The organism is Corynebacterium aquatimens (assembly GCF_030408395.1).
GTDB lineage: Bacteria > Actinomycetota > Actinomycetes > Mycobacteriales > Mycobacteriaceae > Corynebacterium > Corynebacterium aquatimens.
In genome coordinates this window covers 1439802-1495931 of sequence record NZ_CP046980.1, presented here as the reverse complement: position 1 = coordinate 1495931, position 56130 = coordinate 1439802, and the positions used below count along the sequence as shown (strand labels likewise).

At 63.0% G+C, this 56130-nt stretch carries 54 protein-coding genes and 1 pseudogene (2 of these 55 running past the window's edge); 30 read left to right on the top strand and 25 right to left on the bottom strand.

Annotated features, from left to right (window positions below; translation table 11 throughout):
- From atpD to CAQUA_RS06765, 6 genes are all read left to right on the top strand, one after another.
- On the top strand, positions 1–1091 hold the 3' portion of the coding sequence (atpD, locus tag CAQUA_RS06790; protein ID WP_231375351.1) for a F0F1 ATP synthase subunit beta. 421 nt of this gene lie to the left of the window's left edge; only the last 1091 of its 1512 coding nucleotides appear in the window; its start codon lies beyond the left edge, outside the window; its stop codon occupies positions 1089–1091.
- Between the two features lie 9 nt (positions 1092–1100).
- On the top strand, positions 1101–1469 hold the full coding sequence (locus CAQUA_RS06785) for a F0F1 ATP synthase subunit epsilon (protein ID WP_196823949.1): 369 nt from the start codon (positions 1101–1103) through the stop codon (positions 1467–1469).
- Positions 1470–1625: 156 nt separating this feature from the next.
- The gene (locus tag CAQUA_RS06780; protein WP_196823950.1) at positions 1626–2123 is read left to right on the top strand and encodes a DUF2550 domain-containing protein; all 498 of its coding nucleotides are present in this window, start codon (positions 1626–1628) and stop codon (positions 2121–2123) included.
- Positions 2124–2206: 83 nt separating this feature from the next.
- The gene (gene nucS, locus CAQUA_RS06775) at positions 2207–2899 is read left to right on the top strand and encodes an endonuclease NucS (RefSeq protein WP_196823951.1); all 693 of its coding nucleotides are present in this window, start codon (positions 2207–2209) and stop codon (positions 2897–2899) included.
- A gap of 68 nt (positions 2900–2967) precedes the next feature.
- A complete protein-coding gene (locus tag CAQUA_RS06770) occupies positions 2968–3261 on the top strand; it encodes an Rv1322 family protein (protein ID WP_231375352.1) in 294 nt (97 codons plus the stop codon).
- A gap of 10 nt (positions 3262–3271) precedes the next feature.
- On the top strand, positions 3272–3577 hold the full coding sequence (locus CAQUA_RS06765; RefSeq protein ID WP_196825536.1) for a thiamine-binding protein: 306 nt from the start codon (positions 3272–3274) through the stop codon (positions 3575–3577).
- Between the two features lie 26 nt (positions 3578–3603).
- Here the strand turns inward: CAQUA_RS06765 and CAQUA_RS06760 are convergent, their stop codons facing one another.
- From CAQUA_RS06760 to CAQUA_RS06750, 3 genes are all read right to left on the bottom strand, one after another.
- Positions 3604–4737 carry an HNH endonuclease signature motif containing protein gene (locus CAQUA_RS06760; protein WP_196823952.1) on the bottom strand — a complete coding sequence of 378 codons (1134 nt, stop codon included), beginning with the start codon at positions 4735–4737 and terminating at the stop codon, positions 3604–3606.
- 346 nt (positions 4738–5083) lie between these two features.
- On the bottom strand, positions 5084–7276 hold the full coding sequence (gene glgB / locus CAQUA_RS06755) for a 1,4-alpha-glucan branching protein GlgB (protein WP_196823953.1): 2193 nt from the start codon (positions 7274–7276) through the stop codon (positions 5084–5086).
- A gap of 14 nt (positions 7277–7290) precedes the next feature.
- On the bottom strand, positions 7291–9387 hold the full coding sequence (locus tag CAQUA_RS06750) for a maltotransferase domain-containing protein (RefSeq protein ID WP_196823954.1): 2097 nt from the start codon (positions 9385–9387) through the stop codon (positions 7291–7293).
- A 56-nt stretch (positions 9388–9443) separates the two neighbouring features.
- On the opposite strand from CAQUA_RS06750, the gene CAQUA_RS06745 reads away from it, so the two are divergent.
- The 7 genes from CAQUA_RS06745 to CAQUA_RS06715 all read left to right on the top strand — a co-directional run bounded on the left by CAQUA_RS06745 (position 9444) and on the right by CAQUA_RS06715 (position 16924).
- The gene (locus CAQUA_RS06745; protein ID WP_196823955.1) at positions 9444–10307 is read left to right on the top strand and encodes an ABC transporter ATP-binding protein; all 864 of its coding nucleotides are present in this window, start codon (positions 9444–9446) and stop codon (positions 10305–10307) included.
- 78 nt (positions 10308–10385) lie between these two features.
- Entirely contained in the window at positions 10386–11201 is an 816-nt protein-coding gene (locus tag CAQUA_RS06740; protein WP_196823956.1) for an NUDIX hydrolase, read from the top strand.
- A 14-nt stretch (positions 11202–11215) separates the two neighbouring features.
- Complete coding sequence (locus CAQUA_RS06735) at positions 11216–12550, top strand: THUMP-like domain-containing protein (protein WP_196823957.1); 1335 nt, start codon at positions 11216–11218, stop codon at positions 12548–12550.
- Positions 12551–12587: 37 nt separating this feature from the next.
- A complete protein-coding gene (locus tag CAQUA_RS06730) occupies positions 12588–13391 on the top strand; it encodes an electron transfer flavoprotein subunit beta/FixA family protein (protein ID WP_196823958.1) in 804 nt (267 codons plus the stop codon).
- Positions 13392–13403: 12 nt separating this feature from the next.
- Complete coding sequence (locus tag CAQUA_RS06725) at positions 13404–14369, top strand: electron transfer flavoprotein subunit alpha/FixB family protein (protein WP_196823959.1); 966 nt, start codon at positions 13404–13406, stop codon at positions 14367–14369.
- A gap of 65 nt (positions 14370–14434) precedes the next feature.
- Positions 14435–15784 carry a cysteine desulfurase family protein gene (locus CAQUA_RS06720; RefSeq protein WP_196823960.1) on the top strand — a complete coding sequence of 450 codons (1350 nt, stop codon included), beginning with the start codon at positions 14435–14437 and terminating at the stop codon, positions 15782–15784.
- 66 nt (positions 15785–15850) lie between these two features.
- Positions 15851–16924: a glycoside hydrolase family 25 protein gene (locus CAQUA_RS06715; protein ID WP_196823961.1), complete on the top strand. Its 1074-nt coding sequence runs from the start codon at positions 15851–15853 to the stop codon at positions 16922–16924.
- 136 nt (positions 16925–17060) lie between these two features.
- Here the strand turns inward: CAQUA_RS06715 and CAQUA_RS06710 are convergent, their stop codons facing one another.
- Together CAQUA_RS06710 and CAQUA_RS06705 are read right to left on the bottom strand one after the other, a co-directional pair.
- On the bottom strand, positions 17061–17909 hold the full coding sequence (locus tag CAQUA_RS06710) for a spermidine synthase (protein WP_196823962.1): 849 nt from the start codon (positions 17907–17909) through the stop codon (positions 17061–17063).
- Positions 17910–17951: 42 nt separating this feature from the next.
- Positions 17952–18941: a hypothetical protein gene (locus tag CAQUA_RS06705; protein WP_196823963.1), complete on the bottom strand. Its 990-nt coding sequence runs from the start codon at positions 18939–18941 to the stop codon at positions 17952–17954.
- A gap of 191 nt (positions 18942–19132) precedes the next feature.
- On the opposite strand from CAQUA_RS06705, the gene mnmA reads away from it, so the two are divergent.
- The gene (mnmA, locus tag CAQUA_RS06700) at positions 19133–20296 is read left to right on the top strand and encodes a tRNA 2-thiouridine(34) synthase MnmA (protein ID WP_196823964.1); all 1164 of its coding nucleotides are present in this window, start codon (positions 19133–19135) and stop codon (positions 20294–20296) included.
- Positions 20297–20449: 153 nt separating this feature from the next.
- Positions 20450–21766, top strand: coding sequence for a chromate efflux transporter (gene chrA, locus CAQUA_RS06695; RefSeq protein WP_196823965.1), 1317 nt, complete (start codon positions 20450–20452; stop codon positions 21764–21766).
- A gap of 30 nt (positions 21767–21796) precedes the next feature.
- On the opposite strand, the gene CAQUA_RS06690 is transcribed toward chrA, so the two are convergent.
- Complete coding sequence (locus tag CAQUA_RS06690) at positions 21797–22342, bottom strand: hypothetical protein (RefSeq protein WP_196823966.1); 546 nt, start codon at positions 22340–22342, stop codon at positions 21797–21799.
- Between the two features lie 51 nt (positions 22343–22393).
- Entirely contained in the window at positions 22394–23089 is a 696-nt protein-coding gene (locus CAQUA_RS06685; protein ID WP_196823967.1) for a 3'-5' exonuclease, read from the bottom strand.
- Between the two features lie 193 nt (positions 23090–23282).
- On the opposite strand from CAQUA_RS06685, the gene ligA reads away from it, so the two are divergent.
- Complete coding sequence (gene ligA, locus CAQUA_RS06680; RefSeq protein ID WP_196823968.1) at positions 23283–25307, top strand: NAD-dependent DNA ligase LigA; 2025 nt, start codon at positions 23283–23285, stop codon at positions 25305–25307.
- Here ligA and CAQUA_RS06675 read toward each other — a convergent pair.
- The 3 genes from CAQUA_RS06675 to CAQUA_RS06665 all read right to left on the bottom strand — a co-directional run bounded on the left by CAQUA_RS06675 (position 25258) and on the right by CAQUA_RS06665 (position 27043).
- Positions 25258–25545 carry a hypothetical protein gene (locus CAQUA_RS06675; protein ID WP_196823969.1) on the bottom strand — a complete coding sequence of 96 codons (288 nt, stop codon included), beginning with the start codon at positions 25543–25545 and terminating at the stop codon, positions 25258–25260. The genes ligA and CAQUA_RS06675 overlap by 50 nt on opposite strands.
- Positions 25546–25614: 69 nt before the next feature.
- Positions 25615–26556: a serine hydrolase domain-containing protein gene (locus tag CAQUA_RS06670; RefSeq protein WP_196823970.1), complete on the bottom strand. Its 942-nt coding sequence runs from the start codon at positions 26554–26556 to the stop codon at positions 25615–25617.
- A 25-nt stretch (positions 26557–26581) separates the two neighbouring features.
- Positions 26582–27043: an ArsR/SmtB family transcription factor gene (locus CAQUA_RS06665; protein WP_231375353.1), complete on the bottom strand. Its 462-nt coding sequence runs from the start codon at positions 27041–27043 to the stop codon at positions 26582–26584.
- A gap of 8 nt (positions 27044–27051) precedes the next feature.
- On the opposite strand from CAQUA_RS06665, the gene CAQUA_RS06660 reads away from it, so the two are divergent.
- Positions 27052–27822, top strand: a complete 771-nt coding sequence (locus CAQUA_RS06660; RefSeq protein WP_290178021.1) for a TetR/AcrR family transcriptional regulator — start codon at positions 27052–27054, stop codon at positions 27820–27822.
- Here the strand turns inward: CAQUA_RS06660 and CAQUA_RS06655 are convergent.
- Together CAQUA_RS06655 and CAQUA_RS06650 are read right to left on the bottom strand one after the other, a co-directional pair.
- The gene (locus CAQUA_RS06655) at positions 27746–28555 is read right to left on the bottom strand and encodes a CPBP family glutamic-type intramembrane protease (RefSeq protein ID WP_196823972.1); all 810 of its coding nucleotides are present in this window, start codon (positions 28553–28555) and stop codon (positions 27746–27748) included. The two genes, CAQUA_RS06660 and CAQUA_RS06655, sit on opposite strands and share 77 nt — an antisense overlap.
- A 44-nt stretch (positions 28556–28599) precedes the next feature.
- Positions 28600–28815: a hypothetical protein gene (locus CAQUA_RS06650; RefSeq protein ID WP_196823973.1), complete on the bottom strand. Its 216-nt coding sequence runs from the start codon at positions 28813–28815 to the stop codon at positions 28600–28602.
- A 7-nt stretch (positions 28816–28822) separates the two neighbouring features.
- Between CAQUA_RS06650 and CAQUA_RS06645 the strand changes: the two are divergent.
- Positions 28823–29587: pseudogene (locus tag CAQUA_RS06645) on the top strand (helix-hairpin-helix domain-containing protein); the annotation flags it as partial.
- A gap of 21 nt (positions 29588–29608) precedes the next feature.
- Here the strand turns inward: CAQUA_RS06645 and CAQUA_RS06640 are convergent.
- Positions 29609–29911, bottom strand: coding sequence for a DUF4333 domain-containing protein (locus CAQUA_RS06640; protein WP_231375356.1), 303 nt, complete (start codon positions 29909–29911; stop codon positions 29609–29611).
- Positions 29912–30050: 139 nt separating this feature from the next.
- Positions 30051–30776: an acetolactate decarboxylase gene (gene budA, locus CAQUA_RS06635; RefSeq protein WP_196823975.1), complete on the bottom strand. Its 726-nt coding sequence runs from the start codon at positions 30774–30776 to the stop codon at positions 30051–30053.
- 112 nt (positions 30777–30888) lie between these two features.
- Here budA and CAQUA_RS06630 point away from each other — a divergent pair, with 112 nt between their 5' ends.
- On the top strand, positions 30889–32022 hold the full coding sequence (locus CAQUA_RS06630) for an ImmA/IrrE family metallo-endopeptidase (protein WP_196823976.1): 1134 nt from the start codon (positions 30889–30891) through the stop codon (positions 32020–32022).
- On the top strand, positions 32019–32147 hold the full coding sequence (locus tag CAQUA_RS11205; RefSeq protein ID WP_353959134.1) for a DUF4411 family protein: 129 nt from the start codon (positions 32019–32021) through the stop codon (positions 32145–32147). Before CAQUA_RS06630 ends, CAQUA_RS11205 begins: the two co-directional genes overlap by 4 nt.
- A 6-nt stretch (positions 32148–32153) precedes the next feature.
- Here CAQUA_RS11205 and CAQUA_RS06625 read toward each other — a convergent pair whose 3' ends face one another.
- From CAQUA_RS06625 to CAQUA_RS06600, 6 genes are all read right to left on the bottom strand, one after another.
- Positions 32154–32453: a 3'-5' exonuclease gene (locus tag CAQUA_RS06625; RefSeq protein WP_196825538.1), complete on the bottom strand. Its 300-nt coding sequence runs from the start codon at positions 32451–32453 to the stop codon at positions 32154–32156.
- A 68-nt stretch (positions 32454–32521) separates the two neighbouring features.
- Entirely contained in the window at positions 32522–32698 is a 177-nt protein-coding gene (locus tag CAQUA_RS06620; protein WP_196823977.1) for a hypothetical protein, read from the bottom strand.
- A gap of 37 nt (positions 32699–32735) precedes the next feature.
- A complete protein-coding gene (locus tag CAQUA_RS06615) occupies positions 32736–32972 on the bottom strand; it encodes a colicin E3/pyocin S6 family cytotoxin (RefSeq protein WP_196823978.1) in 237 nt (78 codons plus the stop codon).
- 123 nt (positions 32973–33095) lie between these two features.
- On the bottom strand, positions 33096–33746 hold the full coding sequence (locus CAQUA_RS06610) for an MFS transporter (RefSeq protein ID WP_196823979.1): 651 nt from the start codon (positions 33744–33746) through the stop codon (positions 33096–33098).
- Entirely contained in the window at positions 33747–34985 is a 1239-nt protein-coding gene (locus CAQUA_RS06605; RefSeq protein WP_196823980.1) for a serine hydrolase domain-containing protein, read from the bottom strand. It lies immediately after the preceding gene.
- A 114-nt stretch (positions 34986–35099) separates the two neighbouring features.
- On the bottom strand, positions 35100–35774 hold the full coding sequence (locus CAQUA_RS06600) for an ACT domain-containing protein (protein ID WP_196823981.1): 675 nt from the start codon (positions 35772–35774) through the stop codon (positions 35100–35102).
- Between the two features lie 186 nt (positions 35775–35960).
- Between CAQUA_RS06600 and gatC the strand changes: the two genes are divergently transcribed.
- Genes gatC through CAQUA_RS06575 form a run of 5 tightly spaced genes read left to right on the top strand, consistent with a single transcriptional unit; the run spans position 35961 to position 40877 of the window.
- A complete protein-coding gene (gene gatC, locus CAQUA_RS06595) occupies positions 35961–36269 on the top strand; it encodes an Asp-tRNA(Asn)/Glu-tRNA(Gln) amidotransferase subunit GatC (protein ID WP_196823982.1) in 309 nt (102 codons plus the stop codon).
- A gap of 50 nt (positions 36270–36319) precedes the next feature.
- Positions 36320–37804 (top strand): Asp-tRNA(Asn)/Glu-tRNA(Gln) amidotransferase subunit GatA, encoded by a 1485-nt coding sequence (gene gatA / locus CAQUA_RS06590; protein WP_290178951.1) that lies wholly within the window; start codon positions 36320–36322, stop codon positions 37802–37804.
- 1 nt (position 37805) lies between these two features.
- Positions 37806–39230, top strand: coding sequence for an MFS transporter (locus tag CAQUA_RS06585; RefSeq protein ID WP_290178015.1), 1425 nt, complete (start codon positions 37806–37808; stop codon positions 39228–39230).
- Positions 39231–39240: 10 nt separating this feature from the next.
- On the top strand, positions 39241–40272 hold the full coding sequence (locus CAQUA_RS06580) for a 6-phosphofructokinase (RefSeq protein WP_196823984.1): 1032 nt from the start codon (positions 39241–39243) through the stop codon (positions 40270–40272).
- Entirely contained in the window at positions 40272–40877 is a 606-nt protein-coding gene (locus tag CAQUA_RS06575; RefSeq protein ID WP_196823985.1) for a GNAT family N-acetyltransferase, read from the top strand. The genes CAQUA_RS06580 and CAQUA_RS06575 overlap by 1 nt, the downstream gene beginning before the upstream one ends.
- Before the next feature lie 177 nt (positions 40878–41054).
- On the opposite strand, the gene nadC is transcribed toward CAQUA_RS06575, so the two are convergent.
- The gene (nadC, locus tag CAQUA_RS06570; protein WP_196823986.1) at positions 41055–41918 is read right to left on the bottom strand and encodes a carboxylating nicotinate-nucleotide diphosphorylase; all 864 of its coding nucleotides are present in this window, start codon (positions 41916–41918) and stop codon (positions 41055–41057) included.
- Between the two features lie 31 nt (positions 41919–41949).
- Between nadC and gatB the strand changes: the two genes are divergently transcribed.
- Together gatB and CAQUA_RS06560 are read left to right on the top strand one after the other, a co-directional pair.
- The gene (gene gatB, locus CAQUA_RS06565; RefSeq protein ID WP_196823987.1) at positions 41950–43449 is read left to right on the top strand and encodes an Asp-tRNA(Asn)/Glu-tRNA(Gln) amidotransferase subunit GatB; all 1500 of its coding nucleotides are present in this window, start codon (positions 41950–41952) and stop codon (positions 43447–43449) included.
- Between the two features lie 145 nt (positions 43450–43594).
- Complete coding sequence (locus CAQUA_RS06560; protein ID WP_269208568.1) at positions 43595–46651, top strand: DoxX family membrane protein; 3057 nt, start codon at positions 43595–43597, stop codon at positions 46649–46651.
- A 42-nt stretch (positions 46652–46693) separates the two neighbouring features.
- Here the strand turns inward: CAQUA_RS06560 and CAQUA_RS06555 are convergent, their stop codons facing one another.
- The 4 genes from CAQUA_RS06555 to CAQUA_RS06540 all read right to left on the bottom strand — a co-directional run bounded on the left by CAQUA_RS06555 (position 46694) and on the right by CAQUA_RS06540 (position 52320).
- Positions 46694–47926, bottom strand: a complete 1233-nt coding sequence (locus CAQUA_RS06555) for a glycosyltransferase 87 family protein (RefSeq protein WP_196823988.1) — start codon at positions 47924–47926, stop codon at positions 46694–46696.
- 45 nt (positions 47927–47971) lie between these two features.
- Positions 47972–49828: a dihydroxy-acid dehydratase gene (gene ilvD / locus CAQUA_RS06550; protein ID WP_196823989.1), complete on the bottom strand. Its 1857-nt coding sequence runs from the start codon at positions 49826–49828 to the stop codon at positions 47972–47974.
- Positions 49829–49840: 12 nt separating this feature from the next.
- Complete coding sequence (locus CAQUA_RS06545; protein WP_196823990.1) at positions 49841–50449, bottom strand: PH domain-containing protein; 609 nt, start codon at positions 50447–50449, stop codon at positions 49841–49843.
- A 65-nt stretch (positions 50450–50514) separates the two neighbouring features.
- Positions 50515–52320, bottom strand: coding sequence for a mechanosensitive ion channel family protein (locus CAQUA_RS06540; RefSeq protein WP_196823991.1), 1806 nt, complete (start codon positions 52318–52320; stop codon positions 50515–50517).
- Between the two features lie 363 nt (positions 52321–52683).
- Here CAQUA_RS06540 and CAQUA_RS06535 point away from each other — a divergent pair, with 363 nt between their 5' ends.
- The 3 genes in view from CAQUA_RS06535 to ilvC are tightly spaced (at most 57 nt apart) and all read left to right on the top strand, a layout consistent with a single transcriptional unit that may run on beyond the window.
- Positions 52684–54531, top strand: a complete 1848-nt coding sequence (locus CAQUA_RS06535) for an acetolactate synthase large subunit (protein ID WP_231375761.1) — start codon at positions 52684–52686, stop codon at positions 54529–54531.
- A gap of 12 nt (positions 54532–54543) precedes the next feature.
- Complete coding sequence (ilvN, locus tag CAQUA_RS06530; RefSeq protein WP_196823993.1) at positions 54544–55071, top strand: acetolactate synthase small subunit; 528 nt, start codon at positions 54544–54546, stop codon at positions 55069–55071.
- Between the two features lie 57 nt (positions 55072–55128).
- Positions 55129–56130, top strand: the 5' portion of a protein-coding gene (ilvC, locus tag CAQUA_RS06525; protein WP_196823994.1) for a ketol-acid reductoisomerase. The gene runs 15 nt beyond the window's last position; 1002 of the gene's 1017 nt are visible here — the first part of the coding sequence; the start codon lies at positions 55129–55131; its stop codon lies off the right edge, out of view.

The window sequence follows — 56130 nt, the reverse complement described above, 5'->3', positions numbered from 1 at the left end:
GCGAAGGTGGCGAGCGCTGGGGCATCCACCGCGAGCCTCCGGCCTTCAAGGACCTCGAAGGTAAGACCGAGATCCTGGAAACCGGTATTAAGGTCATCGACCTTCTCACCCCATACGTGAAGGGTGGAAAGATCGGCCTGTTCGGTGGTGCCGGTGTGGGCAAGACCGTTCTGATCCAGGAGATGATTACCCGTATTGCGCGTGAGTTCTCCGGTACGTCGGTCTTCGCCGGCGTTGGTGAGCGCACCCGTGAGGGTACGGACCTCTTCCTCGAGATGGAAGAGATGGGCGTTCTGCCCGATACCGCACTCGTCTTCGGCCAGATGGACGAGCCGCCAGGGGTTCGTATGCGCGTGGCTTTGTCCGGCCTGACGATGGCGGAGTACTTCCGCGATGTTCAGAACCAGGACGTGCTTCTGTTCATTGACAACATCTTCCGTTTCACCCAGGCAGGTTCTGAGGTGTCCACGCTGCTCGGCCGCATGCCGTCCGCCGTGGGTTACCAGCCGACGCTTGCCGACGAAATGGGTGTGCTCCAGGAGCGCATTACCTCCACCAAGGGCCGTTCGATTACGTCCCTGCAGGCCGTCTACGTTCCTGCGGATGACTACACCGACCCGGCTCCGGCGACCACCTTCGCCCACTTGGATGCGACCACTGAGCTGAGCCGTTCCATCGCCTCGAAGGGTATTTACCCGGCTGTGGACCCGCTGACCTCGACGTCCCGCATCCTGGAACCAGGCATCGTGGGCGAGCGCCACTACGGCGTTGCCCAGAAGGTGATCAACATCCTGCAGAAGAACAAGGAGCTGCAGGACATCATCGCCATCCTTGGTATGGACGAACTGAGCGAAGAAGACAAGATCACGGTTCAGCGCGCACGTAAGATCCAGCGCTTCCTGGGCCAGAACTTCTTCGTTGCTCAGAAGTTCACCGGCGACCCGGGTTCCTACGTTCCGCTGGATGAGACGATCGACGCGTTCGACCGCCTCGCCAACGGTGAGTTCGACCACTACCCGGAGCAGGCGTTCAACAACCTCGGTGGTCTCGACGACGTCGAGGCTGCATACAAGAAGCTGCAAGAGAAGTAGGAGGCCGCCATGGCTGAAATCACCGCTCAATTGGTCTCTGTCGACCGCTTGCTGTGGAAGGGCGAAGCGAACATCGTTACCGCCCAGACCACGGAGGGTGAGATCGGTGTCCTGGCTGGTCACGAGCCATTCCTGGGTCAACTCAAGCAGAACGGTGTTGTCACCATCACTCCCGTTGATGGCGACAAGATCGTCGCTGCGGTCCAGGGCGGCTTCCTTGCCGTCGCCGGCAACAAGGTGACTGTGCTGGCAGACTACGCAGTGTTAGCCGACGAAGTTGACTCGAACGCTGCCGAATCCGAGCGCGAGAGCGAGGACCCAACGCAACGTGCACGCAGCGAGGCCGAACTCGCGGCGTTGCGCCGAAGCGGCAAATAACCGCGGCGGTACATAACCGCGGCGGCACATAACCGCCGCGGCGGTGGGAATCCGCCGTCGATAAGCGAAGTGCCCCAGCTATACCGGCTGGGGCTTTCGTTTGTCCTACTTAAGGCTGATAGAAGGCCGTGAGGGATCGGACTAGGCTGAAAGACCATGAAGCTCTTCGTTCTCGCGGCCATCGCTATCGCGGTCGTGCTGCTAACTGGGGCTGCGTGGCGGTTTGTGACGCTGCGCAACAAGGGCACGCAGGTGCTCATGCGCACCATGCCTGCCGACGGCGTCCATGGCTGGCGCCACGGAATTCTCACATATGACCAGGACTGCATCCGCTTTTTTAAGCTGCGGTCCTTTTCGTTTGGCCCAGACATCGTTCTTGCGCGCAACCAGCTGACGTTTGAAGGCAAGCGCGATCTCAGCCCCGACGAGCGGGCGATCATGCCCGAGACCGGGGCGATCCTCGAGCTGTCGTGCGCCGCGCCAACTGCTGCCGACAATCGCGGCGGCGCCGACGACCGCCTCCGCTTCGAATTCGGCGCCGATCATCACGCGGCGATGGCGTTGGTGTCGTGGATTGAGTCTTCACCCGATCACCGCCAGGTGCGCACTGACATGAACGTGCTGCACCAGCGGGCGCTTCGTTCGCCGCGCTAAGGTGCGGCCCGTGCGGCCCGTCTGGCCAGCGGCCGCGGCGCTGACTTCCTGCTCGGCCGCGACGTGAACTAGGCTTGGCCCCCATGCGCCTAGTCATCGCCCGTTGCTCCGTCGATTATGTGGGGCGTTTAGATGCCCACCTTCCTATGGCTGACCGGCTGATTTTGGTCAAGGCCGATGGGTCGGTGTCTGTCCACGCTGATGACCGCGCGTACAAGCCGCTGAACTGGATGACGCCGCCGTGCACGATCGTGGAGGAGACCATCCAGGACATCGACGGTGAGGACACTGGTGTGGGCCTGTGGATCGTCGAGAACCCGAAGGGCGAGCAGCTCCGGATAACCATCGAGGAAATCCACCACGATTCGTCCCACGACCTTGGCGTTGATCCCGGCCTCGTGAAGGATGGTGTGGAGTCGCACTTGCAGGAGCTGTTGGCGGAGCACATCGCAACGCTTGGCGACGGCTACACCCTCGTCCGCCGCGAATACCCCACACCGTTGGGGCCAGTGGACATCATGGCGCGCGACCAGAATGGCCTGGCGGTCGCGATCGAGGTGAAGCGCCGCGGCGGAATAGACGGCGTGGAGCAGCTGACACGCTACGTCGAGATGCTTAACCGCGACGAACTGCTCAAGCCCGTCCGTGGCGTGTTCGCCGCTCAGGAGATTAAGCCCCAAGCTCGCACGCTGGCAAAGGACCGCGGCATCGAGTGCGTCACGCTTGATTACGACGAGCTCCGCGGCATCGAATCCAACGAACTCCGCTTGTTCTAAAACGACAGAAGAAGTGCGGCGCCGCCGCGGGTTCGCACGGGGCGCCGCCGCGCATCTAAGCTACAACCATGCCGCGTAGAAATCGTCGCCACTCAGGCTCGTATCTCCCGGACCGCGGATTGCCCCGCGACGGCGGAGCCTACTGGGGCACCCGCGAAGAACCGGGACCGAGCTGGACCCACGGGGAGTCGTACCTCGTGCGCCAAATGGGATCGGCCTCAGCGACGAAGTTCTATGTATGCCCAGGGTGCAACCAGAACATTCCGCCGGGGGTAGCGCACGTCGTCGCGTGGCCGCGCGATACCGGCGGGCGTGCCGACGATCGGAGACACTGGCATAGGCATTGCTGGGATCGTCGATAAGCTTGAGTGCATGATCCTTGCATTTTCTGTTGCCCCGACTGAGACTCCCGATGCCACCGCAGAAATGGCTGCGGCCGTTGCGCGCGCCGTGAAGGTCGTGCGCGAATCTGGGCTGCCGAATGAGACCAACGCGATGTTCACGTTGGTCGAAGGGGAGTGGGACGAGGTCATGGACGTGGTGAAACGCGCAACCGAGGCCGTCGCTGAGGCGTCGCCCCGGGTGTCGCTGGTGATCAAAGCGGACATTCGTCCCGGCTACACGGGGCAGATCGCGTCGAAGGTGGAAAGCCTCGAGCGCGAACTCGACGCGCTGTAGCCCCGGGCCGCGGCGAGACCCAACCGCTAAACGGGCTGCCGCCTGCCGTAAAGAGAGAGCATCGCCGCGTACTTGTAATTGTGGTGTGGATTTGGGACCGCGTATCCGCGCGGCGAGACCCAGACCGGGGTTCCGCGCCGCATGCGGATGTGGCCGCGCTTGCGCCGCGCGGGATCATCGTCGTTGACGCGATTGTGGTAGCGACAAAGCGGGGCGAGGTTGCTTATGTTCGTCGCGCCACCCTTGGCCCACGGTTTGATGTGGTGGATCTCGCACGAGTCAGCGCCGCGACGGCAGCCGGGAACCGGACACACAGGCATCGAAGCCCGCGCGAGAATTCGTTGCTTGGCGTTAGCCAGACGCTGCGTGCGGTACAAGTTGACCGCGCCGTGCTCTGGGTGGAACACCGCAGCTTCGAGCCCATTATCGACGGTTCCAAAGTAACCATTCAGGAACTCCGCACCCGTCATATTGGTGCCGTCGGTGAGGGAGAGTTCGATCTCGTCGCCCTCACCGTTGATGATGCTGACCCAGTCCGGCAGCGGGAGGAGAAGAAGTGGCCGGGGGACTGCGTACGGTACGCCGGGGCTGGAGTCGCTTGGGCCGCCGGGGTCGCTCGCTGGGTTGCCGCGCATGAACGCGAGGAACCGCTTAAGCAACTGGGGCGCGGCGGGGTGCGAGGGATCGAGATCCTGACTTAGGAAGTGTTCGAAATCGGCGAGGTCGCGCTCGTCGGCGGTGACGGTCATCGTGCGGGTGCCGTTCTTCGACGGGCTGAACGTGACTTGTTTCCGGGCGGGCTTTGTGGGCTGGGGAGCGAGTTCCTTCGCGGCTTTTTCCAGCGTTTTGTAATTCCCCCGCACGGCCAAAAGGGCCACGCGCATCTTGTTGCGGGTGCGCGCGGAGGCGAATTTGGCCACGCGCCGCTCGATGAGCGCCAGTTGGTCCAAAGACATCCCTGCCCGCTGCGCTTGTTCTAATGCGAGTCGCTGTTTCTGTCGCGACGTCGTTGGTCCGTAATACGCCTCATGGATTTTGGACCACGCTCTCACCCGCGCGGGGTCAATTCCGGCGCTCAGCGCGGCCTCCCTGTCGAAGTCGGCGAGTGCATCCACCGCCGCGTGCGACAAAGCGCCAATTAATGTTCTAAAAGTGTTCATAGCCCCAACGCTAGAACCTGCAAAACGCCAGTGTAAAGGCCTTTCTGTACACTATGGTGTGCGTTTAGGGGTGGTCGTCGATAGGCGATTGTGCTAAGTCCGCCTCCCGCACACGGTAGCGCGCCAATCGTGGGTCAGCTCCGCCAGCAGCGAAAATGTTCGGAATGTGGAAAAGCGAAAAGAAAGTCGCGGACAGTAGGAACATCGCCAACACCCACACCGCCGCAGCGCCCGGCGGTAGGGGGGTACCGCGGGGCTCAAACTTGCAGGCCGCGCTGCCCGGTCGCGGCCGCGGCCGCGCGGCCGCCTCGCGGGGCGCGGGCTCGCGGGGCGCGGGCTCGCGGGGCTAGCGCTTGACGTAGTACTGCACGCTCATCGCCGGGATGTCCAGGGTGATGGAGTGCTCGAAGCTGTCGTGGCCCTCGTCGGACGCGGTGACGCGCTGGGCAAGGTCGTTGCCGGCGCCGCCGTAGACGTCGGCGTCGGTGTTGATAAGAAGCTCCCAGTCGCCGCCTTCGGGCAGGCCGAGGCGGTAGCCACTCAGCGGGGAGCCGGACAGGTTGATCACGGCGAGGATCGGCGTGGCGTCCACGCCCCAGCGCACGTAGGCGAGGAAGTTGTTGCTGGAGTCGTCTCCCTTGACCCATTGGAAGCCCATGGGCGTGTTGTCTTGGCTGAACAGCGCTGGGTTGTCGCGGTAGACCAGGTTGAGGTCGCGGACAAGGCGGCGGATGCCGTGGTGGTATTCGTGGTCCCAGCCGTCGAGGTCGTCCCAGTTGATGGAAGCGGCCTCGTTCCACTCGGTGGTCTGGCCGAACTCGCAGCCCATGAACATCAGCTGCTTGCCCGGGTGGGAGAACATGTAGCCGTAGAGGGCGCGCACGCCGGCGGCCTTGTTCCACGAGTCACCCGGCATGCGCTCCCACAAAGAACCCTTGCCGTGGACGACCTCATCGTGGCTAAACGGCAGGACGTATTTCTCCGAGAACGCGTACACCAGGGAGAACGTGATCTCGTTGTGGTGGTAGGACCTGTGCACCGGATCGAGCGCGAAGTACTCCAGCGTGTCGTTCATCCAGCCCATGTTCCACTTCAGCGAGAAGCCCAGGCCGTCGGACGCGGTCTGCGCGGTCACGCCCGGCCATGCGGTGGATTCCTCGGCGATCGTCACTACGCCCGGGTGGGTGCGCTGGACTGTCGCGTTCATCTCCTGGAGGAACTGCACCGCGTCCAGATTCTCGCGGCCACCAAACTGGTTGGGGATCCACTCGCCGGGGTTGCGCGAGTAGTCCAGGTACAGCATCGACGCCACGGCGTCCACGCGGATGCCGTCCAGGTGGAACTCCTCGAACCAGTACAGCGCGTTAGCAACTAAGAAGTTGCGCACCTCGTTGCGGCCGAAGTCGAAGACGTAGGTGCCCCAGTCTTTCTGTTCGCCGCGGCGCCAGTCGGGGTGCTCGTAGAGCGCCGTGCCGTCGAAACGCCCGAGCGCCCACGCGTCCTTGGGGAAGTGCGCCGGGACCCAGTCGACGATCACGCCGATGCCCGCCTGGTGCAACCGGTCGATGAGGTAGCGCAGGTCGTCGGGTGAACCCCAGCGCGCGGTAGGCGCGTAGTAGCCGGAGACCTGGTAGCCCCACGACCCGCCGAAGGGGTGCTCCGCCACCGGAAGGAATTCCACGTGCGTGAACCCGTTGTCAACCAGGTACGGCACGAGCTCTTCGGCGACCTCGCGGTAGCCGTAGCCAACCTTCCAGGACCCGATGTGGCACTCGTACACGCTCATCGGCGCGTTCGTCGCATCCACGCCGGGGCGCGCGGCCATCCATTCGTGGTCGGACCACTCGTACTCGGTCACGCCAGCAACCACGGATACGGTTTCCGGCGGCGCAACGGTCTGCTTCGCCAGCGGGTCCGCCTTATCAATCACGCTGCCGTCGGCGCCCTGGATGGTGAACTTGTACTGCATCCCCGCGCCAATACCGGGGATGAACACTTCCCACACGCCTGTCGCCCCAAGGGAGCGCATCGGCCACTGATTCGGGTTCCACGCGCAGAAATCACCAACAACAGCCACGCCCTGCGCGTTCGGCGCCCACACGGCAAACGCGGTGCCGGACACCTCGCCCATCGACGTCGAGTAGGTGCGCTCGTTCGCGCCGAGTACTTCCCACAGGCGTTCGTGGCGGCCTTCGCCGATGAGGTGCAGGTCAAACGACGTCAACGTCGGCAGGAAGTGGTACGCGTCGGCCGTGATCACCGGCGCGCCCTCCGGGTAGTGCACCTCAAGGCGGTAGTCCGGCGCCAAGTCGTCCTCGAGTCCGAGCACCCAGATGTCGTCGCCGATCGGCTCCATCGGCACGGAATCGTTGTGGATCAACACCCGGACGTCGGTCGCGCCAAGCTGACGCGTGCGGATCACAGACCCACGCGGGGTGGAGTGCCAGCCGTAGAAGTCGTGCGGCGCGTGGTGTTTGCATTCCACCAAGCGTGCGCGGTCAGTGTCCGGGATGAGTAGGTGCGGGTTAACTTCGGTCATGCGCTCCTTTATACCTACGGCCGGTATTCGTCGTCGTCCATTCGTCGATAAGCAAGCTTGACGCGCTCCTTGAGGCCCACTTCCGGCAGGGCGAAGATGTGCGCAACGTTTTCTTGCGGCGCGAGGCGCACGTAGTTTCGCATGCCCCACTGGTACGTCTCACCCGAGATCTCATCGCGCACGCTTATCGACGACGACGGAGCAACGCCCAGTTCCTCCATATCCAGCGTGATGAAGCCTTCCTGCGGATATGTGGGGTCGAGGTTGACCACGACCAGCACCGCGTCACCCGTGGCCGGATCCACCTTGGAGTAGGCGATGAGCTGGTCATTGTCGATCGTGTGGAAGTGGAGCGTACGCATCTGCTGGAGCGCCGGGTGGTTCTGGCGCAGGCGGTTGAGCAGCGTGATGTAGTCCTCCAGCGACTCGCCGCGCTCTTTGGCTCCCGCGAAGTCGCGGGGGCGCAGCTGGTACTTCTCGCTATCGAGGTACTCCTCGCTGCCCTGGGTGACGGGCTCGTGCTCGTAGAGCTCAAAGCCGGAGTACATGCCCCACAGCGGGCTCAACGTAGCGGCGAGCGTGGCGCGCACCGCGAACGCTGCCTTGTTCCCGGTCTGAATGTAGGCCTGGAGAATGTCCGGGGTGTTGACCCAGAACGACGGGCGCGAGATGTCGTAGAACCGCACCGTGGATTGCGTGAAGCCGGTGAGCTCGCGCTTGGTCGTCTTCCAGGGGAAGTAGGTGTAGGACTGCGTGAACCCAGCCTTGGCCAGGCCAAACAGGCGCGGCGGGCGGGTGAAGGCCTCGGCGAGGAAGATGACCTCCGGGTGTGTCTCGTGCACCTTGGAAATGAGCCAGTGCCAGAAGTCCGTCGGCTTCGTGTGGGGGTTGTCCACGCGGAACGTGGTCACGCCCAGGTTCACCCAGTGCATGATGACGCGGTAGCACTCGTTGTAAATGCCGTCCCGGTCATTATCAAAGTTGATGGGGTAGATGTCCTGGTACTTCTTCGGGGGGTTCTCGGCGTAGGCAATCGTGCCGTCGGCAAGCTCGGTGAAAAAGCCGCGGTGATCGCGCGCCCACGGGTGATCCGGCGCGGCCTGGAGCGCGAAGTCGAGTGCGACCTCGAGCCCGAGCTGCTTGGCGCGTTCGATGAGCGCCACGAAGTCTTCTTCCGTGCCGAGCTCAGGGTGGATGGCGTCGTGGCCGCCGGCCTTCGAACCGATCGCCCACGGGGAGCCCACGTCGCCCTCTTCCGCCACCAGCGAGTTGTTTGGACCCTTGCGGTTGACTTCACCGATGGGGTGAATCGGCGGGAAGTACACGGTGTCGAAGCCCATCGCGGCAACGCGCTCGAGCGCGTCCGCGGTTGTTTGGAACGTGCCGTGCACCGGGTGGCCGTTGTCATCCCAACCACCCGTGGATCGCGGGAAGAGCTCGTACCACGAGCTGAATGCAGCCTTCTTGCGCTCCACCAGGATCTGGCACTCCGGCCCGCGGGTGAGCAGGTCGCGCACCGGGCGTTGGCTCATCAGCGCCGTGACCTCATCGGACAGCGCTGGCTCGAGGCGCTCGCGCAGCGGGGCGTCGCTGCGCAGGGCCTCGGCGACCCCGGCGAGCAGCTCGGCGACATCGCCTTCGTCTGCTCGCTGTGCCGCGCGAGCGTCTTCTTCGCCTTCGTCTGTTCGCCGTGCGGCGCGAGCGTTAGCGAGCGCGGCACGTGCGGCGCGGTCGAACAGCTCCGCCCCGAACGCCAGGTCGTTCGCCATCTCTTCGGCGCTTTGGCCGGCGGCGGACTTCTTGGTTACGGCGTTGCGCCAGGTGGAGTAGGGGTCGGACCACGCGTCGATGCGGAAGCGCCACAGTCCTTCTTCGTCGGGCGCGAAGACGGCGTGGACGTAATCGGGGCGGTCTTCTTCTGCGTTCATGGCTACGGCGATGGTGCGGCCGGACGGCGAGGTCAGCATCGCGGTAGCGGCGATTGCGTCGTGGCCTTCGCGCCACACCAGTGCAGAGAGGGGGACTACTTCGCCGACGACGGCCTTCGTGGGCAGCGTTCGATCGGACGTAGAGGGACGGACATCATCGATACCAAGGCGGCCAACAGTCATGAACCCCACAGTAGCCGGGAAGTGTCGCGCCCCGCAGAGTGAAAAAATCAGACAGAATGGACGCTGTGACTGCTACGCCGATTAACCCCACCAAAGCCTCATCCACCGCTCGCGCTGCCACGTTGATTGATTTCGCCGACGTGGAGTTCCGTCGCGGCGGAAACACCCTCGTCGGACCCATCAACTGGCAGGTAAAAGAGGGCCAGCGCTGGGTCGTTATTGGCCCCAACGGCGCCGGCAAAACCACGTTGATCACGATGGCCGCGGCGCAGGCGATTCCGTCGTCAGGCGAAATTGAGATCCTCGGTGAGACGATTGGAAAGACTGACATGCGCGACTTGCGGACGTCGATAGGCATGACGTCCACCTCGCTTGCGGAGCGCGTGCCGCCGCTCGAGCGCGTCGAGGACCTCGTGCTGTCTGGCGGTTACGCGATCGTGGGGCGTTGGCGCGAGGAGTATGAAGAAGAGGACTATGAGCAAGTCCACGACGCCCTCGACCAGGTGGGCGCGTTCCACCTGCGGGGCAGGACGTGGAACACCCTGTCTGACGGCGAGCGCAAGCGCGTCCTCATCGCGCGCGCAATCATGGTCGACCCGGAGCTGCTCATCATGGACGAGCCCGGCGCGGGCCTTGATCTGGGTGGCCGCGAGGACCTCGTTGCGTACCTCGGCGACCTCGCGCTCGACCCGGATGCGCCCGCGATCATCATGATCACCCACCACGTTGAGGAAATTCCGGAAGGATTCACGCACGCGCTGCTTCTCGACGAAGGGTCAGTCGTCGCCCAGGGCCCCATCGATGAGGTCTTAACCAGCGAGAACCTCACGAGCGCCTACCACCAGCCGATTACGATCACGAAGGATGACGGCCGTTACTTCGCCCGGCGGGTGCGCCGTGGTGGCACCCATCGTCGATAAGCGTGTTGGCGAGCGCCGTGGGCGAAACGATACCCTGAGCTTTGGCGATAGAAAAGGAACGTGGGCTCACTTTTAACTATGAAGCATTCCAACGAGCAAGACATGATGGGGCTGCGTGGCGGCAGGTTGGCTGCCACCGTGATCTTGGTGCGTGATGGCGCCGCTGGGCTCGAGGTGTGGATGCAAGAGCGAGTTCTGACGATGCCGAATTACCCAGGCATGACGGTGTTTCCCGGCGGGGGCGTGGACTTCCGCGATTTCCCTTCGGACAAGCAAGAGGCCGCGGAATTGTGGTACGGCCGCCCGGTGGAAGACATCGCGATGCAGCTGGGCGTTCGCCCGCGCCAAGCGCACGCGCTGACGTTTGCCGCGGTGCGCGAGCTGTTTGAAGAAACGGGCACGCTTTTGCTTGTCGACGACGACGGCAAGCTGGTCAGCGACGCCCGCCCGTTTCACAAGCTGCGCCGGCGCTTGGAAAACCACGAGCTGGCGTTGACGGAGGTCCTGGAAGAAACGGGTCTGGACGTGGACGCGAACCTTGTTCTGCCGTATGGCCGCTGGGTGGGGACAAGCGAGAAGGGAAACTGGTTTGACACGTTTTCCTTCGTGGCCGTACTGCCCGACGGCCAAGAGCCGGATAACGCCACGGGTGAGGCCTCCGACGCGAATTGGTTCCCGCCGAATTTGCTTCTCGACGGGTGGCGCGAGGGCCTCGTCCGCTTCGCCCGTTCGACGCTCGCGCAGCTGTATGACGTTGCGCAGTTTTCCACCGCCGCCGAAGTGGTCGCCGCCGCCCACAACGCGCGGATCGAGCCGGTGATCGGCGACCCGGTGAAGATTCCCCGCTACGAAGAACTTCTCCGCCACGATCCCGTCAACCGCATCGGCTGGTAGAACATCTCACACCCATGAGCTTCACGCCCGACGATGTTCGCTTCTTAGCCACCCACCTTGACGCCATCGATGAGGTCACACCCGAACTGGGATTAACCAAGGCCAGCGCCTTTTCCGATCACGCGCACTTAAGCGAACGCTTCGGCGACCGCGCCCGGGCAGTCGCGGAGCTCATCACGGCGCGCCAGCGTGCTGCCGCGAAGTTCCCGTCCGTTCGCACCGAGCCCGGAGCCTCCCAGCCTGCTCGCAGCCAGCCCGGCTGGCTGATGGATTCCGATTCCGCCCAGCAGGCCACCCCGCACCCCGTCGCCCAGGTGCGCGCTGGCCACCTCCACGCCGCGGGGATAGAGCTTGTCCACGACGTCACGTGCTCGATCGCCAGCGAGGCCCCCGCGATGCTGGAGCTGGGCATGTCGTACCTGGGCAGCGACCTTGATTTCTCACGGCTGCTCATGGCCCGCCACAACGTTGAGTTGTTTCTCAACGAGCTTGCGGATGCCGATGCCGCGCCACCCGATGCCGCGCCGCGGGCGTGGCTTGCCCGCGCCGACGCGCTGGCCCCGATCATGGCCCCGGTTTCGGCGCCGGCCTTGGCGCCAGCCTCCTCGCGGCACAGGCCCACCCACACAGCGATTGTTGCCGATCCCGCGCGCCGGGCCGACGGCCGCCGCATCACCGACCCGGCGAAGCTGATTCCGCCGTTGCCGGACCTCATCGCCGCGCACCCCGGGGCGCACATGTCTGTAAAGTGCGCGCCGGGCATTGATTACAGCGGTTGGGACGGTCTGGTCAGCGTGGTCAGCGTCGATGGTGGTGTGAAAGAAGCCTGCTTGTACACACCCGGTCTCAGTGACGCCCGGCGTGAGGCGGTGGTGATCCGCACGGCCACGGACGCGGGCACAGACGCAGGCGCGGGCACGGCCGGTGCAGCGTTCGTCGCCGAGAGGGTGAGGGACGGTGATGGGGGAGAGGTGGGCGTCGATAAGCATGGTGCCTTCATTGTGGAACCTGATGGGGCCGTGATTCGCGCGGGACTCGTGCAACAGTGGGCCGCGCGGCACGGGCTGTGGATGCTTGATCCGCGAATTGCTTTCCTCACGGGGGACGCGATTCCCGCTGGATGGAGTGGCTTTCGCGTGCGCGAGCGCGTGCCGCTGAAGAAACTCAAGGCGGCGCTGGCCGCGCATGACGCGGGCGCGGTGGAGATTCTTGTACGCGGAGTCAACGTGGACCCCGACGCTTTGAGGAAGAAAATGAAGCTGCGCGGTGACGCATCGCGGGCCGTGGTCATCGCTCGTGAGGGCACTATGGCGGTGGCATATGTGTGCGACGCGCGCGAGCGGGGTTAAGCTCGGGGGCGCACTAATCCCAAATTGAAGGAGAACCATGCCCACCATCGCGGTGCTGGTCAAAAGCGTCCCAGACACGTGGTCAGAAAAATCGCTCGAGGCGGACAACACCCTTGACCGTGACAGCGGCGACACGGTGATCGATGAGATCAACGAGTTCGCCGTCGAAGCCGCCCTGCGCATCAAGGATTCGCTCGGCGCGCGCGTGGTCGCCGTGTCCATGGGGCCCGTCGCGGCCGAGGAGGCACTGCGCCGCGCGATCGCAATGGGCGCGGATGACGCACTTTTGCTTATCGACGACTCCCTCGCCGGCTCCGACGCCATCGCCACCGCGTGGGGGCTGACCAACGCCTTGAACACGATTGATGATCTGGCGTTGATCGTGACGGGGAACCAGTCCTCGGACGGGTCAACGGCGCTTTTGCCAGGCCTTTTGGCCGAGTACCGGCAGATTCCGGCGTTGACGAATGTCCACAATGTCAGCGTTGATGGCGCTGGTGCTGGCGCTGGCGCGGGCGTTACCGCGACTCGCGAGGACGAGCGAGGCACGTGGGAACTTTCGGCGCCGCTGCCTGCGATCGTGAGCGTGACAGAGAAGTCCGACACGCCGCGCTACCCGAACTTCAAGGGCATGCGCGCGGCGAAGAACCACCCGATCACCCACCTCACGCTGGCGGAGATCGGTGTGGATGCGGGCCAGGTCGGCCTGGCACACTCCGCCACCCAGGTCACGGCGGCCGCAGCCGTTCCGCCGCGCACGCCTGGCGAGCCCATCGAAGGCCCAGCCGCCGATGTCGCCGCCGAAATCATTGCCCAGCTTGAAGCAAAGAACCTCATCTAAGGAGCCACTGACGTGTCACACGTATATGTATTGGTAGAGCGCGCCGCGGGTAGCGGTTCCGGCTTGAGCCCCGTCACCGCCGAACTCATCACCGCCGCGCGCCCTTTGGGCGTAGTCAGCGCGGTGGTGGTGGGGGCGCCGGGTGAGGCGTCGTCGTTAGCCCAGGAGCTTGGGGCACTCGGTGCGGCGCAGGTCATTGATGCTTCCGCCGAGGATTACTCCGCGCGCGTGATCACGCCGGAGGTTGACGCCCTCCATGCTTTGGGCAGCGCGAACCCCGCGCCGATCGTCGTGGCCGCGACCACCACCGGCAATGAAATCGCCGGACGCTTAGGCGCGCGCCTGGGTTCCGGTGTGCTGGCCAACGTGTCGGCCATCAATGCCGACCGCTCCGCAGCGCACCAGATCTTCGGCGGGTCCTACACCACGACCGCGGTCGCGGGCGGGCCGTGCCCGATCTATACCGTGCGGCCTGGCGCGGTGAAGGCGGAGCCTCAGCCAGCCGATGCGCAACTGGCGCCGATGCCTCTGCCGGGGGCGTCTGCCCGCGACGTCACCGTCACCGGGTTTACGCCGAAAACTCCCGCTGACCGGCCGGACCTCGCGTCCGCGAGCGTCGTCGTCTCCGGTGGCCGCGGCGTCGGTTCCGCTGAAGGCTACCGCGATTACGTCGAAGGACTTGCCGACGAACTCGGCGCCGCCGTCGGCTCCACCCGCGACATCGTCTACGACGGTTGGGCCGCCCCCGAAACCCAAGTCGGCCAGACCGGCGCGACTGTTTCCCCGGATCTGTACATTGCCCTGGGAATTTCCGGTGCGATCCAGCACACCTCTGGGATGCAAACCTCCGGCACCATCGTCGCTGTCAACCAGGACGGCGACGAACCGATCTTCGACATCGCCGACATCGCCGCCGTCGGCGACGTCGAGGACATCGTTCCCGAACTGATCAGCCAGCTGCAGGCGCGCAAGGGCTAGCCCCGCCCGCGCCCCGCCCGCGCCGCCCCGCGCCCGCACAGCGCCGCCCGCCGAAGTGAGCCTTTATGCTGGGATACTTCTTTGATCATGCCGCCACCAGCCCGATCCGGCAGGTGGCCGTGGACGCATGGGTAGAGCACGCGCACCTTCTGAACCCGGCCGGCCAGTACGGTTCGGGACGGAAGGCTAACGCGGCGCTCGCCCAGGCGCGGGAAACGATCGCCGAGCTGCTCGGCGCCGATCCCGTCGAGGTGATCTTCACCGGCTCCGGCACGGAGGCCGACAACATCGCCGTCGCCGGCCTGTATCGCGCGAGTCTCACGCCCGGCGCAGGCCCCGCAGCAAATCCTGCAGCAGATCCCGCAGCCGGCCGGGTGGTTTCCACGTCGATCGAGCACCCAGCTGTCCTGGAGACCGTCAAGGCCTTGGCCGCGAGCGGCGCGGAGGTCGACTACCTCCAGCCGTCGCCGACCGGCTTCATCGAGCTGGATGCCGATGTGCTGAGCACACCCGCCGCCGTGGCCACGATGATGTGGGCCAACAATGAAACGGGAGCGATCCAACCGGTTGAACGTTTCGTGGAGCTCGCCGCGGCGGCGGGAACTCCAACGCACATCGACGCCGTGCAGGTAGTGGGCCACCTGCCCGTCGACTTCCGCGCGCTCGGGGCCACAACCTTGGCCGCCAGCGCGCACAAGTTCGGCGGGCCCAAAGGCGTGGGCATTTTGCTGGCGAAGCGCAGTCCGGCCCCGACCGCGATCATTCACGGCGGCGGGCAAGAGCGCGGGCTTCGCTCCGGCACGGTCGACGTCGCCAGCGCAGCCGCGACAGCTGCAGCGTTGAAAGAAGCGGTCGCAGAAATGGAGGCCGAAGCACATCGCTTATCGACGCTCAAAAACCGCCTCGTCCACCACCTCCGCACAGCAATTCCCGACTGCATCGTCACGGCAGCGGGGGCGGAGGCAGCGGGGGCGGAGCCCACCGCTGCGACGCAAGAGTTGGCGGGGGCCACGCCCGCCGCCGCGGCGACGCCCGCCGCGGCGAGGGATGGGTTGGCGGGGGCGGGGGCCACGCCCACCGCCGCGGCGACGCCCGCCGCGGCGAGGGATGGGTTGGCGGGGGCCGCGCCGGCCGTTTTGCCGGGGCACGCGCACTTCCAATTCCCCGGCGCCAACGGCGACGCAATGATCATGTTGTTGGACTCCCACGGGATCGAAGCATCGACGGGTTCGGCGTGCAACAGCGGGGTCAACAGGCTCAGCCACGTTCTCGAAGCGATGGGCGCCGACGAGGCCAATGCGCTGGGGGCTCTGCGATTCACGATGGGTCGGGATACGGGGGAGGAGGCCGTCGATAAGCTGTGTTCTGTTCTTCCTGATGTGATAGAACGTGCGCGTGTGGCGGCAAAATTCTAAAGTTGTCAGCTTTAACGCGCGTGTCGCGTGGGATAAATGTTACGAAAGTGGCCTATCGTCCCAGGCATGACTCGTACCTTGCGTCCTGCTGCCATCGTCACGCTCATTGCCATTGTGGTGATGAGCTTCGCTGTGCTCGTGCCGCGCGCGTTTTCCAATGATTACGCCAACACGGTCGAGGGCATCGATGTGTCCAACCACAACCACCCTGGTGGAGTGGCAATTGACTGGAAGACAGTGTCTGCCACCCAGGGCTTTGCCATCGTGAAAGCCACGGAGAGCACCGGGTTTGTGAACCCTAGCTACGCCCAAGACGTCGAAAGCGCACGCGCCAACGGCCTTGAGGTCGGCGCGTACCACTTCGCGCGCCCCGGCATTGACGCGCGTGCGCAGGCCCGCCACTTCGCCAACGTGATCAAGTCCGGCCCGGCCAACACGCTGCCGCCCGTGCTTGACTTGGAAGTCGACGAGGGCCTAAGCGCCGCGCAGCTTCAGCAGTGGACGCGCGACTTCATGGACGAGCTGAAGAAGCTCACCGGTCGCACGCCGATTCTGTACACGTATAAGTACTTCTGGATCGGCAAGATGGCCAACACCACCGAGTTCGCCGAGTTCCCGCTGTGGCTCGCCGCGTACCAGACCTCGCCGCCCGCTCCGGTCGGTGGCTGGGACCGTGTTGACATCTGGCAGCGCTCCGGCTCCGGCCGCGTCGCTGGCGTGCCGACGATCGTTGACATGAACCTGTTCAACGGCGACAAGAACCAACTCAAGGCCTTCGCGGCGGGCAACAACGAAGCCGCCGGCGGCCAGTTCGCCCAGCTACGGACGCAGACCGCACCGAACAGTGCCATCGAGGAAGGCCTCGCGGTTCTGGAGAAGGACAACACCGCCCTCGTCGGCGCAATCCTGGGCCTGGCCACCGGCGTTCTCAGCGCCCCGCAGGTCGCCGAACTGGCCAAGGCATTCGGCTTCAGCGACTACGATGCCGCCAACATCGCCGAGGACGTGACCAAGCTGCTCGCTTCGGGCAAGTTGCCTATCGACGACCTGAACAACATGCTCATCGGCAAGTACTCCGTCGGTGACCTACTGATCCTGCTGCACAACTCCACCAAGGACGGCGAGGGCTCCAGCGAATAGCCCCGCCCGGGGCTCACCAGCCCCGCAGCTACTTCCCAGGGACGATCCTGAAGACGCTGACACGACGACGCATTGATCCACAAACCGCAGGCTTTGTACCTGCGGTTTTGTGTTGCCAAAGGCCGGTCGCCGAGGCTCAAGTGTCAGAAGCTTCAGGAATGAGCAGGGGCGGAGCGTTGCGGCAGTGGCGGGCGGCGCTGCCGTGGGCGAGGGAGGCAGCCCAGTCCTTGCCTTTGACGTGTGCGGGAACCGCGCCGCCCAGCAAAGCACGGGTGAGTTCCGGCGTTGGATCAAGCGGGTGGTCGGCGCCGATTAGCACGATGTTGCCGTAGCGCCGCCCTTTGAGCATCGGCGGATCGGCAATCGCGGCAACAGAAGGAAACACCTCGAGCATCCCGGCTAGTTCTTCCCGAGCTTCCTTCAAATCCGAATGCGCCCCGCAATTAGCCAGGTACAGCCCGCCGGGGCGCAGGGCTGAAAAGCACTGGGTGTAGAAATCGACCGTCGATAAGCTGCGTGGCGTAGTGGAGCCCGCGAAAACGTCGCGGATGATGATGTCGCGGCTCGCGGCGTGGAAGGTGTCGGTGACCGCGCGGGCGTCGCCGACGCGAATCTTCACCGCGGGCGCCCGGGGGATGTCGAAGTGCGCGCGCGCAAGCTCCGCGAGCCGGCCGTCGAGCTCCACGACCGTGTTGCGGGAGCCGCGCCACGCGTGTGCGAAGTAACGCGCCAGCGAGCACCCGCCACCGCCCAGATGCGTGACGCTGGCTTTCTCGCGCTCGCCGCCCCAGAATGCTTCCGCGGCCGCGACGATCCAGCGCATGTACTCGAACTCTAAACGCTCCGGCTCGTCGGGCACTATGTGGGAGCTAGGCACGCCGTTGACCGTGAGCAACAGCGAGCCGTCGTGCTCGTGGACGATCTCCGCGGTGCCAGTGTCGATCTCGTAGGTTTGCGCCTCCTCGGCGCGCTGCTTTCGCGTCACAATGCTGCTCTAGGAAGTCCCCTTAGGGATTAGGTTTTCGCACTACCGGCGAGGCATGAACTGTCCGAGCTGAGGGAGCAGAACAGCACCGATGCCAACGACGGCAAGGAGCACACCGACCACGATGCCCACGATTGCGCCCGTGGTGAGCTTGCCGTTCTCGTCGACGAACGAGCTGTTGCCGGTATTGCCGGTGTTACCAGTGTTGCCGGTGTTAGAAGCTGTCTTGTCGGGGGTCGTCGTAGACGGCCACGAAGTAGGGAACTTCACAAAATCCGAACCAGTGCCCTTGTCGCACGCTTTCTGCGCTTCGTTCGTAGCAGCGGCGTAAGCGTTGACTGTGTTAAGGAACTTCTTACCGCTTGCGGTGCTGTGCAGCGTCGCAGAATAAGCGTCTGAGAACTTCTTCGACTCCTCGGGTGAGAAATTGAAAAGGCCCAGGATCACCTGAAACAGTCCCGACAGCGATTCCGACACATCTGGCTGATCGTATGAGGGGTTCGGATCTGTGCTCTGGTATACGACTCGCGGTTCTTCCGGCTTCTTGATGTTGTTGAGTCGGCGTTCCTTATCGATATAAGAGTCTGTCACGGTATCGAGCAAGAACTCTGCCCGTGCTGTGCTCATGCCTAGTCCTTGGAGAGAGCGCACGTAGCTCTCGTCCAACTCCTTCTTTGCTTTGTCGATGGGGTTGAGATTCGGCCAAGGGATGTAAATTTTCGTCTTGCCGGCTTCGCGGACGTAGGTCGTGAAATCCTTTTCCTGCGCGTAGCGGTTGGCTATGTCCTTCGATCCTTTGATTACCGCTTCGAAACCATTGAGATACGCCTGGTCGCTGAGGTCCTCGATCTCTTTGCGAAAGAACTCTTCGTACTCGGCTTCAAAGTTACTTTCGACGAAGTTCAGGGTGATTTCGCATCGACCCTTAGCGTCAGGCGGAGCGACTTGAGCCGCGTGACCGATTGGCACGGCAGCGACAGACGCGGTCATAGATAGAGCGAGAGCTCCTGCGAGGATACGAGAGGTACGCATTATTCTCCTTGATGGTGCGGTTCTGCGGGGGCTAGAAGACAAGCCGCTTGGGTGACAGTGACAGCTCCGCTGCAGATAATTTCCAGAACTCTTTTATGTTATCGCAGTCGCCCAGTAGCCGTGAGCTCGTTTAGGCTCCCGTTTGCATCTCAGCTTTGTCGTTCCAGCGGCTGGGCGTACACTGCGTGGCCGTGCGAGTTTTAGCTGCGATGAGCGGCGGCGTCGATTCTTCAGTGGCGGCCGCCCGGCTTGTGGACGCCGGACACGACGTCGTGGGCGTGCACCTTGCGCTAAGCAAGGACGCCCAGCAGACGCGCGAGTCTGCGCGCGGTTGCTGCTCGCTGGAAGACTCCGCTGACGCGCGGCGGGTGTGCGATCACCTGGGGATTCCGTTCTACGTGTGGGATTTCTCTGACCGCTTCAAGGCGGAGGTCATCGATGACTTCGTTGACAGTTACGCGCGCGGAGAGACCCCCAACCCCTGCCTGCGCTGCAATGAGAAGATCAAGTTCGCGGCCCTGCTGGAGCGCGCGATGGCGCTCGGCTTCGACGCTATTGCCACGGGGCACTACGCAATTATCGACGACGACGGCAACCTCCGCCGCTCCACCGACGCCAACAAGGACCAGTCCTACGTCCTGGGCGTCATGACGCGCGACGAGCTAGACCGCTGTTTGTTCCCCGTCGGCGACACGGAGAAGCCCCAGATCCGCGAAGAAGCAAAGGCACATGGCTTCTCGACGGCCACCAAGCCCGACTCCTACGACATCTGCTTCATCCCCGACGGCAACACCCAGGCGTTTTTGGGGCGTTCGATTGGGATGCGGCCGGGCATGATCGTGGACCAGGACGGCACCGCTTTGAAAGAGCACGATGGCGCGTTCCAGTACACGATCGGCCAGCGCAAGGGCCTGGACATTCGCGTTCCCGCCGCCGACGGCACGCCGCGCTACGTCACCGACATCGACGCTGCCACCGGCACAGTCACCGTCGGCCCTCGTGACGCACTTCGCGTATCGACGATCCACGCCGACCGCCTCAAAGTCCTCCACCCGGCGATGGTCGGCAGCGGCCGTGATGACGCGCCGACGCCTGTTTCCGCCGCTGGCGGCGAGCCCGCGCCCTCCGCACCTGCGGGCCCGCACACGTTTTCGGCGAACGTACAGATCCGCGCCCACGGCAGCGTCATGGGCTGCACCGCGCACGTGGACATTGATGCGGACACGATGCGGCTGGAGCTCGACGAGCCGCTTCGCGGCGTTGCCCGCGGCCAAGCCGCCGTGCTGTACCTGCCGGACCCCGATGGTAAGGGCGACATCGTTGTGGGGTCAGGCACCATCTGCGGCACGGAGTAGTGACCGCGCTCGTGCGATAGGCGAGCCAGTTGCCCGGTAGCATGCAGCGCGCGCCGTGCCTAGAGTGCTTATGGAACGCTTCACGGCAAACTGCACGGAAGAACATTCGGCCGCAACGAAGCCCAAGGATGACGAACAGGGATGAATCGCTACATGTCTTCAGAAAACGTCTCTTCGACAAACGGCTCCTCGAAAACCGTCACGACTGACAGCACGAGCGCGCCGAACCGCGCCGGATCACCGCTTGAGGTGCTCGGCATCTTCACCAAACTTGGGTGCACGTCCTTCGGTGGTCCGGTGGCGCACTTGGGGTATTTCAGGGATGAGTTCGTCGATAAGCGGCGTTGGTACAGCGACGAGGAGTACGCCGACCTAGTGGCGCTGTGTCAGTTCATGCCTGGTCCCGCGTCGAGCCAGGTGGGAATGGCTATCGGCTTTAAGCGCGCGGGGTATCTCGGCATGGCCGCTGCGTGGCTGGGTTTTACGCTGCCGTCGGTGATTCTTCTCGTGGCGTTTGCGCTCGGCGTGGCGCACCTAGGCGACATCTCGGGCGCTGGTTGGCTGCTCGGGCTTAAGGCCGCGGCCGTTGCCGTTGTCGCGCAGGCGGTGCTGGGCATGTCGAAGTCGATCGTAACCGGGAAAATCCATGCCGGGATCGCGCTGGTGGCGTTCCTGATTGTTCTGCTGGTTCCGCATCCTGCGACTCAAGTCGGGGCGATCGCCGTTGGAATGGTGGCGGGGGCGGCGCTGCTGCGCGAGCGCGCCGCGGGAGGCGGTGACGCGGGCGGCGGCGACGGCCAGGCCGAGGCTCAGGCAGGCCCGGGGGCCGCGGACGCTCCGGCGGGCGCCGGCGCAGGGAAGCTCGGGCGCTCGATCGGCGTCGCAGCGCTGGCCGTTTTTGGGATCTTGCTCGCGGGTCTGCCGGCGCTTGCGGCGGCGATGGGCAATACCAGCTTGACCATCTTCGATAGCTTCTACCGTTCCGGTGCGCTGGTGTTCGGTGGCGGGCACGTCGTGTTGCCGTTGCTGGAGCAGGCGACGGTGCCCACCGGGATGGTTGATCACGATACGTTCCTGGCCGGCTACGGCGCGGCGCAGGCGGTTCCGGGGCCGCTGTTCACCTTCGCGTCGTTCCTTGGTGCGGCTGCGGATGGGGTGCCGTGGTGGTGGGGGGCGATCGTCGCTACGCTAGCGATCTTCCTTCCCGCGGCCTTGCTTGTGATTGGCGTGCTGCCGTTCTGGGAGCGTCTCCGCGCGCACCCCCAGGCGGGCGCCGTTTTAGCGGGCGCGAACGCCGCGGTGGTGGGGATCCTTGCCGCGGCGCTGTACAACCCGGTGTTTACCGCAGGTATCACGGGGCCGGCGACGCTTGGTGTTGCGGCTGCCGCATTCGTCGCGCTGCACATGTGGAAGGTGCCGCCGTGGGCGGTCGTGATCCTCGCGGCGCTTGTTGGCTTTGCGTTCCTCTAGCTCCGCACAGCGGCTAACAGCGTGTGACGCCTACTCCGTGGCGTAGGTCGGCGTTTCCACCGGTTGGGTGTGCTCGCCGGGTTTTGGCTTCGCGCCACGCGTTTGGGTGATGGTGCGGTTGCCCAGCGGAGACCTCAACGTAATGAGCATGCTGTATCCCCGCAGCTCCATCGTGCACGCCTGGAAAGAATTCGGAAGCGTGCCCGCGTACAGGTCGATGACCACCTCGTCGCGGTTGTACTTCACGTTTGCGTACTCGCCGTAGCAGCCGCGGCTTCCCGCCTGGTAGAAAATCCGCACGTGGGTGCTGTCTACCACCTCGTAGTCGTCCCAGCGGAGCAGGCCAGCGAAGTGGATGTCGCGTCGCTGCGGCTCATCGGCACTTGGCCGCGGGGTGCGCGGGACTGTGGGCTGGGGCGTTGCGGGAGTCGTCGTCACGCTTGTGCTCGGCGAAGCCTCGCCGCTTTTCTGCTTCTCGACGGCCACCACAACCCCCGCTATAACCCCCACCGCGGTGAGGATTACCAGGATGGCGCCAAGGATCTGTTCGATGGAAAAGGGAAGTGGCAGACGCATACTCAATTTTTACCGCGCCGCCAGCGCCGAAATCAAGGGCTGCATCAAGGGTTAGCTGATCATCGGCCAGGCGGTGTTGATCCCGTCTATCGAGCGCCCGCGCGAAGAACAATAGGTGCGGAACTCTTCCTGGATTTCGTAGTGCTTCACAGCTTGGTACTCCATGAGTTCGCCAACATCCATGCGGGCCAGCTCCGGCCAGACCTTCTTGACCTGCTTCCACGCGATGCGCGCGGCGGCGGTTGCATCCGCCGTAGCCTCGTGCGCGTTTTCTAACTTCACCCCGTAGAACTCGCACAACGCGCCCAGGTTGCGCTTGCCGGGGCGGTAACGGTCATTCGCGCGGTCGATCACCAGCGGGTCGTACACCGGCCCGGTCACGGTGAAATCCCCGGTCAGAGCCCGCAGCACCGACAAGTCATACGGCGCGTTGAACACCACGAGTGTGAGCCCATCGTCCCACGCCTGCCTGATTGCGTCGACGGTTTCGCGCAGGACCTCCTCGTGCGGCCGGCCCTCCGCGCGCGCCTTTTCTGTACTGATCCCGTGGATCGCCGCCGCCTGCTCCGGGATCTCCACCCCGGGATCAGCGAGGGTTTCGGTGGCGGTGACCGCCGATCCGTCGATACGCACGAGCGCCGAGGTGACAATCCGAGCCTCGCGCGGGTTCGCGGAGGTCGTTTCCAGGTCGAAGGACAGCATGCGCGAGGCGTCGAAGACATTTGGGGCGGCTGCGGGAGTGCTCATGGCGCTTATTCTAACGAGCGCCCCGACACCACCCCGCGAAACCAGCGAAACCAGCAGCCACCGCCGAGCTCCCGGCGGGGTCAGTATACTTCGATGAAAAACGCCCTCCGGCGGCCCGACGTTTCCGCAGGTCACGGGTGTGAGCCAGGAGGCCTGAATCATCGAAGTATACTTCGCCCTAAGCTAGGTGGGCGTGACTACAAACTCTGTGAGCAAAGACCTGCAGCGGCAGTGGACTGAGCTGGCGAAGGAGGTCCGGCACCACCGGGACCTCTACTACAACGGCAACCCGGTGATCACGGACGCGGAGTTCGACGACCTGTTTCGCCGTCTCCAGGAATTGGAGGCGACGCACCCGGAGCTCGCGGTGCCGGATTCGCCGACGATGGAGGTCGGCGCGCCGGTTAGCTCCAGCTTCGCCAACGTGGAGCACCTCGTGCCCATGACCAGTTTGGACAATGCGTTCAGTGCGGAGGAACTCGCCGACTGGCTGGCCAAGGCGCCGGGTCCGTACCTCACGGAGCTCAAGATCGACGGCGTGTCCATCGATCTCATCTACGAAAACGGCACGCTCACCCGCGCGGCCACGCGTGGCGACGGCCGGGTCGGCGAGGACATCACCGAGAACGCCCGCGTCATCAAGGACATCCCGCACCAGCTCACAGGCGATTTCCCGCCGCTGCTCGAGGTCCGCGGCGAGGTCTTCATTCGCCCCGAAGACTTTCCGGAGCTCAATGAGCTGCGTCAGGCCGAAGGCGGCAAACCGTTTGCCAACCCGCGCAATACAGCGGCGGGGGGACTGAGGCAGAAGAATCCGAAGGACGTCGAGAAGCGAAAGCTCCGCATGATTTGCCACGGCATTGGCGCGCGCGAGGGCCTGGAGCTGTCGAGCCAGCATGAGGCGTATGAGACGCTGGCGAGCTTCGGCCTGCCGGTCAGCGAATACACGCGGCGTGCGGAAACGGCCGAGGAGGTCCATGAGGCGGTCAATTATTGGGCCGATCACCGCCACGACGCGATCCATGAGATGGATGGTCTTGTGGTCAAGGTCGATGACCTCGCGGAGCAGCGCCGTCTCGGCTTCACCTCGCGCGCGCCGCGCTGGGCGATCGCGTACAAGTACCCGCCGGAAGAGGTCACCACGAAGCTTAAAGACATCGCGGTGTCCGTCGGCCGCACGGGCCGCGCCACGCCGTTCGCCATCCTTGAGCCGGTGTTTGTTTCCGGCTCGACGGTGTCTATGGCGACGTTGCACAACCAGCACGAGGTCAAGCGCAAGGGCGTCATGATCGGCGACACCGTTGTGGTCCGCAAGGCCGGCGAAATCATCCCTGAGGTCCTAGGCCCCGTCGCTGACCTGCGCGATGGCAGCGAGCGCGAGTTCGTCTACCCCTCAGACTGCCCGGTCTGCGGCACGCCGCTCGCCCCCGCGAAAGAGGGCGACGCGGATTGGCGTTGCCCCAACACCCGCTCGTGCCCCGCGCAGCTGGCAGCTCGCCTGGAGTACATCGCTTCCCGCGGGGCTTTCGACATCGAAGCGTTGGGGGAGAAGGGTGCCCAAGACCTCATCGAAAGCGGCGTGCTTATCGACGAAGGGGATCTCTTCGCATTGACCACCGACGACCTAAAAAAGTCCTCGGCGTACACGCGAAAAGATGGGCAACTCAATGCTTCGGGCACAAAGCTCCTCAACAACCTGGATAAAGCGAAGCAGACAGATTTGTGGCGCGTCCTGGTGGGGTTGTCGATCCGCCACGTTGGTCCCACCGCGGCCCGTGCCCTGGCGGCGCGCTACAGGTCCATGAATGCGCTGCTGGCCGCCACCACAGAAGAGCTCGCCGAAACGGACGGCGTTGGCCAGATCATCGCGGAGAGTTTTACAGAGTGGTTTGAGGTTGATTGGCACCGGGAAATCGTCGATAAGTGGCGCGCGGCTGGCGTGACCATGGAAGACGACACGTCCGACGCGCCTGAGCAAACGCTTGAGGGCCTCACCGTCGTGGTGACCGGCACCTTGGAGAACTACTCCCGCGATGAGGCCAAAGAGGCCATCCTGTCGCGCGGCGGCAAGGCGGCCGGGTCGGTGTCGAAGAAAACCGACTACGTCGTCGTCGGTGAAAACGCCGGCTCCAAGGCCGCGAAGGCGGAGGAGTTGGGCCGGCCGATCCTTACCGAGGAGCAGTTTGAGCAGCTGCTTCAGACCGGTTCGCTGCAGTAGCGGCGTATTTGTACACGCCTAACCCGACAGTTGCGACGGAGGCGAACAAGAGCACCGGCCACACCCAAAACGGCGCAGCCTCGTACCACGCGATAGCGCGCGACAGCAGCAGGACGACGGCCACGGTGAGAACCGGGCTGATCAGGTCTCTCAGCGACCACGTTGGCCGGCGCCACGCACGGAAGGATACGTAGGCCAACGCACCTACGCACCAGGCAACAAGAATGTCGCTGATCATCGCCTATCTGTCCCTTCGAGTTCTTCGAGCAGGCCCGCGGCGAGCCCGTCGACCCACATGCTGCTGGATTTAGCGACGAACACGGCATCCTCGCCGTCCGGGGACCACAGGAGCATGGTCCGGAAACCTCCGGTCCCGCTGTTGTGGAAGGCGTACTCGGTCCCACCCATCTCCCCTGCGGGCCCACCCATACTCGGGGCGACCGTGGTCGGCGACCCACTGTGCGTACTTGCCCATGTCCGCCGGGGTGGAGCAGATGGCGCCCGCCGGGGCCGAGCCGTCCATGTCCCAAGGCTCAACGGCGCGACCGTGCAAGCCGAGTCCTCGGGAGCTGTATTCTCCAGAGCCGGACGTCGCGAGGTATGTCTCATCCATGCCTGCGGGCTCGAGAATTGAGGTGCGCAGCAATTCCTCGTAACTGACGTTCGCGTTGCGGGCCAGAATCTGCCCGAGAAGGGCGTGGCCGTAGTTGGAGTAGTTGCGCTGGCCGCGATTTTTCAGCTCTCCATCGCCCGCGTAGGAGATGATCTCATCGGCTGTCGCCTCGCGGTAGGGGTTGCCGTTGGATAAAACCATGGCCAGGCGGTTGCTTATAAGCTCGACGGGCGCCGAGCTTAACCCAGAGGTGTGGTTGGCGAGTTCTTCCATGTTGACGTCGGCGATCGGGGCGGGGACGTCGATAAGCTCGCCGACTGTTGTTTCAAGCGTGATGTAGCCGCTTGCAATCTGCTGGCGCAGTAGCTCGGCGTTGAAGGTTTTGGTGATGGAGCCGAATTCGAACTCGGTGTGCTCGTCGGCGTCGAGGCCGCCAAAGCGGACGTTGCCGTTGTCGAGGAAGAAGGCGGCGAGGTCGTTGTGCCCGGGTTCGGCGTTGTTGTGAAGTGCGCTGGAGACGGACGCATCACCCGTGGCGTGCGTGCCCACCGTGATCGGGCGGGGCCCGAGAAGCAGCATCACGGTCAGCGTGAGGATTACGGCGAGGCCGCTGGCGGCCAGAGCAGTCGGCTTCATCAGTGTGCCTCGCACGCTGTGATAATCACCAGCAGTGGAATGACGCGGGCGGGGGAATGGCGTACCCGCCATCGTGCTTGGTCACCCAACCCGCGGCTTGTAGCGCGCCCAGGTGGTGGTAGGACGTACCCGTGGAAGAGACGATATCTCCCGACACGAGCTCGGCAACGGTGGCGGGAGCCCCCAAAAGGCGGCGCAGGATCTCTCCGCGCTGCGGGTGGGTGAGTGCGGACAGGCGCGAGATCTCGTCCTCCCAGGGGCTGTCTGTAACCCAGTGGGTGGGACGGGACCACTCGTATTCGTAGTGGCCGATCCCGGTATCGACGGCGCCGCCGAACGTGACGACGCCGTCGACAAGCTCGTCGTTGCGGTTGATCGCCTCGATGAGGGCGAAGGCGGGGGGCTGTTGCTGGGAAAGCGTGAAATGGGCTTCGAGCTGCGCGACTCTCCGCTCGAGGGCGGCGACGCGGTCAATGTCTGTGTACATAGAAGCGAGTGCCCCCAACGAACTCTGCGGCGCGATTGCGCGCTGAGGTCATTGCGGTTCGTCCCAAACGCACGCGCTACGATCAGCCCATGGCTGGTGGAACAGGAAAGCGGGGTCCGAGGGGCGATATCTCCGTCGAGACGATCCTTCTGGCCGCGGAGGAACTTCTCGCCAGCCAAGGGCCCAGAGCGCTGACGCAGCGCCGCATCGCGAAACAGGCCGGGGTCAGTCCCACAGCCCTCTACACCTATGCCGCCGACCTGGAGTCGATTCGGATCGCGCTAGGCGACAGGTTCCTCGGAGCAATCGATACAGAGCTTTTGCTTATCGACGATCCGGAAACCGCGCTTGCGACCTTCCTCCAGCACGTGCAGAAGCTCTTCACGGATAACCCCGGTCACGCTCAGCTTCTCGCGCAACAGCGCATTGCGGGACCCAACGCCCTGAAACTCAACGAAACTCTACTGACGTTTTTCCAGGTTACAGTGGGGCACAGCGCCGAGGCTGCGGCCGGTATCACCGGCATGCTCACCGAGTGGGTCTACGGGCATGCCCTGATTGCCGCCGACAACGGTGTCACCCCCGGTTTCGCCCGCGCCCTCGGACGGCAGGAGATGTCGCAATACCCCCTGACGGCAGCGATGATCGGTCAGGCTAGCCCCGGCCTTGATTTTCGGGCCGGAGATGAGATTGCCCGCACCCTCATGGTGCGGGCATTGACGTCCCCGCCGACCGGCGGCCGGGGGCGAGCGCAACAGCCGCCAGCACGAGAGCTGTGAAGGTGATGCCCGCGACCACCCAATGGTCAGTGGGGCTGGGGCCGGCGGGCAGGCTGATCAGATTCAAGGTGGACAGGGGCAGAGCGTGCCCGAAGGTAGCCGGCCAGGGAGAGCCGAAACGGTGGGCTGTCGCGCTGAGTAGCAAACCGAGCGCGAAGAGCGTAAGCGTCGAGGTCAGCGCAGCATCCAGCGGCAGGACGCTTTGGTAGACCATGGTCGCGTGGAGAGGGAGATGGAAAATCACCCACAGTCCCGAGATCGCGGCCGAGGAGCGCCAAACACCGGTATCGCCCAGGCATGTGTGAAGGAACCCGCGCCATGCCACCTCCTCGCCGAGAGTGCTCAGCGAGAACAACAGTGTCGCCGGAGCAATGAACGCGAGTGCGCGCACGTAGAAGCTGGCCGAATGGGGCTCGCCAACTCCAGCAGCAAGCGCGATGGCTGCCGCGATAGCGTAGGTGCCCAGCAGCACACCCACGGCGACCAGGCTGCCGAAGATGGCGCTTCGCCAGGGGGTACGAAGCCGAAACCAGCCCAGCACCTCGCGCTGTTGATACGCCACGATCACTGTTGCTGCGACAATGGCGGGAATCCACCTGGCGACGATGACGAACCAATTGGGGATTACAACGTCGAGCATGAGGAAAGCCCCGCACACTGCCGTGATGGAGAGTACGACGGCAACGGAAAACGTCAGTGCCATCGACCGGCGTAGTTTATTTGAGCGCTGCACAAATAGGAGTATACACAGCCCGAGGTCGGGTGGCACTGAAATACTTAGCTCAACATCGCGCCTACGCTGCAGCCGAGGTCGCCGATCTCGCGGACCTCAGAGGCCAGAAAATCGGGTCCGCCGACACGGCCCACCACCAGGACGAGGTCGGTGCCGTGCAGCGGGGTGATAGTGAGCGAGGTGCCGAGCTGGAACCAGGAATCTGGTGCCCAGCCGTCGAAATCGGGCTGGAGGATGCGCGCGGCCTCGATGGACGGCATTTGCGGACGGAGCCCGAACACCCGCTCCTGCCCCGCGCAGCTTGCCACCCGCCTGGAGTACATCGCCTCGCGTGGCGCGTTCGACATTGAGGCGCTCGGGGAGAAGGGCGCGCAGGACCTTATCGCCTCCGGCGTGCTTATCGACGAATCCACCCTCTTCGACCTCACTCCTGAAGACTTGGAGAAGTCGAGCGTCTACACCACCCAGAAGAGCGCAGTGAATGCTTCTGGCAAGAAGCTCCTGAACAACCTTCAAGAGAAGAAGAACACCGACCTGTGGCGGGTACTGGTGGCGTTGCCCATCCGCCACGTCGGACCGACAGCTGCCCGTGCCCTGGCTGCCCGCTACACGTCGATGGACGCGCTGCGCGCCGCCACGGTGGAAGAGCTTGCGGAGACCGACGGAGTAGGGGCCATCATCGCAGAATCCTTCAAAGACTGGTTTGAGGTTGATTGGCACCGGGAAATCGTCGATAAGTGGCGTGCGGCTGGCGTGACCATGGAAGACGACACGTCCGACGCGCCTGAGCAAACGCTTGAGGGCCTCACCGTCGTGGTGACCGGCACCTTGGAGAACTACTCCCGCGATGAGGCCAAAGAGGTCATCCTGTCGCGCGGCGGCAAGGCGGCCGGGTCGGTGTCGAAGAAAACCGACTACGTCGTCGTCGGTGAAAACGCCGGCTCCAAGGAACAAAAAGCCCGAGACTTAGGCCGATCGATCCTCAACGAGGAGCAGTTCACGCGCCTGCTGGACACGGGCAGCCCCGATTAAGCTCGGGCAAAGCGGATGCGCTTAGTTCATCGGCGCGTCGTCGACCTGGATGTCGAACTCGGCTTTGCCGCCCTCGGCCTTGGTCACTTGAACATCCACGCCGTACTTGGTGTCCCCGGCAGAAAGCGTGCACCGCATGGTGGCGCCTTCCTTGGCTTCGAGGTCGCCCGGGCACTCGATACTGTCTGGGCGCTGACCAACCTGTGCTTCGAGCTGGTCGGCGATCTGAGTTTCGACTTCATTCTTAGGCACTGACCCCGTGCAGCCGGTGAGGGTGAACAGCGGCATGACGGCGAGCATGGTAGCGGCGGCGATACGACGCATTGTGTTTCCTTCTTTCAACTGGTTTTTATCGACAGCAAACGTGCGGCGAGCACCGCACTACAGAGTAGGAAACCTCGGACATCTGATTTCCTTTCACTAAATATATAAAATCTCAGCGACGTGGCAAGGGGGAAATGTTTTAACTTTTCACTTCGGTGTCGTGGATCTGCTGGTCTAAGTCTTCCGGTGAGAGGTTGCCGGCGGCGAAGTCCGCGGTGAGCGGGAGGTGGAGCTCAATATCTGTGGCGGGGCAGAGCTCGATGATGGCGTCGTGGACGGTGTAGTCGAGGACGTGGCCGCCGGTGGTGCGGTCGTCGTCAATGAAATGCACGTGGCAACCGGGCACCCCGATGCCCTTGGCGTATCCGGGGGTGCGGAAGCCACCGATGATGCCGCGCACGTTTTCAAACGTGATCTCTTTGTCGTCACCAACGGCTTCCTGCATCGGTGGATATGGTTTTTCCTGCTTAGTCACGGTGCGGGTGGTCACGGTGTCGAACTCACCCGTGATCTTCACCGCGTGGAGATAGTTGCCAGACGGCTGGAGTTCGTCGATAAACGCCGAAAGCTCGCTGCGACGCATACCCTTGGGCGCGTCCGCCACGATGCGCGGCACGAAGTTTGTCACCTGGCCAAATGGGCTTTTTTGATCCAGGTCAGCGATCGTTGCTGAGCCGTCGCCGCGCAGCTGGTAGCAAGTGCCGTCCAGGATGATCATCTCCCCATCGAGCGCGTCGAAGGTGCCAAGGCCGAAGTTGCCCTTTGACAGCATGTCACCGATGGTGAGTTCCCCGTCATAGATGCCGTCGAGGAGCGCGGACATGAGCGAGTTCTGGAAAATGGTGTGCCGGCCGATGGAAGTCATGCCGACGATGCTAGCCGGGGAGTCGACCGAGGCGTTAGTGTCGGGGCACTGATCTAGGATGGCGTTAAAGAATGAGATCGCGAATGAACATCAGCTAAGAGAGGAGGTCGTAGTGGCTGTTAGGGTTCCAGTCAAGCAACCAGTTCTCCAATGGGCAGTTGAACGCACCCGCGTTCCTGTCGATGAACTTCAAGAGAAAAGCGACTTTAGGTTGCTTCAATCCTGGCTCGCTGGAGAAAAATATCCTACGTTACGCCAAGCTAAAGCGCTGGCCAGCATGGCGAGAATTCCGTTTGGCTACTTGCTCCTCGATACACCAGTGGATGATCAACCGCAGCTGCCTGATTTCCGCTCGATTCGAAGCAGCGAAGTAGTCTCTGCCAGCCCTGATCTGGAAGAACTGATTCACACGTGCGAAAGCCGTTTGGATTGGTATGCCGAGAATACCCTTCGATCTGGAATCGCTCCACCAAACTGCGTTGGAAGATTTTCCCTTAGCTCCGATGTAGGAGCTGCGGTTATGGATGCTCACCTTCTTCTGGATTGGATCCCGGGAACGGTTGAGCGTGGCCGAGAAAGAATTTTGACACTCAGCGATGCGATCGAGGAAGCTGGAATCCTGGTTATGCGCAGCTCTGTGGTGGGTAACAACAACGCACGAAAACTGGATGTCGAAGAGTTCAGAGGTTTCACGCTGATACGCGATTCCTTCGGCTTGATTTTTGTTAACGGGTCAGACTCGAAAACGGGGCAGTTGTTCAGCCTGGCTCATGAGCTCGCCCATGTTTTGATCGATTCCCCTGGAATTTCGGGCGAGCGGAATGACCACCGAGCGGTTGAACGGTGGTGCAACGCTTTTGCTGCAGAATTTCTCGCCCCTTCCGCTGATATTGCACGAGCGTGGAACGAGATGCAGGACCTTGGCGAAACTACGCAATGGGCATATCAACAATTCGGGGTGAGCGGGGAAGTCGTGATCTGGAGCCTCGTGGATGCCGGATTGATTACACGGGATTGTGCAGCAGCATTTCTGGAAATGCGGAAAGAAGAACTGCCGACGCGAAAACCGACTGGTGGAAATTTTAGAAACACCACCCGTTCTCGGCTTGGCCGCAGATTCTTGTCAGCTTTGACAGAAGCCCTGGCTGAAGAACGGATCACTGAAACCGAGGCTTCTAGAAAGCTAGGAATCAACAAAATCTCCACGATCCGAGATCTGGTTGCCGAGTATCAGGGGGCTCCGTGACCAGTTATGAAAAACCGAGTCCGCGGAAAACGACGAGAGTCCAAATCCCTGATGCAGCGAACGCCTTTGGCGTGAGTTGCGTCAATAACTTGGGTTATTTGCGCTCTGAAGGGATCGTTTTCTGACCGCCACTACGACCTTCGCGACGGTGGAAGCAGCTCCGACGGCTCATCGGACGTGGTGATCACCAGCTCATCGCGGGCGCGCGACGCCGCGACGTAAAGGAGTGAGCGTTCACGCTGCAACGCGGTTGCCTGGTCCTCTGTGGAAAGGTCCTTCAACGCGAATCGCTGTGGCATGACCGTTTTGCCTACGCCGATGAGAACAACGTGGGTGAACTCCATGCCCTTGGCGCCGTGCATGGTCATCACGGATACCTGCTCCTGGGCGGAAGAATTGGCGTTCTTGGTCGGCTGGTTGCCGTGGAACATCACCGCAGCAGACTTGGATTGGTTCGATCAGGAAAAAGCACAGGTAGCTGCCCCGCCGTGATTTTGCCCTACGCGATCTGTGATTGATGGCGCCGGTTCTCAAGAATCTCGCCCAACCGTTTGGGGTAGCGCGTCCAGATAGCGCCTTCTTCCTCGTTGAAACCAAGATACGCATCGAGCGTCAGATTTTCGCTGCCAGGGGCGGAGTTGTGCCAGGCAGTAACCCAATCATCGATCTCATCCAAGGATGCTTCACCTTCAAGACACCTGTCCACAAATGGTTTAAACATCGATTTTCTTTCCCCTCACCGGTTGACCAATCCTATGGCCCGTGTGGACGTCGAAGATACCGATATGTTCTCCTCGACGATTGTAACCCTCCACGTGACCATGTAAACGGTCGTACTCAAAGACGATCGATTGATCGGGATCACGCCAACGTTGCGTGCCCGATCTCTTCACGCGCTCGAGCCCGTCGAGAAAACTCGGGTTCGGACGCGGAATGTAGGCTGCTGCCATATTCCCGCCTTCCAGTTGAAGTCCTTAAACCTTTAGACTCCTAAAGGGGCTGCGAGGTTCCCTCGAGGGGGAAATTTTTGTTCGGAAGGGGGAACGTCAGCGCGCTGTTGACCGGGAACTGCTTTAGCGCACGGTTGGGGGATTGGCCGGGGGATCGATGTGATCCGGGGCGCCCGGTTCGACGCGGTAGTTCGCGGGGAACTCGTCGGTGGCAGGGGCAGTGGTCTGATCGTCGGTGTAGTAGACCGGTTCAGGCTGGGAGACTGGTGCTGAATCGACGTAGTACTCCGTGGTTTGGGAATCCGCTGGTGCGGTGGAGGGGAGTGCGTCGCCGGTCTGGGGGACGGCTGCGAATGAATCGGTGGTGGGGGTTGCGCGCGTGGGGGTTGCAGGGGCGGCGGATGCGGGAGCGGTCGTCGCCGTGGGTTCGGTGTGAGCGTTTCGGGACGTGCGCTTTTTCTTCGTGGCGCGTGGGTGCTTGTTGCGCTCCGTTGGGCGCGGGGTCTTTTTCTCCGGCTGGTGGATAACGCGGTAGATACTGAGCGCTGTGGCGGCGGTTGCCAGTAGGACAAGGACTGGCCAGACCCAGTAGGGGACCTCGCTGTACCAGGAGATGAAGTAGGAGAACACGAGCGTGAGCAGAGGGACGATCACTGCGTTGAGGATGCTCATGAACCGGTTCGACGGTTTCACAGCCGCAGTGACGATCGTGGTGATCGCTGCGGTAGCGACAACGATGACAAGGAACCAAGAAATGATTGCGCTGGTGGTCATTTAGATCGCTCCTTTGGACAGCGTGTCAAAGAGGGTGAATGTGAGGTCGTTTACCGCGACGCCGGATCGGTTGGAGACGAAGACAGCCTTGCCGTTGCGGGGGTCGACGATCATGCCGGTGGAGTAGCCGGCGGTGCGGCCGTTCTTGTACGGGAACTTGCCGTAGAGGCTCTTGGCGTAGTCGGGGGAGTTCGGATCGGCGGTGCCGGATTGCTCGGCGTTGGATTGCTCGGGGTTGGCTTGTTCGTTGTCTGCCTGGGGGTTGTCGGTGTCGGCGAGGTTCTGAGGTTCGTCGTTAAGCGTAAAGCCAAAGTCGCCCCAGCCGTACTCGGCGGTGCCGTTGGTGAGGACGAACTCGGCGTACTTAGCCATGTCAGCCGGGGTGGAGCGGATGGCACCGCTGGGGGCGTAGCCGTTCATTTCCCAGGCCTTTGTCTTGCGGCCGTTTACGGCATATCCCTGTGCGCGGCCGCCGGTGGTGCCGGGGGTAGCAAGGTAGGTCTGCGACATGCCGGCAGGCTGAAGGATGTTGTTTTTGAGTAGATCGGCGTAGCTCATGCCTGCCTTGTGGGCGAGGAGCTGACCAAGCAGCGCGTAGCCGTAGTTGGAATAGGCGCGCTCACCGCGCTTGTGCAGCTTGACGTTTTTCGCCTCATCCAGGATCTGCTGCGGCGTGAGGTCGTCGGCGTAAGGGTTGCAGTTAGTAAAGGTGCACAGGAAGTTAGGCTTCGTGCCCACCAGCCGTGGGACGCCGGCGGTGTGGTCGGCGAGCTCCTTGAGCGTCACGTCGTGGATCGGGGCGTCGCCGACGTCGATGATCTCACCCACGGTAGTGTCCAGCGAGACTTCCTTGGTGCGCACCATCTGTGTCAGCAGCTGGGTGGTGAACGTCTTGGTAACGGAGCCGATCTCAACTTCGGAATTCTCCGTCGCGCCAAGACCACCGAAGCGGGCCTTGCGGGCGCCGTTCTGATCGGTCTCCAAAATGAAGGCTGCGATATCTTTGCCGCCGTTCGGGGCGTGATTGGAGAGATACTGGGAAACCTCCTGATCACCGGTCTGATCGTTGGAAACACTCAGCGGCCACGGGCCAGCGACCATCAGCAGAATCAGCGTCAGCGCTGCGGCGATAACCGCGGGGAGAAGACCTTTCGGCCGAGTCCTTTGTGAGTCACCCGCGGAGTGGCTATCTGCCTTGCTGGTGCCACGGGATTTCTTTGTGGTTGTGCCACGCGCCATGCGCTGTCCTTGTCTGTTTACGGCCGGGTTATCGGTTTCCGGCAATTCGTTCGTGTTTTAGTTGTTAGTCGATTGACATGGGCGATCTTACCGATCGCGCTGCGATAGTAGGAGCTAGCGCACGAGGGCACCGACGATGGCGCCGAGGTCGCCGATGTGGGCGACTTCGGAGGCCAAGAAGTCCGGACCGCCGGTGCGGCCAACGACCATGTAGAGGTCGGTGCTGGCCAGCGGAGTGATGGCCAGCGCGGAGTCGAGGATCCACCAGGCTTCCGGCACCCAATCATCGCTTTCGGGGTGGAGGATGCGGGCATCATGAACGTCTTCGATGTGAGGTTTTGTCCCGTCATCGCCCGGGGCGGCTTGGGAGGTGGCGACGCGGACCAGGCCGTTGTCAGTAGTGCGTAAAACAACAGCCCACGATGAGGTGAGCGCCTGCGGCATGACGGAGACGAGCTCCTCCATCGCCTTGGGTAGATTGTGGATTTGCGTGGCCACGCGGGCGAGCATCTGTACTTGCTCGCGGCGATCGACGCGGCCGGAGTAAGGGCGGATCGAATCGATTTCCACGCCACCGAGCGACGCGGCCGCGGTAAGCAGGGAATCCACCATTGCGCCGGTGGGCAGTTCCACCACAATGTCATCGGTGACCACGGGGTTCCCGTCTACGCGGGTGGTTTCCACAATGTCTACTGACTGGATGTTTGCGTCCACGAGCCCGAATGCTTCCGCGAGCTCACCGAGACTGCCCGGGGTATCGGGCAGGACCACGCGAACCAGATAAGACACGGCCCTTTTATACCATTTTTAAGCCGCGAATTCGAGACTTAATTTCGCATTAGAAATTAAGGGGGTAGCGGTGGCGGTGTTTCGGCAGGCGTGGTGGGGCTGTATCGGGGTAGTGGCGGGGTGCTCCCGTAGGATGTTGGCGTACGCGCGGTAACACACGCAGCGGTTAGAAAGGACGTGAGAGACGTGGCCGAGGCCCACGCCATTTCCCGCGACGAGGTCGCCGGAATTGCAAAGCTGGCGCGCATTGCGCTGGCGGATGAAGAACTGGATCACATTGCTGGTCAGCTGGACACGATCGTTGAGGCTGTGTCCGCTGTTCAAGCGGTGGACACAACCGGCGTGGAGCCCATGAGCCACCCGCACTCCGTCGAGGCCGCCATGCGTGTCGACGAGGTGAAGGAAACGCTGACCCAGGACCAGGCGCTGGACCAGGCGCCGGAGGTCGATGAGGAGCGCTTCGTGGTGCCGCAGATCCTTGGGGAAGGTGACTAAGAATGACTGAGACAGCTAATAGTGCAGCAGGTGGTGCAGCAAGCGGTGCGGTGGAGACCGCGTTGGCGCCGAATGAGGGTCTGCTCTCACTTCCGGCTCACGAGCTGGCGGCGAAGATCCAGGCGGGAGAGGTCACGTCCCGCGAGGTGACGCAGGCGTTCTTGGACCGCATCGCCGAGTCGGATGACGCCGTTGGTGCGTTCTTGCACGTCGGTGCTGAAGAAGCGCTGGCCGCAGCGGATGCTGTGGATGCGCAGGTTGCTGCGGGCGAGGAGCCGGTTTCACCACTGGCTGGTGTGCCGCTGGCGCTCAAAGACCTGTTTGTCACCACGGATGCGCCGACGACTGCGGCGTCGAAGATCCTTGAGGGCTACATGAGCCCGTATGACGCGACGATCGTGACCAAGATCCGCGCGGCGGGCATTCCGATCTTGGGCAAGACCAACCTGGATGAGTTCGCAATGGGTTCGTCCAATGAGAACTCGGCGTACAAAGTCACCCACAACCCGCACGATCTGTCCCGCACCCCGGGTGGGTCCGGTGGTGGTACCGCGGCAGCGCTGGCATCCGGGCAAGCGCCGCTGGGAATTGGTACGGACACCGGTGGCTCGATTCGCCAGCCGGCGTCGCTGACCGGCACCGTGGGCGCGAAGCCGACGTACGGTGCGGTGTCGCGCTACGGCATGATCGCCAACGCGTCCTCGCTGGACCAGTGCGGTCCGTGTGCGAATAATGTGCTGGATACCGCGCTGTTGCACGAGGTCATCGCGGGCCACGATCCGTTCGATGCGACGAGTGTTGATCGACCAGTCTCCTCAGTCGTAGAGGCAGCGCGCGAAGGCGCATCCGGTGATTTGTCGGGCGTGCGCATCGGCCGCGTGAAGCAGTTTGGTGGCGAAGGAACGCAGGCTGGCGTCTCCGACGTCATCGAGGCTTCTTTTGCGCAGCTTGAGAGCCAGGGCGCGGAGATCGTTGAGGTCGACTGCCCGAACTTTGCCCACGTTATGGGTGCCTACTACATCATCCAAACCTCCGAGGTCAGCTCGAACCTCGCTCGCTTTGATGGTATGCGCTACGGTCAGCGCCGCGGTGACGATGGCTCGCACTCCGCGGAGGAAGTCATGGCGATCACCCGTGGTGAGGGCTTCGGCGACGAGGTCAAGCGCCGTGTGATCTTGGGTACCTACGCACTGTCGGTTGGTTACTACGACGCCTACTACTTGCAGGCGCAGCGTATCCGCACCCTCGTGGCGCAGGACTTTGCCAAGGCCTTCGAGCAGGTCGACGTCATTGCTGGTCCGGCAACGCCGACGACGGCGTTCAAGCTGGGCGACAAGGTCGATGACCCGTTGGCAATGTACAACTTTGACCTGTTCACGCTTCCGTTGAACCTTGCCGGTCTACCTGGTCTGTCAGTTCCGGCAGGCACCGCGTCCGACACGGGTCTTCCGGTTGGCCTGCAGGTGATTGCGCCCGCGTTTGCCGACGAGCGGATGTACAAGGTAGCCGCCGCCTTTGAGGCTGGCCGCAAGTAGGGTGACGGATACTTCTCACCGCCCCGTTGAAGGGGCCGGCGTCCGCCGCGGCCCCTGGAACGCACTAGCGGTGGTGTCCATTGGCTACGTCCTTATCATGCTTGATCAGGGGATCATGCCGGTGGTCACGCCGCATCTTCCTGCGGCAAACGCGAACGACGCGGTGTGGCTGACCAGTATTTATTTGCTGGCAACGGTGGTGCCCATGCCAATCACGGGCAGGCTGGGTGACAAGTACGGCCAGCGCCGCGTGTACATCATCGGCCTTGCACTGTATGCGGTGAGCCTGACACTGGCAGCTTTGCCGGGCAGTGGTGACCAATGGTGGCGGCTCGTGGTGGCCCGAGCTCTTCAGGGCCTTGGCGCGGCGATCTTCCTACCCCAGGCATTCGGGATGATCAACCGTGTCTTCCGGTCGGACGGCCGGGGTAAGGCCTTCGCTGCGTGGGGTGTGATTGGTTCGATCGGCTCCCTGGTGGGGCCGATCCTTGGCGGTTACCTCATCGGCGCATTCGGTTGGCAGTCCGCATTCACGGTGCAGGCGGTCATCGCAGTAGTGGGCGTGATTGTGGCTAGCGCGTGGTTGCCCCAGCTACACGCCACTCCGGTCCGGCTGCGGGTCACGCCTCTTATCCTGTCTTTCTGCGCCTTGACCAGTCTTGTCTGGGGCATCCAGTCACGTGCTGGGTGGCTGATTCTTCTCGGCTGCGGTCTCATTGCGGTGCTGGTGGCCACGGAACGTAGTCGATCCTCCGATGAAGCGTTCCTTCCCTTTGAACTGCTGCGCAACCGCAATTTTGCCCTCGGTACAGCGGCGATTTCCTGCATGGGCTTTGCTGTTGCGTCGATGTTCATTCCCATCATGTATTGGCTTCAATCAGGTGCAGGCATCAGTGCATCGATGGCCGGGTGGCTCACCGCACCGATGTCGGTGATGGCGCTCGTGCTCACGCCCTATGCCGGTGTGTTGGCGGACAAGGTCGACCCGCGCGTGCTCAACGCCGCTGGGTTTGCCGTGATGGCCGCCGGGTTGCTGTGCGGGTGGGCTATCGCGGTAGCGGGAGCAAACCCCCTGCTATTCGCTCTAGTCACCACGTTGTTAGGGGTGGGAAGTGCATTCGTGTGGGCGCCCAACGCCACGACGACGATGCGGGACGTCCCCGAATCGGTTGCCGGTGCTGCCAGCGGGCTGTACAACACCTTGCGTCAGGTCGGCAGCGTCGTGGGCGTTGCCATGGTCGGTGCTGTCATGGGCCGGGCTGCAATGGACGGGGCGGCGGTGGACGGATCGGCGGTGGGGGAGTCGTCGATAAGCGCGATGCTCGTGCCCGCGATAGCGATGGTGGCAGGCGCGATCCTGTCGCTATTCTTGCGCGACGACCTGCTGATTGATGGGCGCTCAGACGGAATGAGCGAATCGCGCTAACCTGGGGTGCATGCGACTTGCCACCCTGACGTCCGGCGGTGACTGCCCGGGCTTGAACGCAGTGATCCGCGGAATTGTCCGCACCGCAAACAATGAGTTCGGTTCCACCGTCGTGGGTTACCTCGACGGGTGGGTGGGCCTGCTCGAGGACCGTCGGCAGGACCTGTACGACGACCAGTGGATGGACTCCATCCTCCTGCGCGGCGGAACAATTCTGGGAACCGGTCGCCTCCACCCCGACAAGTTCAAGGCGGGGCTGGACCAGATCAAGCACAACCTCGAGGATGCCGGGATCGACGCGCTGATCCCGATCGGCGGTGAGGGCACGCTCAAGGGCGCGAAGTGGCTGGCTGACAACGGGATTCCCGTGGTCGGCGTGCCCAAGACCATTGACAATGACGTCAACGCCACGGACTACACCTTCGGATTCGACACTGCTGTGTCTGTGGCCACGGACGCGATTGACCGGTTGCACACCACAGCGGAATCCCACAACCGCATCCTCATCGTTGAGGTGATGGGCCGCCACGTCGGCTGGATCGCGCTGCACGCGGGCATGGCTGGTGGCGCGCACTACACCGTGATCCCAGAGCACCCCTTCGACATCGAAGAGATCACCAAGGCGATGGAACGCCGCTTCCAGATGGGTGAGAAGTACGGAATCATCGTCGTCGCCGAGGGCGCCGTGCCGAAGGAAGGCACGCTGGACATTGAGCTCGGTGGCGAGGACGAGTTCGGCCACCAGACCTTTACGGGTATGGGGCAGCTGATCGGCAACGAGATCCACAAGCGCCTGGGCTACGACGTGCGCACGACGGTGCTGGGCCACATCCAGCGCGGCGGAACTCCTACGGCCTATGACCGCGTGCTGGCTACCCGCTACGGTGTGAGCGCCTGCCGCGCCGCCCACGAGGGCGACTACGGCACCTGCGTCGCCCTGCACGGCGAGGACATCAACCTGGTGTCCCTGGAAGATGCAGTGGACAAGCTCAAGCAGGTACCGGAGTACCGCTACCAGACCGCGCGGAGCATGTTCGGCTAATGCCTGACTTCCCCGCGACGCCCACTATGCGATCGAAGTGGGCAACGCTTGAACCGCTGTCCTTAGACCACGCCGACGGCTTGGCCGAGGCAGTGGGGGATCTTTCCACTTTGTGGTACCAAGACCACATTCCTGCGCCAGAGGATGTGCCGTCCTATATCTCTTCGTTGATCAGCGAATCTGACCGTGCGGCGTGGGCAATCATCGCGCCCGACGGTCGGCCGGCGGGTGTGACCACGTATTTCCACCTTGATCCGGTGAACCGGAACTTAGAGATCGGCTCGACCTGGATCGGGAAGGAATTTCAGGGCACGTCCATCAATCCGGCGGTTAAGTACTTGATGTTGGAGCGGGCCTTTGAAGAACTCGGGTGCCTGCGTGTGGAGATCCGCACGCACTTCATGAACCAGCAGTCCCGCAGGGCAATAGAGAAACTCGGTGCGAAGCTCGACGGGGTGCTGCGCCGACACAAGGTCTTGAAATCCGGTCTGGTGCGCGACACCTGCGTCTACTCCATCCTGGACACCGAGTGGCCGGAGGTTCAATCGGGCCTGGTGGCGCGGCTTGGTGGCCGGCCCTCCAGCGACGCCCTGCGGGATGCCTGATGCCCAGGGCCTGGGGCCTAGTGACTGACGATTGTGACACTTGAAAGAAATTGACCTGGGACTTTGTCGCCGCGAACGGCGAAACGTGTCAGCATCGTCAGGATTGTCGCGGGGGCGGAGGAGCAGGAGCACCGAGGGGGGAGAGGGGGCAAGGGTGCCGAAGGGAAGGGGGCCGGGCTAGGCGGCGTCGAGGCCGATGTCCAAGATGGTGACCGAGTGCGTCAGCCCGCCTACGGCTAGGTAGTCAACGCCGGTTTCGGCATAAGCCCGCGCAACATCCAAGGTCAGGCCGCCGGAGGACTCCAGCATGGTGGATGGGGAGAGCTCATCGCGCAGCGCAACGCCGTCCCGGGTGAGCTCAACAGAGAAGTTGTCCAACATCACCAGGTGCGGCTTAAAAGCCAAGACCTCGCGCAGCTGGTCCAGGTCATCGACCTCAACTTCGCGGGGGAGGTCGGGGAAGGCGTCGACCGTTCGTCGATAAGCTTCTGCGACTGATCCGACGGAGGCGACGTGGTTGTCTTTGATTAGCACGGCGTCACCCAAGCTCATGCGGTGATTGACGCCGCCGCCGCAGCGCACAGCGTACTTTGCCAAGTCACGGTAACCAGGCAGCGTCTTACGGGAATCGCGCACCCGGGCCTTCGTCCCGGTGAACTCGCGCGTCCAGCGGTGGGTGGCGGTGGCGATGCCACTGGCGTAGGTAAGCAAGTTCAGCGCGGTGCGCTCCGCAGAGAGAATGGAACGCGCAGGCCCACTGACGGTGGCCAGGACGTCGCCGGGGGAGACCTCATCGCCATCGGCGGCGCGCACATCAACGGAAATGGACGGGTCGACGGCGTGCATCGTCCACGCGATGACCTCCAGCCCGGCGACAACACCTGGTTTGCGCGGCACGAAGTTCGCGGTCATCGTAGCGTCCGCGTCGATCGTGGCCACGGTGGTGGCGTCGGGCCCGTGGACGAAGTCTTCGTCTAGGCCAAGCTGGATGAGGCGAAGTGTGGCGGTTGGGTTGAGTGGTTTGGCGTCGCTAATAGGCATGCTTTACAACCTAGCTAATACACTGGTGCGCATGACTGCGATTGATGTGATGGATTATGACGAGGTGCTGGAAAAGTACGACCCAGTGATGGGCCTCGAGGTACACGTGGAGCTGGCGACGGAGACGAAGATGTTCTCCACATCGTCCGCGCACTTTGGCGCCGCGCCGAACACCAACATCGATCCGGTGTCCCTTGGCTTGCCGGGCGCGCTGCCGGTGGTCAACGCCAAGGGCGTGGAGTGGGCCATCAAGATCGGCCTCGCGCTCAACTGCGAGATCGCCGAGAGCTCGCGGTTTGCGCGCAAGAACTACTTCTACCCGGACCAGCCGAAGAACTACCAGATCTCACAGTACGACGAGCCGATTGCGCACGACGGTTACTTGGACGTCGTGCTTGACGACGGCACGGAGTGGCGCGTGGAAATCGAACGCGCCCACATGGAGGAAGACACTGGCAAGCTGACCCACCTTGGTTCCGCCACGGGCCGTATCACCGGCGCCACGGCGTCCTTGGTGGACTGCAACCGCGCGGGCATTCCCCTCATTGAGATCGTGACCAAGCCGATCATCGGTGCGGGCGAGCGTGCCCCGGAAGTCGCCCGCGCGTACGTGGGCGCGTTGCGGGAGCTAGTCAAGGCTCTGGGCGTGTCCGATGCCCGCATGGACCAAGGCTCGATGCGCTGCGACGCGAACGTGTCCCTGCGCCCGATTGGCCAGGAGAAATTTGGCACCCGCACGGAGACCAAAAACATCAACTCGCTCAAATCCGTTGAGCAGGCCGTCCGCTTTGAAATGCAGCGTCAAGCGCAAGTACTTGACGACGGCGGGTCCATCGTGCAAGAAACCCGCCACTACCAGGAAAAGGACGGCAGCACCTCCAAGGGGCGCCCGAAGGAAGAAGCGAGCGAGTACCGCTACTTCAACGACCCGGACCTGCCGCCGGTCATCGCCCGCCCGGAGTGGGTGGAGGAGATCCGCCAAACCCTTCCGGAACTCCCGTGGGTCCGTCGCGCCCGCATTCAGGAGGAGTGGAAACTGCCTGAGAAGGAGTTCCGCGACATGGTCAACGCGGGTGCTCTGGACCTCGTGGTTGACACGGTCGAAGCTGGCACTACCCCGGATGAAGCCCGCGCGTGGTGGGTGTCCTACCTCTCTGGCAAGGCGAACGAAGCCGGCACCGACCTCGACGCCCTCGGCGTCACCCCAGCCCACGTCGCCCGCCTGGTCGCCTTGGTCAAGGAAGGCAAGCTCACCACCAAACTTGCCCGCCAAGCCATCGACGGCGTCATCGCCGGTGAAGGGGACGTGGACGAGGTCGTCGCACAGCGTGGCCTTGAGGTCGTGCGCGATGATGGCGCCATCGAAGCCGCCGTCGACGAGGCCCTTGCGGCCAACCCCGACATCGTTGAGAAGTACAAGGCTGGCAACACGAAGGTGACCGGCGCCATCGTCGGCGCCGTAATGAAGGCCACCCAGGGCAAGGCGGACCCGAAGTCCATCAACGAGATCATCGCGCGCAAGCTCGCGTAACCGCGTTACCTCCTTCACCGCCACGGGGCGGGTGCGTTCCTCCCTACTTAAGGACCGCACCCGCCCTTATCCTGTTTCGACAAAACCGACTGCCACGCCGACTCAGGTCAGGCGATCTACCACCCCGCTGGCCTAAATTATCCCTATGAGTAAAAAAGGCTTCTTCGGCAGGTTCGGTCGGCGCACAAACGACGCTCCTTCACCCGCGGTAAACACCCCACAACCGCCCAGCCGCCCCACCCCAACGCCCCCGAAGCCAACAGCGCCTACCCCCAACGCTCCCCAGGCGAGAAAACCCGCCACCGACGAGCCACCCACCGAGCAGATCCCCGCCACCCCGAAGGCCCCCACCCCCAAACTCGCCCAACCCGGCACCACCCCGAAGCCCGCTTCGCCCGCGAAGCCCGCCGACATGCCTGCGGCGAAGTCTCCCGCCAAACCGGCCGACAAAGCGGCCGACAAGGCTCCGGCCAAGGCTCCCGCCAAACCGGAAACCAAACCCGCGGCATCGGTCACCCAGGATCTCGACGATCTCGATGATCTCGACGTCCCGACCTACGACTCTGGCAAAGCCAAGACTGCGGCCAAGAGCGATGCGAAGAACGCGAGCAACACCCCAAGCAAGGAAGCGCCAAAGAACGCCGACCCCGCTAAGCGGGTCCCAATGGCGACCACGGCACCGCGTAAGGCTGACCCGAATAAGCCAAAACCAAACGCTCAGCCGACAAACGCCAAAACTCAGCCAGCCGAGCAAAAGGCAGACGAAGCAGCGAAACCTGCCACCAACGCCAAACCTGAGGCTAAGGCTCAGCCGGTAACCAAGACCGCACCTCAGAATGAGCCCGAGAAGGCCCCGCAGGCCAAGGCCGAAACCGGCAAGGCTCCGCAGGCGAAGCCTGAAACCAACAAGGCTCCGCAGGCGAAGCCTGAAACTAACAAGGCTCCGCAAGTCAAGACCCCGCAGGCCAAAGCCCAGGTTCAAGCCAAGCCTAAGAATCAAGCCGAGCCTAAGACTCAAGTCAAGCCGCAAGCTCAACCACAGACCGACGCTAAGGATGCGCCTTCTAAGGATCCGATGAATCGTCGTTTGTTCGGCGAGAAAACCGAACGCAAACCGCGTCCGCGTGACATCTATGCGCGTACCGGTAAGGCCGCTCCGGTAGAGATCCTTCCTTCCCAACCAGCTGAACCAGGGAAGGGTACCGCTGAGCAGAAGAACGCAGCCCAACGCTCCAAGCAGCAAAGGCTGGCCGTGCAGCCCTCATGTCCAGCTCCGCAGGAAACTCAGGCTCCGCGCCCTTCGAACGCTCAGCGCCAGCAACCACAGGCAGAGCAGCCGCAAGCTAAGCCAGCTGTGAAGCCGGAGGTTAAGCGTACCCCGCAGCCGGAAGCTCCCAAACCTTCCGTGACTCCAGCCCCTCGCGCTGGTGCGGTTCCTGCACCGACGCCGGTTCCGAAGTCGGTGCCGCCGACGCCAACCCCCGCGCCCGAGAAGCCAGAAGCCAAGAAGCCTGAGCCGACGAAACCGGCTCAACCTCAGACCGAGGTGAAGAAGGCGACCCAGGCTGACGTTAAGAAGCCTGCTCAAGCTCAAGAGGCGAGCGCTAAGCCGGAAGTCAAGCAGCCGACCAAGGCAGAAGCGAATGAGCCGAAGGCTAAAACACCTGAAGTCAAGCAGGAAGTGAAGCAGCCGGAACAAAAGAAACCGGAACAAAAGAAACCGGAACAGAAGAAACCGGAACAGAAGAAACCAGAAGTTAACGCTTCTGCGGCTGCTAAGGCCAAGGTTGCTAAGACTGCTGTTGACAAGCCTGAATCAGCGAAGGCCGAACCGTCCAAGGAACAAACGGCAAAGTCTGAGCCGACTAAGGAACAAACGGCAAAGCCTAAGTTCGAACCGACTAAGGCTCAGGCGGCTAAGGAAGAAGAAACGCCGCGCGATCACGACACTAAGTCGAAAGACGCGGACAACCAGCAGCCTTCGGTGAAGAAGCTTGAGGTCAAATCCGACGCGCAAGAGGAAGCGACCAAGAACGATCTGGGCAAGCCGAAGACCCCAGCCGCAACGGCTGCTGCCGCAGCGGCTGCATCCCGGGCGGCCCAGACTGAGGAGAAGCCAGCAGCGGCCGAGAAGACCGAAACAAAGACTGTCGAAGCCAAGACTCAGGTGAAGCCAGCCAAGGCCGCGGCCGAGAGGACTGCTGAAGCCAAGACTGACGTCAAGAAGGCTGAGCCGAAGAAGGTTGTTGGTGCTCGGAAGTCGGTAAACACTGCGTCTGAGGGCGCACAGGCTGAGCCGAAGACTGAAGAGATTGCTCGGGTAGAACCCAAGAAGAAAACGGTTCGGAAGGAACCCGCCCAAAAGCAAGCGGCAAAGACTACCGAGGTGAAGCCGGAGCCGAAGAAGGCTGAAGTCAAGCCTGAGCCCAAGCAGGTTCAGGCGGAGACGGTTGAGGTCAAGCCAGTTGAGGTTGAAAACGTAAAGGTCGAGACGGCTCCGGTCGAAGCGCCGACGGCACCGAAGGCAGTGGTGTCGGAGGTTGCGGGTGATGAGGGCGTCGATAAGCAAAAGCTCGTTGCTGCGCCTGAGTTAGCGCCGGCGCCTGCTGGTGAGGCGGCGCCGGTGGAGATTCTGCCGGAGCCAGAAGCGGAGCCGGTGCGGGAAGTTCCTGTGGTGGAATCGCCGGGGCGCGGAACGCTTGACTTTGGTTTGCTGCTGCTGCGGCTCGTGCTTGGTGGGACGTTGACCGCGCTGGCGCTGGGTGCGTTCTTCGGGCTGGGTAACTCGGAGGGACTGGCTGGCCTGCGGGAGGCGTACAACGGGTACACGATGGGGGATGTGTTGGCGGTGGCGGTGCCGACGTTGCAGCTCGCGGCGGGTGTGTTCCTGCTGATCGGTCTGGTGACGCCAGTGGCTGCGGCGGTGGCGACGATAGCCACGGGCTTCGGTGCTTTGCACGCGGGGGCAGCGGCAGGAACTGGGCTGAACCTCTTCGCGTGGGATTCCACGGTATGGCTGAGTCTGGTGCTTTTGGGCCTGTCGCTGGCGATTCAGTTCACTGGGCCTGGCCGCTACGGCGTGGACTTCGCGCGTGGATGGGCGAAACGGCCACTGGTAAGTTCCTGGATCGGCGCGGTCGTGGGCATTGCCGGTGTGGTTCTGCTGTGGTGGTTTGGTACCGGCGTGAACCCGTTCGCGTAGGCGCTGGATAGTCTCGGGTTAGTTGAGAGTCTCCTCTGTTAGTCACGATGTGACTGGCGGGGAGGCTTTTTTAATGTTGGGGGTGTCGAGGAACCAGGTCACAAGGACGAAGTAGGCCACCATGATGCCCAGGCCGGTGATGCCGATGAGGTTGCCGTTAAGCCACAGGGGCCAGGAGAAGTGGTAGGAGTCCTGCTCAACGTAGAGGTTGTATGCGGGGGCGATGATGGCGCCAGCGAAGAGCATGAGCAGCAGGCGCATGCCGTGTTCCTTGACGGCCAGGATGACAGGCAGGACCAAGACCACGCCGGCCCAGTGGTGGGAGACGGCAAACGGGCCGCCGATGGCGATGCCTAAGACCACAACGAGGAGGGATTCCACGCGGCGGCCGTGTTGTTCAAGGCGGTAGGCGATGTAGATCGACAGTGCCGCGAAGATCAGAAGGATCAGCGGGCTGAAGCTGGCGACCGTGTCAGCGTCCAAGCCGCCGCGCACGAGCAGGCCGGACAGGCCCTGGTTGGGCGGATAGCCGGGGGCGCCGCCGCGGTCGGTAGCAAAGAACTCCTCGGTCCAGAAGTACTTCGAGGCGCCGGGGCGCACGGCGAAGCCGATCGCGACGGTGAGCAGGAAGAAGCCAGCGGCGCGAGCGACGGACCACCAATCCTTGCGCACAAGGAAGATGACGGCGTAGGCAGCGGGAGTGATCTTGATCCCGGCCGCGACCCCAATGCCCAGTCCGCGGATGGGTTTCGGGGTGTAGCCTAAAACATCCATGGCGACCAGCAGAATCAGAAAGATGTTGATCTGCCCATAGTGCAGGTTCATGTAGATGGGGTCGAAACTCATCGCGAATCCGGTGAGCCCCGCGGCCCACATCCACCACGGGCGCAGGCCCATCCGGTGGCAGGCCATGCCTAAGATCAGGAACACGCAGCCGATGATGGACAAAGACCAAATGATGTCCATCGCAAATTCGGGCGTGGTGGTCAGCGGCACGAACAAAAGCGCGGCAAAAGGCGGGTAAATGAACGCGAAGCCGCTGCGGGTGGGGAAGTCCTCACCATACAGGGGTGCGCCGTCAAGGAAGGCGCGGCCGGCATCGCGGAATACGCCGACGTCGAGAAGCGTCTCGCGGTGGGCGAGGGCAACGATGTGGCCAAACGTGATGACCGCGAGCAGGGCGCTCAGCAGCATCAAGCCTACCGCGAGGCCCTTGTACGCCTGCGGGGATGCGTTGGTCGAACGGGGGAACGTACCGAAGCGTGAGGAGCTCATGCTTATCGACGGATCCTTTCGGCAGGCGAACAGGTATTCGCGCGACTATTTCACTTCGCGCACGGCGCCCTTGTCAGCAGAGGTGGCCATGGACGCGTACGCGCGGAGGGCCTTGGTGACGTACCGGTTGCGGTTCGGCGTCCACGGGGTGTCGGAGTTTTCCATTTCCTCGCGGCGACGATCCAATTCGTCGTCGTCGACGTCAAGGGTGAGCTTGCGGTCATTGACCGAGATGGTGATCGTGTCGCCATTGCGGACAAGGCCGATCAGGCCGCCGTGGGCAGCTTCAGGGGAGATGTGGCCGATGGACAGGCCCGAGGTGCCGCCGGAGAAACGGCCGTCGGTAATTAGCGCGCACACCTTGCCCAGACCGGCGCCCTTGAGGAAGGACGTTGGGTGGAGCATCTCCTGCATACCGGGGCCGCCGGCTGGGCCCTCGTAGCGGATGACCACGACTTCACCGGGCTGGACCTCGCGGTTGAGGATCATGGACACCGCCTGCTCCTGGGAGTCAACCACGCGGGCGGGGCCGGAGAACTCCCAGAGTTCTTGTTCCACACCGGCGGTTTTCAAAACGGCGCCGTCCTCAGCGAGGTTGCCGCGCAGGACCACCAGGCCGCCGTCGGAGCTGAACGGGTGGGCAATGTCGTGGATCACGCCGTTGACCGGGTCCGTATCCAGGGAATCCCAGCGGTTGGATTGGGAGAACGCTTCGGTGGAGCGGACTCCACCCGGCGCGGCGAGGAACAGCTCGCGGGCGTCGTCGATAGCCTTGCCGCCGCGGATGTCCCAGTCATCGAGCCACTCTTGGAGGCTGCGGTAGGCCACGGAGTGAACATCAGTGTTGAGCAGGCCCGCGCGGTTCAGCTCACCCAAGATGGCGGGGATTCCGCCGGCGCGGTGGACGTCTTCCATGTGGGCAGTGCCGTTCGGTGCCACCTTGGACAGGCACGGGACCTCGTGGGACAGCTCATCAATGTCTTTGAGATCAAAGTCGATTTCGCCCTCCTGCGCCGCGGCGAGGGTGTGCAGAATCGTGTTGGAGGACCCACCCATGGCCATATCCAGGGCCATGGCGTTGCGGAACGCGTCGCGGGTAGCGATGTTGCGCGGCAGAACGGACTCGTCGCCCTCACCGTAGTAACGCTTTGCTGCGTCCATGACCGCGTGACCGGCGCGCTCAAACAGGGCGCGGCGCGCGGTGTGGGTCGCCAGCGTGGAGCCGTTGCCCGGAAGGGAGAGACCAAGGGCCTCGGTGAGACAGTTCATCGAGTTCGCGGTGAACATACCGGAGCAGGAACCGCAGGTGGGGCAAGCAGATTCGACGATGCGATCAAGGTCTTCATCGCTCACCGCGTCGTTGGCGGAGTGGGCGATAGCGTCGATCAGGTTGGTCTTCTTTTCCCCCGACTGGGCAACGCCGTCAACAACGACGGCCTTTCCGGCCTCCATCGGGCCGCCGGAGACGAACACGGCCGGGATGTTCAGGCGCATCGCGGCGTTCAGCATGCCTGGCGTGATCTTGTCGCAGTTGGAAATGCACACCATTGCGTCCACGGTGTGGGCGTTGATCATGTACTCCACCGAATCCGCGATGATTTCACGCGAGGGCAGGGAGTAGAGCATGCCGCTGTGGCCCATCGCGATGCCGTCGTCCACGGCGATGGTGTTGAACTCTTTGGGGATTCCGCCGGCTTCGCGCACCGCGTCGGCCACGATGTCGCCCACGTTCTTCAGGTGGACGTGGCCCGGCACAAACTGAGTGTAGGAGTTAACAATCGCTACGATCGGGCGGCCGAACTCGTTGTCCTTCGTGCCCGTGGCCTTCCACAGGGCGCGGGCGCCGGCGGCCTGCCTACCGACGGTGGTGACTCGGGATCGAAGCGGAATCGCGTTGGACACAGAGGTCACTCCTTAATCGTTGTTGCTTTGGTTCGTGGCTGTAGTGTTGCTGCTTTTCGGAGCAGTGCTGCTCTTGTCAGTGCTGCTCTTGGTGCTATTCTCGTCGCCGCTGGCTCGGCCAGTGGCAGCGAGGTGGCGTTCGTATTCCTCTTTGGTCATGAGTACGCCGTCGCCGTTGTGATCAATGACTTCGATCATGCCGTCGGCGGCTTCCGCGGCGCCGGTGATCACGTCGGTGATGCGCCCGTTGGAGGCTTCGGAGAGCTCCGGCAGGGAATTGAACGTGACCCCGGGCATGGGGTACTGCGCGCCGGTTGTAGTGGTGGCGTTCGCGCTCGCGCGGCTAAAGCTCACGCCCTCAAAATCGTCCCAGTCAATGTGGACGTTCTTTTTGAACAGGTATGTGATGTCCACACCGGCGTCGCTCACGTGGGTTTTCGCCGTGAAAACCCAGATGATGAACAGCACCGGGAAGATCAGAATCCACCCGAGGTATAACGGCGCCCAGGAAATCCCGATCAGCGCCATTCCGACCATGAAGAACACCGCCACCAGGTGCGTTCGGTCCGGCGCAAAGGTGCGTCCTTCCGTGTGTGCAGCAGGCGTGTCCGTCGAAGTCATGGGTGTCATGCTATAGGAGACCTGCGGTACGGGCCTATTCGCGGTGGCGAATCGGGGAGCTAAACCTACTGATTCTGATTGACTTGGGGGTTTACCTGCTGCGGGATCTGGTTCTGGCCCGCGCCGCCAGCGGGGTCCTGCGACTGGTTTTGGGGCTGGTTTTGCTGGTTCTGCTGATTCTGCTGATTCTGCTGGTTTTGCTGTTGGTTCGGTTGCTGCTGGTTTTGGGGCTGGTTCTGCTGGTTCTGCTGTTGGTTCGGTTGTTGTTGGTTCTGGGGCTGGTTCTGCTGGTTGTACCCGTTGTTAGCCCCACTGTTGGTCCCATTGTTGTTCCCACTGTTGGCGCCGCTGTTTTGGCGGCCGTCAGGGTAGTTGCCGGTGGTCGGCGGGTATTGGGACACGACGGGTTCCGCGGGGGCGGTGTTCGCTGGCTCCGATTCGGGTAGCGGTTCGGGAGCCTCCGTCGAGCTTTGTGTGCGTGGGGGAGCAAGTACGCCTGCGCCTTCCTCGGCGTCGGAGTACATCAGCCCGCGCAGAATCAAAAGGCCAACGAACGTCACCAGCAGACCCATCGTTGAGGCGCGCACGCGCCCACCCAGCGTCGCAAAGCGTCGGGTGCTCGTTGGTTGCGGTGTTTCCTCGTGCGGCTCACCATCCGGGCTGAACGCGGCGGTCTCCGGGGATTCTTCCGCGTCGCGTGCCGCTTCGTCTTCACTGCGCGGCGAGCTCTTGCGGGCTGCCGGATCGGCGCCTGGACCGTCGTTGTAGGGCACCGGCTGCTGCTTGTCCTGCGCGGAGAGTTCTTCCAGCTCCTTGATCTCGCGGTTCTCAAAGTAATTGCCGTTGTTGCGCGCAAACACCGGGCGGAAGTACTCCGTCGGGGTGTCTTCCTTCGACACCTTCGAGTCGTCGGCGCGGCTCACCACCCGCGCGAGTTCAGGGGAGCCTTCATCGCTTATCGACGACTCCTTAACAGCTACTCCGGCCAACGCCTGATCCAGATCGTCGACAAGCGTGCCATCGACCGTCGTGGCGGAGCCGTATTCCTCCCAGAATTCGTCGAGGACCGCGACGCGGATGGCGCGCTCGGCGGCCCACTGGTCACCAGGCTTGACGCGGATCATGATGCGCATGTCCACGGTCCACGGCATGCCCACGGTGGCGGGTGGGTTAACGTCAAGTGCCGGTTGAACAATGAGGTCGCCGACGAGCGTTTCGTTGATTTCTGGATCTGCGATGGCCTTGCGTGCCGCGCGCTCGGTGCGGGCAAGGACTTCCTCGGCGCTGCGCGAACCAAGCAGAGGAACCGGGATGATGACCAGCGCGCGTGACCATACGTTGGAGGCGTTAATGCACACCGCGGCGGTGGAGTTGGGGATGGTCACCGTCGAGTGATCCATTTGGCGAATTTGGGTCGAGCGCATGGTGATCTGGATGACATCGCCGGTCACGTCCACGCCGGAGCCTTGGAACGAGACCCAGTCGCCAACGCCGTACTGCTTTTCGGTCAGGATGAAAAAGCCTGCCAGGAAGTCCGCGATGATGGACTGTGCACCGAAACCGATGGCGGCAGAGACAACAGTGGCCGGGATCGCTGCGCCGGCGAGAGAGAAGCCGAGCTGCTGCAGGAAGAACACCAGCACAATGAAGAAGGCAACGACCTGGCCGAGGTACACGACCACGCCGGTAATGGCCAGCCTGGATTTCGCGTCATCGGAGTCTACGCTGTTTTGAACGTTGCGCTCCATCATCCGGTTGACCAAACGGCCAGCGCGCGGAATGAGCAAAGCGATGACTATGAGGATGGCGATGTTCACACCCGTGTCGGCTAACCAGCGCCACAGGTGATCCAAGAGGAGGGAAAAAGGCATAATGCGCTACAGCATAACGCCTTCTGCCTGGAAAAACACTGTAGTGATCCTTCCGGCTTGCGGGGAGGAAAAGCATAGGCACGGCCCAATCGTGCCCTATATATGAGGGTTTCTTGCTGGCTTGTGTATTATTTACGCCGTGATCATTTTCGACCTAGTAGCAGTACAGTCGCGGCGCGTGCCGTAGCGGCTACACCTAGTCGGAAACCACAACGCGCCCTCGACAGCACGGACAGTGACTGGCCGGGGGTTTCTTTGTACAGTCCCTACCTCAGGAGCATGTAGACGGTGTCAGCGGATACGAAGCACGATAAAAAGGACAAGCCGGCCAAGCACGGCAAGGGTCCCAAGATCTCTGAGCGCATGACGGGCGCGGACGCGATTGTCCGCAGCCTCGAAGCCCTGGACGTAGACCTCATCTTCGGTCTACCTGGCGGCGCTGTCTTGCCGCTGTATGACGCGTTGTACAACGCGGAGAAACTCCGCCACGTGCTCGTACGCCATGAGCAGGGCGCTGGCCACGCTGCGGTGGGCTACGCCCAAGCCTCCGGCAAGGTCGGCGTGTGCCTGGCAACGTCTGGCCCGGGCGCGACGAACCTGGTCACGGCGATCGCCGATGCCTACCTTGATTCCGTGCCGATCGTTGCCATCACCGGCCAGGTTGGTTCCTCGCTGCTGGGCACCGATGCCTTCCAGGAGGCAGACATCCGCGGTATCACGATGCCGATTACAAAGCACAACATCATGGTCAAGGAACCGGAGATGATCCCGGTTGCCTTGGCAGCCGCATTCCACATCGCTTCCACCGGCCGCCCCGGCCCGGTTCTGGTGGACTTCCCTAAAGATGTCCAGAACGCTGAGTTTGATTTCGAGTGGCCACCCGTCGTGGACCTGCCCGGCTACAAGCCGACGATCAAGCCGCACAACCGCCAGATCGCGCAGGCCGCCAAGATGATCGCTGAGGCGGAGCGTCCCGTGATCTACGCCGGCGGCGGCATCATTAAAGCGGGCGCGCACAAGGAACTCCTCGAGTTCGCTGAGCTCACCGGTGTTCCCGTGGTGACCACTTTGATGGCGCTTGGCGCTTTCCCGTGCGGCCACCCGCTGAACATGGGTATGCCGGGTATGCACGGAACGGTTCCCGCTGTTGCCGCGCTGCAGAAGGCCGATCTGCTCATCACCATCGGCGCGCGTTTCGACGACCGCGTTACCGGCGACCCGGAGCACTTCGCGCCGGATGCAAAGGTGATCCACGCGGACATCGACCCGGCAGAAGTGGGCAAGATCCGCAACGCCGAGTGCCCGATCGTCGGCGATGCCCGCGAGGTTCTACGGGACCTGCTTCACTCCTTCAAACACTCCAAGAAGCTCCACAAACCGGAGATCGGCCCGTGGATGGAATACCTCGGTGACCTGTGCCGCCGCTTCCCGCGCGGCTACGAGGCCCAGTCGGACGGGTCGCTGTCCCCGCAGTTCGTCATTGAGACCCTGTCCAAAGAAGCTGGCCCTGAGGCCGTCTACGTCGCTGGTGTTGGCCAGCACCAAATGTGGGCCGCCCAGTTCATCGACTTTGAACACCCACGCACCTGGCTCAACTCCGGTGGCCTGGGCACGATGGGCTACTCCGTGCCCGCCGCACTCGGCGCGAAGGCCGCCTGCCCGGAGAAAGAAGTCTGGGCCATCGACGGTGATGGTTGCTTCCAGATGACCAACCAGGAAATCACCACCGCCGCGGTCGAGGGATTCCCCATCAAGATCGCCCTGATCAACAACGGCAACCTGGGCATGGTGCGCCAGTGGCAGACGCTGTTCTACGACGGCAACTACTCCCACACCAAGCTCCACCAAGACAGCAGCTACATCCCGGACTTCCTCCAGCTTTCGGAGGCACTCGGCGCCGTCGCAATCCGCGTCACCAAAGAAGAGGAAGTCTTGCCCGCAATTCAGCGCGCTCGCGAGATCAACGACAAGCCTGTCGTCATCGACTTCGTCGTGGGCGAAGACGCCCAGGTCTGGCCGATGATCTCCGCCGGAAGCTCGAACTCTGAAATCCAGTACGCGCGCGATTTGCGCCCGCTTTTCGACGAAGAGACCCAAGCCGGCGAAGAACCCGCCGAAATCCACAAGTCCGTCCAGGACGCCAGCGATGAGCCCGGCTTGACCGACGCAGCCGACGCAGCCGACGCACACACCACTGACAGCGACAAGTAGGGGAGAAGAGCAATGTACGCAGAACAACAACACGATGACGTCACGCGCTCCGTCCTTTCGGTGCTGGTCGAAGACGTCGACGGCATCATCACGCGCGTGACCGCGATGTTCACCCGCCGCGGATTTAACCTGGTATCCCTAGTCTCCGCAAAAACGGAGACCCCAGGGATCGCGCGCCTGACCGTGGTGGTGGATGCCTCCGAGCACGCTATCGAGCAGATCACCAAACAGCTGAACAAACTCGTCCAGGTGCTCAAGGTCCTTCGCCTCGATGAGGAAAGCACGATCGCCCGGTCGATGCTTCTAGTCAAGGTCAACGCGAACAACTCCAACCGCCCCCAGGTGGTCGACGCAGCCAACATTTTCCGTGCCCGCGTCGTGGATGTTGCCCCGGATTCCGTGGTCATTGAGGCCACCGGTACAACCAGCAAGCTCTACGCGTTCCTCGATGTGCTCGAGCCGTTCGGCATCCGCGAGTACGTCCAGTCCGGTCGCGTAGCACTCAGCCGCGGCGCCAAGACCCTGTCCCCTGGCAAGTAACCCGTGCTGGCATAATCGATTACCGTTCAACGAACCGAAACAAGGAGAACCCCTCTCATGGCTATTGAAGTCTTCTACGACGACGATGCAGATCTGTCCATCATCCAGGGCCGCAAGGTGGCCATCATCGGCTACGGCTCCCAGGGCCACGCTCACGCACAGAACCTGCGCGAGTCCGGCGTTGAGGTAGTCATTGGTCTGCGTGAGGGCTCTAAGTCCGCAGAGAAGGCCAAGGAAGCTGGCTTCGATGTCAAGACCAACGCTGACGCTGCAGCGTGGGCCGACGTGATCATGCTCCTGGCTCCGGATACCTCCCAGGCAGAGATCTTCACCAACGACATTGAGCCGAACCTCAACGAGGGTGACGCCCTGTTCTTCGGCCACGGCCTGAACATCCACTTCAAGCTCATCGAGCCGGCCGACAACATCATTGTCGGCATGGTTGCGCCGAAGGGCCCGGGCCACCTGGTTCGCCGCACCTTCGTCGACGGCAAGGGCGTTCCGTGCCTGATTGCCGTTGAGCAGGACCCGCAGGGCAACGGCCAGGCACTGGCTCTGTCCTACGCCGCCGCAATCGGTGGTGCTCGCGCCGGCGTCATCCCGACCACCTTCGAGGCAGAGACCGTCACCGACCTCTTCGGTGAGCAGGCTGTTCTGTGCGGTGGCCTGGAAGAGCTGATCATGAACGGCTTCGACGTTCTGACCGAGGCTGGCTACGAGCCGGAGATGGCCTACTTCGAGTGCCTGCACGAGCTGAAGCTCATCGTCGACCTGATCTACGAAGGCGGCATCGGCAACATGAACTACTCCGTGTCCGACACCGCTGAGTTCGGTGGCTACCTCTCCGGCCCGCGCGTTGTCGACGAGGGCTCCAAGGAGCGCATGCGCGAAGTCCTCAAGGACATCCAGTCCGGCGAGTTCACCCGCCGCCTGGTCGCCAACGTCGAAGGCGGCAACAAGGAACTCGAGGGCCTTCGCGACGACATTGCTAAGCACCCGATCGAGACCACCGGCGCGAAGCTGCGCGACATGATGAGCTGGGTGAAGAACCCGCTCGAC

What these genes read in the sequence shown, in the direction of transcription:
- CAQUA_RS06785 (WP_196823949.1), top strand. Translation starts at nt 1,101, where the DNA reads ATGGCTGAAATCACCGCTCAATTGGTCTCTGTCGACCGCTTGCTGTGG.
- CAQUA_RS06780 (WP_196823950.1), top strand. Translation starts at nt 1,626, where the DNA reads ATGAAGCTCTTCGTTCTCGCGGCCATCGCTATCGCGGTCGTGCTGCTA.
- nucS (WP_196823951.1), top strand. Translation starts at nt 2,207, where the DNA reads ATGCGCCTAGTCATCGCCCGTTGCTCCGTCGATTATGTGGGGCGTTTA.
- CAQUA_RS06770 (WP_231375352.1), top strand. Translation starts at nt 2,968, where the DNA reads ATGCCGCGTAGAAATCGTCGCCACTCAGGCTCGTATCTCCCGGACCGC.
- CAQUA_RS06765 (WP_196825536.1), top strand. Translation starts at nt 3,272, where the DNA reads ATGATCCTTGCATTTTCTGTTGCCCCGACTGAGACTCCCGATGCCACC.
- CAQUA_RS06760 (WP_196823952.1), bottom strand. Translation starts at nt 4,737, where the DNA reads ATGAACACTTTTAGAACATTAATTGGCGCTTTGTCGCACGCGGCGGTG.
- glgB (WP_196823953.1), bottom strand. Translation starts at nt 7,276, where the DNA reads ATGACCGAAGTTAACCCGCACCTACTCATCCCGGACACTGACCGCGCA.
- CAQUA_RS06750 (WP_196823954.1), bottom strand. Translation starts at nt 9,387, where the DNA reads ATGACTGTTGGCCGCCTTGGTATCGATGATGTCCGTCCCTCTACGTCC.
- CAQUA_RS06745 (WP_196823955.1), top strand. Translation starts at nt 9,444, where the DNA reads ATGGACGCTGTGACTGCTACGCCGATTAACCCCACCAAAGCCTCATCC.
- CAQUA_RS06740 (WP_196823956.1), top strand. Translation starts at nt 10,386, where the DNA reads ATGAAGCATTCCAACGAGCAAGACATGATGGGGCTGCGTGGCGGCAGG.
- CAQUA_RS06735 (WP_196823957.1), top strand. Translation starts at nt 11,216, where the DNA reads ATGAGCTTCACGCCCGACGATGTTCGCTTCTTAGCCACCCACCTTGAC.
- CAQUA_RS06730 (WP_196823958.1), top strand. Translation starts at nt 12,588, where the DNA reads ATGCCCACCATCGCGGTGCTGGTCAAAAGCGTCCCAGACACGTGGTCA.
- CAQUA_RS06720 (WP_196823960.1), top strand. Translation starts at nt 14,435, where the DNA reads ATGCTGGGATACTTCTTTGATCATGCCGCCACCAGCCCGATCCGGCAG.
- CAQUA_RS06715 (WP_196823961.1), top strand. Translation starts at nt 15,851, where the DNA reads ATGACTCGTACCTTGCGTCCTGCTGCCATCGTCACGCTCATTGCCATT.
- CAQUA_RS06705 (WP_196823963.1), bottom strand. Translation starts at nt 18,941, where the DNA reads ATGCGTACCTCTCGTATCCTCGCAGGAGCTCTCGCTCTATCTATGACC.
- chrA (WP_196823965.1), top strand. Translation starts at nt 20,450, where the DNA reads ATGTCTTCAGAAAACGTCTCTTCGACAAACGGCTCCTCGAAAACCGTC.
- CAQUA_RS06690 (WP_196823966.1), bottom strand. Translation starts at nt 22,342, where the DNA reads ATGCGTCTGCCACTTCCCTTTTCCATCGAACAGATCCTTGGCGCCATC.
- CAQUA_RS06685 (WP_196823967.1), bottom strand. Translation starts at nt 23,089, where the DNA reads ATGAGCACTCCCGCAGCCGCCCCAAATGTCTTCGACGCCTCGCGCATG.
- CAQUA_RS06675 (WP_196823969.1), bottom strand. Translation starts at nt 25,545, where the DNA reads ATGATCAGCGACATTCTTGTTGCCTGGTGCGTAGGTGCGTTGGCCTAC.
- CAQUA_RS06670 (WP_196823970.1), bottom strand. Translation starts at nt 26,556, where the DNA reads ATGAAGCCGACTGCTCTGGCCGCCAGCGGCCTCGCCGTAATCCTCACG.
- CAQUA_RS06665 (WP_231375353.1), bottom strand. Translation starts at nt 27,043, where the DNA reads ATGTACACAGACATTGACCGCGTCGCCGCCCTCGAGCGGAGAGTCGCG.
- CAQUA_RS06650 (WP_196823973.1), bottom strand. Translation starts at nt 28,815, where the DNA reads ATGCCGTCCATCGAGGCCGCGCGCATCCTCCAGCCCGATTTCGACGGC.
- CAQUA_RS06640 (WP_231375356.1), bottom strand. Translation starts at nt 29,911, where the DNA reads ATGCGTCGTATCGCCGCCGCTACCATGCTCGCCGTCATGCCGCTGTTC.
- budA (WP_196823975.1), bottom strand. Translation starts at nt 30,776, where the DNA reads ATGACTTCCATCGGCCGGCACACCATTTTCCAGAACTCGCTCATGTCC.
- CAQUA_RS06625 (WP_196825538.1), bottom strand. Translation starts at nt 32,453, where the DNA reads ATGTTCCACGGCAACCAGCCGACCAAGAACGCCAATTCTTCCGCCCAG.
- CAQUA_RS06615 (WP_196823978.1), bottom strand. Translation starts at nt 32,972, where the DNA reads ATGGCAGCAGCCTACATTCCGCGTCCGAACCCGAGTTTTCTCGACGGG.
- CAQUA_RS06610 (WP_196823979.1), bottom strand. Translation starts at nt 33,746, where the DNA reads ATGACCACCAGCGCAATCATTTCTTGGTTCCTTGTCATCGTTGTCGCT.
- CAQUA_RS06605 (WP_196823980.1), bottom strand. Translation starts at nt 34,985, where the DNA reads ATGGCGCGTGGCACAACCACAAAGAAATCCCGTGGCACCAGCAAGGCA.
- CAQUA_RS06580 (WP_196823984.1), top strand. Translation starts at nt 39,241, where the DNA reads ATGCGACTTGCCACCCTGACGTCCGGCGGTGACTGCCCGGGCTTGAAC.
- CAQUA_RS06575 (WP_196823985.1), top strand. Translation starts at nt 40,272, where the DNA reads ATGCCTGACTTCCCCGCGACGCCCACTATGCGATCGAAGTGGGCAACG.
- nadC (WP_196823986.1), bottom strand. Translation starts at nt 41,918, where the DNA reads ATGCCTATTAGCGACGCCAAACCACTCAACCCAACCGCCACACTTCGC.
- gatB (WP_196823987.1), top strand. Translation starts at nt 41,950, where the DNA reads ATGACTGCGATTGATGTGATGGATTATGACGAGGTGCTGGAAAAGTAC.
- CAQUA_RS06560 (WP_269208568.1), top strand. Translation starts at nt 43,595, where the DNA reads ATGAGTAAAAAAGGCTTCTTCGGCAGGTTCGGTCGGCGCACAAACGAC.
- CAQUA_RS06555 (WP_196823988.1), bottom strand. Translation starts at nt 47,926, where the DNA reads ATGAGCTCCTCACGCTTCGGTACGTTCCCCCGTTCGACCAACGCATCC.
- CAQUA_RS06545 (WP_196823990.1), bottom strand. Translation starts at nt 50,449, where the DNA reads ATGACTTCGACGGACACGCCTGCTGCACACACGGAAGGACGCACCTTT.
- CAQUA_RS06540 (WP_196823991.1), bottom strand. Translation starts at nt 52,320, where the DNA reads ATGCCTTTTTCCCTCCTCTTGGATCACCTGTGGCGCTGGTTAGCCGAC.
- CAQUA_RS06535 (WP_231375761.1), top strand. Translation starts at nt 52,684, where the DNA reads ATGACGGGCGCGGACGCGATTGTCCGCAGCCTCGAAGCCCTGGACGTA.
- ilvN (WP_196823993.1), top strand. Translation starts at nt 54,544, where the DNA reads ATGTACGCAGAACAACAACACGATGACGTCACGCGCTCCGTCCTTTCG.